This is a genomic window from Lacibacter sp. (assembly GCF_035299325.1).
Lineage (GTDB): Bacteria > Bacteroidota > Bacteroidia > Chitinophagales > Chitinophagaceae > Lacibacter.
On the sequence record NZ_DATGWT010000005.1, the window covers coordinates 115,344 to 173,014 of the forward strand.

Sequence of the window (57,671 nt, forward strand, 5' to 3'; positions counted from 1 at the left end):
TATGAACAACACGAAGTGATCAACAGTGGTTACTGGGCCTGGAAAAATTTAGCTGATCAATTGCCGTATGATTATTGGCCGGAGGAGTAACAGCCGGCTCTAAGTTCTAAGTTAGGCTTCACATTTATGGCAGATAAAAAATCCGTTTGTATCTGCAATAATCCTGTCATCCGTGTTTCTATCCCTTCTCTTCAAGGCGCTTTACTTTTTCCCATAATTCCGGAATACGTTTTACCCATACCAACTCTTTGCGTTTTTGCAAAGCATCATCTACCGGTGTGCCGAAATACGATTTATTTCCCTCCAATGATGATGGCACGCCGCTTTGTGCAAACACAACTGCATTCTCTCCAATGGTTAATGTTTTGCTTACACCGGCCTGTCCCCATAACACTACACCGTCTTTAATTTCCACTGCACCGGCCACACCCACCTGCGCTGCAAACAAACAATTCTTACCGATAACGGTATCATGACCAATATGCACCTGGTTGTCGAACTTGGTACCACGGCCAATCACAGTATCATGGGTTACACCTTTATCAATGGTACAGCCCGATCCCATTTCCACATCATCTTCAATAATCACTCTGCCGCAGCTTTCCATTTTTTTATACCACACATCACGGTTCTTTTTTGTGTTGAAATAAAATGCATCGCTGCCAATCACGGTTCCTGCATGCAGAATTACGTTGTTACCAATTACTGTATGATCATAAATAGAAACATTGGGATGAATAACACAGTTTGTACCGATCGTTACATGATTGCCAACAAACGCACCCGGCATAACAACTGTTCCTTCGCCAATAACAGCTGAATCGCTGATTAATTTATCAGATGGAGTAAACGGACGAAAGTGACGAACAATTTTCAGATATGCTTCAAACGGTTGTTCACAAACCAATAATGCTTTTCCATCGGGTACTGCCGTTTCTTTATTGATGATAATAAAACTTGCAGCCGATTGAATACACTTATCATAATATTTTGGATGATCAACAAACACCAGATCGCCTTCTTCCACTTTGTGTATTTCATTAATACCTGTTGCTAATCCATTTTTGTTGCCAGTAACAACTGCACCAATCAGTTCAGCAATCCATTGTACAGGAACCGGAGAAGGAAACTTCATACATTGATTTTTGCCAAAGGTAATATGTTTCAGTTTGCAGCAACAAACCATGAAAGAGTCACAACAAATGTTGAAACCAACCGGGATGTTCACTGGCGAATAATCCCGATAGTTATCGGGAACAATTAAAAAACAATAATAGAAAACTCATGAAAGAAGCAAAAAAGAACTTCTAAACCGGAAAAACAACCCTTCGGGAAAACTTTTTTTGAAAAATTTTTTTGGCATTTTTTGCTGTTTTTTCAGACCTGCAAACAAGCTGGTTTATCATCTGCAAAACATAAACTCTTACATCAGTAATTATTGCAAAAACAAAATGATTGATTTTTCAACCTGCTGAAACTATTGCCAACACAGCATTTCAGAAGAATTGTTTTTTCAGGAAGTAAGTATTGTTTGTTGATCGCATAAAATTGAAGGCTCAATCATGCATTCATTTTTATCTTTGACTGCTTCAAAAATGCATAACCCTTTTCCACACGCAAACTTAAAATGTGAATAAAATTTTTTTGAAAAATTTTTTATATCGGAGAAATTATTTTTAATATTGTGCAGGGAAAGAAATTTCCTGGTACTTACTAACCCATCCATCATAAAAGCTCGGTGTCTTCCGGGCTTTTTATTTTTCACTCACTTTCATTTTTTAATACTGCCAGAAACTACAAAAGGTTATTATTGTCGTTATACTACTACATGTACTTGTTTTAATTAAATCACCCCGAACAAACGAAATTCTTTACATTGCTTAAAAATAAGCTATGCTTAAATCAATGACCGGTTTTGGAAGAACCGAAGAGGCCGCCGGCGATAAAACATTCCTGGTTGAAATAAAATCTCTCAACGGAAAACAGTTTGAACTCAATTTAAAAATCACTCCATTATTAAAGCCGTATGAGTTTGCGATCCGTACAATGTTATCGGAGCAACTGATGCGTGGCACGATTGATTGCAATATTCTCTTAAAGCAAAACGGAGGCAACGGCGCCATTACTATTAATAAAGAAATGGCGAAGGCTTATTTTCAACCGTTGAAAGAAGTGGCCGATGATTTAAATATCGGGCTAAGTGAATATGTGCTGGCTGCCATGTTACGTTTGCCTGATGTAGTTGTTCCCAACACCGATATTTTAAGTGAAGAGCAATACGGACAGTTTAAACAAACGCTGCAAAATGCAATTGATGCTATTAACAAACATCGCCTGCTGGAAGGTGCGGCTTTAGAAAAAGATCTCATTGAACGTATTAATAATATACTTGCCTACCAGGAAAAAATTTCTGAACTCGAACCGCTTCGTCAACATAAAATGAAAGAAGAGCTGCGCCGCAAAATGGAAGAGCAGGTGGGTAAAGAGAACTATGACGTGAACAGGCTTGAGCAGGAAATGATCTACTACATTGAAAAGATCGACATCAGTGAAGAGCAGGTGCGTTTGCGCAACCATTGCGACTATTTCCTCAACATCCTGAAAGAAGGTGAAGAATCAAAAGGAAAGAAGCTAGGTTTTGTGTTACAGGAAATTGGTCGTGAAATTAATACCACAGGCGCCAAAGCCTACGATTCCGGCATCCAGAAACTGGTGGTGCTCATGAAAGATGAACTGGAAAAAGCCAAAGAACAGGTATTAAATATACTTTAGCCAATAAGACATTACCGGTAGCTTAAATTGGGGATTTGGAATTTGGGATTTGGAATTTGACATTTGTAAAAACATTTCGCTTGAAACCATTGCAGCGCTTACATAATCTTGCACATTCATTCCTCTTCGGTTCACTTATTATTTTCTCCGTTTTACTGGGCAGTTGCAGTTCCATCGATGCATTTGAAAAAAATGCGGAGATCCCTAAGCACCAATGGACTTATGATTTTCAACCCGAGGTAGAATTCAACATTACCGATACCGTATCAACTTATAATGTACTTGTTACGTTGCGTCATACAGATGCTTATGCCTATAAAAACATCTGGCTCTTTCTTTCTACCCGTCAACCCGGCGATAGTACGTTTCAAAAAGAACGTTTTGAATTAACCCTGCAAGACCAGGAAGGTAAATGGATCGGTACGGGCATGAGCGATATCTGGGAAGTGCGTTATCCCCTGTTCAATAATATCAGGTTTACGAGGCAGGGCACTTATACCATCAGGTTACAGCAAACAATGCGTGATAATCCGCTGTTACATGTTATGAATGCCGGTGTACGTATTGAAAAAGCAAAATCATAATGGCTTATACCAACAAAGTATATAGTTTCCGCAATTTCTCGTTCTGGTTCTGGATCCTTTTAATTTATGTAGTTGCTGCACTGGTGTGGTGGTTTATTTCACTGGAACGCCAGAGTGCTGACATGACTGCCCTGAAACTGGCCCAATTAAAACTCGACGATCCGCAATATGATGTGTTGCGTGATGAAACGCTGCTATTTCAGAAACGACAATCTGCAAAATACATTGGCGAAGGCATTACCTTTCTCGCATTGATCCTTGCAGGCGCCGTGTTTGTGTATCGTTCCATTCGCAAACAAATTGAAGTATCGGCCCTGCAGCAGAATTTTATGATGGCCATTACGCATGAGTTAAAAACACCCATCGCCACAACCCGTCTTAGTATTGAAACCGTATTACGTCGTAAGCTCGATGAAGTGCAGCAACAAAAACTCTTGTTGAGCGCCTTAAGCGAAACCAATCGATTAAATATTCTCACTAACAATATTCTGCTTGCTTCGCAAATGGAAGAAAAGAATTTCCAGCGTGAGCACGAAGAAGTAAACCTGGCCGATGTGGTGGAAACGGTAGTGAGCGATTATAAAAACCGCTACCCTAACCGGCGCATTGAGGCCAGTGCTGATAAAGACCTGTATATTGAAGGTGATGAACTGTTGATCCAGATCGCTTTGAGCAACCTCATCGACAATGCACTCAAATATGCACCCAAGGAAAGCCCGGTGTATATCGACCTGATGGATGATAACGAAACAACACAGATCAAAGTAAGCGACGAAGGACCTGGTGTGCCTGACGAAGAGAAACAGAAAATTTTTGAAAAATTCTACCGTACCGGAAGCGAAAACACACGTAAAGCAAAAGGTACCGGGCTTGGCTTATACCTTACCCGCAAGATCATTACCGATCACAATGGTGACATATTTGTGATGAACAATACCCCACGTGGAAGTATTTTTGTAATTCAGTTTTAAACACTACACATATGTCGGCCACAAACAAAGCATCTATTTTACTGGTGGAAGATGAAGAGCATTTGCTGGATGCGTTGAAATTAAATCTGGAGCTGGAAGGTTATGAAGTAACGACGGCCGGTGATGGTGTGGCTGCTCTCAAAGCGGTGGAGAATGAATATTTCGATTTAATCATTATGGATGTGATGATGCCGGAGATGGATGGCATCAGTGCAACAGAAAGTATCCGTATACGCAAGAACGATGTGCCGATTTTGATGCTTAGCGCCAAGAATACTTCACACGACCGTGTGCTTGGTTTGAAGAAAGGTGCAGATGATTATCTCACCAAACCATTCAATCTTGAAGAGTTGTTGCTCCGTGTTGAAAAGCTGATCGAGAAAAATAAAAAGATTCAGGACAAAGACAGCATTGGCGAAAGCTACAGCTTCGGTAATAACCATATCGATTTTAAAGCACAGGAAGCGATCAATTTTAAAAGCGAAAAAATACAGTTGAGCAAAAAGGAAAGCATGCTGCTTCACCTGCTCATTGAAAACAAGAACGAAGTAGTAACCCGTGAAAAAATTCTGCAGGTGGTTTGGGGTTACAACGTATATCCTACTACTCGTACTATCGACAACTTCATCCTCAACTTCCGCAAGTATTTTGAAGAAGACAGTCGTAACCCTGTTTATTTCCACTCAGCAAGAGGGGTTGGGTATCGGTTTGTGGAGGGGGAATAAAGAATATCAACAGCCTCATATTGTAAATTAGATTGGTTGAGTATATTTATGAATGACCAACCATTTTTTAGAATTATTTGGCGAAAGAATTAAAGGCTTTTGGGATTTAGGTGAAGCCGGAACCGATGCTTTACTCAAAGATATTCTTAACCATGCGAATGCCAATCCGCAAAAATTCAGGCATGACATTGAACCTGTCTTGTTTGATGAAGAGTTAGAGCCGATGCCAATTATTTTAGAGGCCCTTTCAAAAGACACTGACACATGGGGACAATTTTATGTTGACATCTTACATAAAATATTTGAAGAGGCTCAGAATTACAATGATCCAAGCGGTGTGTTATTCAACCTGATAGAGTTTACATATATTGAAAATGACCAACGGCCATTTGTACAAAAGATTGTTGACCGGATTTACAAAGAAACCGATTCGGAGAATCTTTTTATAAAGCTAGCTGCAGTATCAACCTTACCTCCCTATTTAAAGAACACTTCCATAAAGAACCGCTCATTAATCCTTGAATCTCTGCAACAGAAACTACATGATAAGAATTGGAAAGTAAGATATGTCAGCTTTAAGTCGCTTGGGTTTGAAAACCTCCTTCCTGACGGAAGTAAACTATCCATAGCAGACAAAATCAGAACTATCATTTTTGGGCGACCTCCTCTCATTTAGTTAATTGCGAATACTTAAGCCGCTGTTGAAGTATCAGAGTAAAAAAACAAGCCGAGGTTGCGTCTCCCGACCAACCGCATAAATTATAACAAATCAAACCCAGCTATATACATGTGTCGTTGGTAAGAACACCGAACGATACTTGACTATGAAGATTTCTTATCTTTAAATAGATTAAAATCACAAACTAAGCCAAAATGGAAAATACCGATTCAATATTATCTGATATACAAAATTCTGAAATAGAGGCTTCTTATTTTCAAAGATTACTGGCTAGTTTAATTGACTTTGCTGTTGAAATTTTTATAGTTTTTTTAGTTTATATAACTATACCAAAAGAAATCATCTTACGGTTAATAGGTTCTACTGCTTACACTAGTTACTTTTTAATCTTTTTTATACTTTTCCTATACAGGTTCATTTGCATTATAATCTTCCAGAAAACAATTGGCATGATGCTGTTCCGTCTAAAATATCTAAATGGCAACCTAGAGCCATTGTCAATAAAACAAAAATTAATAGCCGTTTTTATACCTCGAACACAATCGATTAAGTATTACAAAATCAATTAAGACCCATCAGCCACTGTTTAAATATCATCTAAAAAAACACGCCGAGGTTGTGTCTCCCGACCAACCGCAAAAATTACAACAAATTAAACCCAGCCATATGCATGTGTCGTTGGTGATAACACCCAACGACGACGGGCTGTGTACATTTACTATCTTTAGAATGACGATGGACAAAAACAAAATAGCAATCTGTGATGAATGTCGCAGCGAATATTATTCAACTACCTCGAAAATGAATAATCTTTGCCCCGAGTGTTCGCACATTTTGTATGGGTATCAAAACTGCGAACATCAATTTAAAAACGATCGATGTGAAAAGTGTTATTGGAACGGAAGCTCATCGGAGTTTTTAAAAAGTTTAAAGGGGGACTAACGCTTTTAATGTTTGCGATAATTAATGCCTTCCAAATCCCTATCCCCATTTTTCCTATCTTCCAGTAAACTTGCCGGCATGAAAAAGGTTCTTATTTTCCTTTTCAGCATTCTTATCCATAGCTGTACTGAACAAACAAAGCAAGCAGCAGCAACCAACAGTTGGGCCATGCTCAACTTTGTAAAAGTGGATAGCCTCAACCCTATACTGCAGCCCGATTCAACACAACAATTCAATTGCCCCGTGAGCAAACAAACCGTCAACTGGGAAGAACGGAATGTGCTCAATCCATCAGCCGTCGTAAAAGATGGCAAGGTTTATTTGCTCTATCGTGCACAGGACAGACATATGACTTCACGCCTTGGTCTTGCAGTAAGTGATGATGGTTTGCATTTTACCAAACTGCCGCAACCGGTTTTCTTTCCCGATAACGACAGCATGAACATTTATGAATGGAAAGGGGGTGTGGAAGATCCACGTGTGGTGGAAAGTGAAGACGGAACCTATATTCTTACTTATACATCCTACGATGGAAAAACGGCCAGGCTTTGTTTGGCTACATCAAGAGATCTGCGCAACTGGACCAAACATGGTTTGGTATTGAATAATGAGAAGTACAAAGATGTATGGTCGAAATCGGGAGCCATTGTTGCCAAACAAAACGGAGAGAAGATCGTTGCCACCAAGATCAATGGAAAGTACTGGATGTATTTCGGCGATACAGATCTGTTCATGGCATCGTCCGATGATCTCATTCACTGGACCGTTGCTGAAAATGAAGAAAGCAAAAAGATGATCACGGTGCTGCATCCACGAATGGGTTATTTCGACAGCAGGTTGGTAGAACCCGGTCCGTATGCATTGTTGCAAAACGATGGCATTCTGTTGATTTATAACGGCAGCAATGCCGCCAACTTCAGTGACAGCAGTATACCGAAGTTTACCTACGCTGCGGGCCAAGCGTTGTTTGATAAAGAGGAACCATGGAAACTCATCAGCAGAACTGATTCAAATTTCATTCGCCCCGATAAAGATTATGAACGAGTAGGCGAAGTAAACGAAGTGTGTTTTGTAGAAGGGCTGGTTTATTTTAAGAACAAATGGTTTTTGTATTACGGAACGGCTGATTCAAAGATTGCGGTGGCGGTGAGATAATGATGATTCGACTATTCACCATATTACTATTCAGCATCTTGGTTGTTAGTTGCACAAACAGGAAGCTAACTAAGAAGGAAATTGCAGCTGCTAACAAATGCAGAGATAATTGGCAATATATAAACCTGCAAGACACAGTTAGTGGTGAAGTATTGTATCATGCAAAAGCAAGTTTTGGCTGTGGAGTTTTAACCTCCGCATCTCTTACAATAATAAAAACAACTGAAAAAGATACAATCCGGATTCTATGGAGATGCAATACCGAAATAGACTTTAAAGTCAATCAGCGTGTAAAAATTATTCCAGAGCAACAAACAGCACACCCCGTTATGCTACCCTTAACTACAAGTCAATTTGACTGCATTATTTATAGAACTTACTATGGGAATATAAAATCATTTTGACGCTTGAGCTATCTTGAGCATCAAACGATGGCAGCTTATTTACATTTCTTATCTTTAAATAAATTAAGAACACACATAAGGGCAAAGAGTCTTGCAGTTTAAATCAATGAAAAACTATACTTCTACGCTTATTGCATTCATCATATTATTCCATTCCTGTATTGGCAGTGACTTTACGGAATATGTTCCTACCTGTTTTAATGGCAGCAGCTTTGTGAAATGCCCAAGCTCTCTTACTAAAAAACATCAAGAAAATATAGAGAAAGTGTTTTCGCACTATAACATTAGCTTTAAAAAAGAGAATAACCGCATATTTTACAAAGGAAAGATTGACGATGAAACACTCTGGAATTACACAACCAAAGCAAACGATACAATGTGGTTGAACTCTCATTTTTGAGCGCTGCTTAGCGGAAGCAGGACACACTTGCGACTTCTATCTTACGGTTGGTGAGGACACCAACCTCGGCGTGATGATCGTGTTAAATTTCACAAGTTGCTTCTACTTCATCTCCCCTGCAAACTTCCAACCCGTTACATGATTTTCTTTTAATGGTTGATTGATCAACACAGCACGTACCATTTCAATAGGCATACTGTTCTCCTGCAAAATACGATCGTGAAAAACTTTGTTCGTCATTTTACCACTGCCCACCAGTTCTTTGTGCAATGCTTTAAACTGCAGTCCGCCCAGCATATAGCTTACCTGGTACAACGGTCCATAAGTGCTTGCAAAGGAACGACGCACCTCTGCTTCTGCATTGGCAGGTTCATGCCCAACACGATCTACTAAAAAATCAATACACTGTTTCGGCGTCCATTTATTTGTATGATAGTTGATGGAAAAAATAATGCGTGCACAACGGTGCATGCGCCAGAACAACATACCGATCTTATCTTCAGGTGTGGTTGCAAAATTGTTATCCCACAACAGCATCTCCCACCAAAGCGCCCAACCTTCGCCCCAGAAAGAAGTGCGGAAGGGATTACGATACGGTTTGTATCGGCTGTTCATATAGTACTGCAGGTTATGACCGGGAATCAATTCATGATGCACCACTGCTCTTGAGAAATGACGGTTGTTGCCACGCATCGTCATCATACGATCGGCTTCATTCATATCTTCTGTGGGGTATGCGATCAATATCTGTGCGCCACCTAAAAAGAACGGTGCAAATTTTTGTTCAGCAGGTGTAAGCATCCGCATGCTCCATCCTTCTTTCGCCATTTCCGGAATGGTTACCAATTGACGTTGTTCAATAAACTGAATCGCTTCATCAGCCAGAAATTTCGCCAGCTCCGGTTGCTTACCGATCTCCACATAATTTGTTTTTACTTTTTCCAATGCTGCTTTCCAGTTGGTTCCAAAACCCATTTGCTGCGATGCCTTCAACATTTCTTTATCGCACCAGGCAAACTCCTGCATGGCAATGGCCTGTATTTGTTCGGGTGTGTACGGGATCATTTCATATTGCAGATCACGGATGAGTGCTTCCCGGCCAATGGGATTTCCAATGATGCCAGTGCCATCATCTTTCTGTTGTACCGCCGTTGCTTTTTTCTTTAACCACGCAACGTAAGTGCCGAGTGTAGTATCCGCTTCGAGATAAGATGGTTTTGCATTGCTCGTAAACTGAGGATCGTATCCATCATAAAATTTAAATGCTTCATTAAATGCCCTGCGCAGGTCGCTTACTGTTACAGAAGCCTGTTGAAACTGTTGAGCAGATAACGCAGCACCTGTTTCAAGTTGTTTCATGGTTTGCAACACTTCCTCTTTCAGTTGCACAAAAGATTGCGCCACTTCTTTACCGGGTTGCTGCTGACCTACTCTGCGTTTTGCTTCAAACGAAGTGATGTGTTTGGTAAATGGAATAGCCGGCAGCAGCGATGTGTATTGCTGTTCATCGGCTAACAATTGCGACTGATCTTTTTGAATATTCCGTTTCAACAGCAAATAATCAACCTTATCGCTTGTTGTATAAGTAGAAAAGGGTTGTTTCTTTAACCGCTCCACCCAATCGGTGTAAAACCGCTTCATACGGTTGAAATACTCCGGCGAATGTTTGATCACATATTTCCGTTGCAGCATTTGCGCATCAGCATTGTATTGATTGATGAAGGTATATAGTTTACCTGCATCGCCATTTTGTGCAGTAAGCGAGCTGGCTATTATAAGCATGAAAAGAAAAAGAGTAATGCGACTTAACATGTAACTGAGTTTTGGAATGAACGTTCCTGCAATGTAACAAACCGTTTGCTTGCTTTTTGATGAAATTGACAGGTGGCGGCACTTGCGCATCACAGCTTAATATTCCTTAAATTGAGCAACGTGTACATATAACCGCCATATACATGAGAAAAATGTTTTCGTTTTTAATCCTGTTGCTTCCGTTTCTGGCAACTGGTCAGGTGCTTGTGAAAGAGATCAAAGAAATGCACCCGGTTAGAACAACCGAGGAATATGTGTTTCCGTTCATTAAAGCAAAAAACAGCAGCATCTCTACCCGCATCAACAATACATTGTGCAGCGATTTCCTGGATGTTGACAGGAACAAGATCAAAAAAAGCATTTTTGAAAATATCTGGCCGGGAGGAGAAAATAATTATGGCCGGCTTTCAGATATTTCTTACGACGTATTGCATAACAGCAAACGCATTTTCAGCATCAGCGTTTCTGCAGAAGGTTGCGGTGCTTATTGCGAACCTTTCACCCGGTATTACAATTTCGATTTGCAAACGGGCAAGCAATTTACACTGGAAGACTTATTCACTCCTGCCGGTAAATTGCTATTGCTTGAAGCAATGAACAAACAAAAAAAGGAACTGCTGCAACAGAAAATAACATCAGCAAAAGAGCTGTTACATAAAAAGGGGTCGACTGTCAGCAAGGACGATAAGGAATACTATGAAGAGATGATCGAGGTTTACAGCAACTGCCTCGAAAGTCAATTATACACTTCTCTTGAATCCACACAATTCAGCCTGCAGGAAAAAACATTGGTGGTGTTTACCGATCGGTGTTCCGCACATGTTAACCGGAATGTGGATGAACTGGGTGATTTTGAATACGGCTTTTCGCTTGCCAACTGGAAAAAGCACTTCAGCACTTACGGTCGTTCCCTGCTATCAGAGTAAGGACTTTTCAAAATCAGTTCGTCAGCCAATCAACATCATCGCAGGTTGGATCGCTTCTGCTTATCTTAATCCTTCAACTTAAGCTATGAACCTGAAAAATATTCAAACCGAAATCGATGCTGCTTTTCTCTACAATAAACTGGCAACGCATGAAGATGATCCGGTAATTGCCAATGTTTTCAGGCAAATGAGTGAAATTGAAAACAGTCATGCCGTTGCATTTGCTGCAAAAGAAAAGATCGATGCATCACTTCTTCCCAAACCATCGTGGCGGGCAAAAACCTTAAACTTCATTGGTAAAGTGTTTGGTTACGATTATGTATTGGGTGCATTGATGGATACGGAGAAAAGTATTTCCAACGCAATCGTTCAAACCAAAAAGAAAAACAAAGAGCAAATTACAGGTACTGAAACAACGCATGTAAAAATCCTTCGTTCCATTTTAGAAAAAGAAGTGGAAGTATCCGGCAAACAAATTTCACGCTTTGAAAAGCGACATCGTTCTGTTGGTGGCAACGCCATTCGTGCTGCAGTGTTGGGTGGTAATGATGGATTGGTTTCCAACTTCAGTCTGGTAATGGGCATTGCAGGTGCCACACATGGTCAGGAGGGAGTTTTACTGGCAGGTCTTGCAGGATTGTTAGCCGGTGCGTTATCCATGGCATTGGGCGAATGGATCTCTGTTAAAAGTTCGCAGGAGTTGTATGAAAACCAGATGCAACTGGAAATGGAAGAGCTGGAAGTTAATCCTGAAGGAGAAAAAAAAGAAATCGCCTTGATTTATATGGCAAAGGGAATTGATGAACAGCAGGCATATGTGCTGGCAGATGAATTAATGAAAGATAAAACAAAGGCATACGATCTGTTGGTGAAAGAAGAATTAGGAATTGATGCAGATGAATTAAAAGGTTCGGCTGTTGAAGCAGCTGTTTATTCCTTCATCTTATTTGCCATTGGTGCCGTTATACCTGTTGCACCGTTTATGTTTGCCACAGGCGCTGCTGCCATTGGCATCAGTGTTGCGGTGAGTGCATTGGGTTTATTCCTCATCGGCGCCGCTATTACCTTATTCACCGGACGAAATGTTTGGTTCTCCGGTTTCAGGCAGGTGTTGTTTGGTTTAATTGCTGCAGCCATCACCTTCGGCATTGGTAAGTTGATCGGCGTGTCAATTGCAGGATAAGCAAAACAAACGGGATTATTTTTTCCAGTACCGCAGTTTATGCCAACAGCAATAAAATGTTTGGCAAAGCCTGCAAATATCAACCGTTACGTGGTATTGCATTAGAAACAGAAGCTGTCTAATTTTAGATAAACCTTTTGTTATGAATGTGTATGCACTTTTATCACCGCTGGCAATCCTGTTGCTGTTATTGGAAATTGTGTATTGTGTGAAAAAGAAAAATGGTTACTACAGTTTCCAGGATACTGTTGCGAATCTGGCAACAGGCATCGGCAACCAATGTATTAATCTTGCTGTCCTCTTTTTTGTGTATCACTTTTACGGATGGCTTTACAACAATGTAGCACCGTGGAAAATTCCTGCTACCTGGTACAGTTTGCTGATCTTATTACTACTGCAGGATTTTATTTTCTATTGGTTCCACCGTGTGGGTCATACCATTAATATTTTCTGGGCAGCACATATGCCACATCATTCATCGGAAGAAATGAATTTGTCAGTTGGGCTTCGTGCAAGTTTCACTCAACGCATGTTTCAGTTCTTATTCTTCGATTGGATATTGGCAGTGATCGGTTACTCACCGGAGATGATCTACTCCATGGCAGCCGTGCATTTGTTTCTCGCTTACTGGCATCATACACGCATCATCAAAAAAATGGGCATCCTTGAAAAAGTGTTTGTTACACCATCGCACCATCGTGTACATCATGGTGTAAACACACAATATCTTGACAAGAATTTTTCGGAGTTCCTCATCATCTGGGATAAACTGTTTGGCTCGTTTGAAGAAGAAAAAGAAGAAGTGTGTTATGGTGTTACACATCCGCCACGCACCTGGGACCCTATTTACATTAACATCCAATACTGGAAACAATTATGGGATGATGCAGTAGCTGCCGATAGCTGGTGGGATAAGATCCGCATCTGGTTTATGCCATTGGGCTGGCGGCCAAAAAATGTGGGACAGGCTTTTCCAAGAGTTGGGTACACAAGAGATAACCAGGTGAAATTCTCCAGCAAACAATTCCGCAATACAAAGCCTTACATCATTGCACAAATTGCAGCAGGGTTGGTTTATATGTTCATCGCCATTAACCTCACTATGCCTTTGACCATTGCTGAACGGTTGATCATGACTGTAGGAATTTTTATGATGACGATCGGCTGGGGTGGTATTCTTCGTGCAAAAAAATGGGCAGTTGCATTAGAGCTATTCCGCTTAATTTATATGCTCGTTACACTCATTGCTATCCTTAATGCACATGGCATGGCAAATTGGATCGGTTGGCAAATGATCGCTGGTTTGTTATTTGTTGGAGCATCTGTTTTGTGGATGGGCTTTTTCTTTAAACCACATGCATTGGAAGGAGATGCAATACCTGCAGATCCTGGATTAAAAGTAGCGATGTAAGAAATTAAATACGCTGATCAACTTCCTGCATCAATTCTTTTGATTGCTGCATGAGCTGTTCCCTGTCATCTGTAATTTCCATCGGACTAAAAATAGCCAGTTCACAAGCTTGCGACAGTTGTTGAAATTGTGTTGCCAGGTCAGGCCAATTTTTTTGTTGCAGTTCACGCACAATTTGTGCATTGCTCACAGTTTTTGTTTGCAGGTTTAATCGTTCAATTAAAAAATCCTGCAGTCCTTGCAACAGCAATGTGTAGAATTGTTTGGGATGAAGCCCTTGTAATACAAAAGTTGCCGGTTGCAAATAAGCATCCATTGTTTTTTGCGGCTCGAGTTCTTCTTCCACCTGTTGCGGTACAATCATTTTTTGCTGTGCTTTCTTTTCTCTTTTGTGTTGAACGAAAAATATACCTGCGATCAATACCAGCAAACCACTGCCAACACCTGCTACCCACACCCATCGAGGCAAACCTTCTTTTACAATCGGCTCATCGTTAAACACAGGTGTTTTTCGTTTCACTGCTGCGGTTACATTCAACTGCAGACTGTCGCTTGAAAGTGTATGATAGGTTTTCGACTGTTCATCAAAATACGTGAAGTTGATCTTGGGGATAGTGAACAATCCGGTTTTTGAAACAGCAAACGGAATATCAAACGTTTTGACTCCACTGATAGGTGCATTATGTTTATCGATCACTTCGCTCAGCTTTGCATCAAACGAATCAACACCGCTTGGCCAATGAACAGTTGGTGCTGTGATCATTGGCAGATTTCCTTTTCCTTTAATGACCACACGTAATGTTGCATAATCGTTTGCTGCAATCGTTTTATTCAACAACGATGCTTCCATGCTGAAATTACCAACGGCTCCATCAAAGCTTTCAGGTTTGTTTTTCTCGGGCAGATCAAGCACATTCACTTTTAGTGAATCGCTTTTTAAAATGATCGTTTCCTGAACAACATCACCATTGCTGTATTCCGATTCTTTTACTTTTTCCATCACCGCATCAAGCCAGGTATTTGTTTCTTTTTTGCTGCGTGCCCTTGCCCTGATCATTCGTACAAGATTCTCCACTTCTACGGGTTCAATAGTGAGCAATCCCGATTGCAATGGAAACAGCTGCACTTTACGAATGAGATAACAGTTATACATTTTCCCATTGTACATTTCTTTCGAAAAAATGCCTGTTTCCGGTTGTTCCATATCCACAACAGAAAAACCGTTGAGCGATGGTCGCTTAACAATCTTCGATTCACTATCGAGCCTTGTAAATAATTTGAACGTGGCGAGCACAGGTTCACCAACGTAGCAACTGTTTTTATCGATCGTAGCTTTAATAAACAGGTTCTTTGCAACTTTATCTTTCAGATTTTCATTCGGCATCAGGTAATAATCAGGTCGCTCCTCTTCTATTTGTTTTGTGGCACCAGCTTCCTTTACAAAAATGACAATGGGTGATGATGTTGCAATTCTTCCTTTTGCTTTTACAATGGCTGATGCAATAGGTAAACGTCCTTTGATTTTTGGTCGAAGTGTGATGGTGTAGGTAATGTATTCAGAAAGGGAGCCATTCACCCATGTCCATCCATTGGTTTGATCAAAGCCACTTAACTGTTCAAAATTGCGGAAGGATGGTGGCGTAAAATCATCGATCTGGCTTGCGCCTTCAACCATAAACTGCAGTTGAAAGCTTTCGTTTTGCTGCACCACTGTTTTGCTGGGGATGACAGACATTTTCACCTGCGCTGTTGTACAAAAAGAAAACAGCAGGAAACTGATCATCCAAAAGCCATATAGTCGGCGCTTCAACATGAGCAGACAAAATTAAAACAAGTGAGGCGTTGAACAGGTGCCGCTGATGTAAGTTGATGTTAAAACAACCGCTGAATTTTTGATTGAATTGATGCGAATGATGTATTCAATGGGCAATTACTTACGAGTAAGAGACAAATCTGTGTTCATTTGCGTTCATCTGTGGCCAATTGCTCTGTTCGTGTAGATTCGTGTAATTCGTGGTTCCTCATTCGAATCATCAAACCATTATTTCATCGCCGGTCAGAGATCTCCCAACTGCGGCCTGATGATAATATCTTCCACACAAGCCTGTGGCGAAAGTTGTGAACTGGCATATACCAGTTTGGCTATATCCTCCGCTTCCATAATTCGTTTGGCGGAATTATCATAATCACCCCATGAATCGGTCATGACTGCGCCGGGGAAAACAGAAGTTACCTTGATCAGATGTGGTTTCATTTCTTCCCGCAGGTTTTTACTGAATCCATGCATGGCATATTTGCTGATGCTGTATGCACCGCCGTTTTTGTAAGCATGAAGTGAAGCAATAGAGCACATGTTGAAAATATGTCCACGTGAACCAGTTACCGGACTTTGCTTCATCATTTGCGGCAACAGTTTACGGGTTAAATGATAGGCACTGTAAAGATTTGTAGCGATCATTTCTTCCAGGAAACCATCTTCTTCATTATAAACACTGCCGGGTAAAAAATTGCCGGCGTTATTCACCAATACATCAATATTAAAGCTGTTATCGAGCACCCACTTTCCGAAACTATCCACTTCTTCACGTTTACTGAGATCCCTTGCTTTGGCTTTGATTTTTACACGGGGATATTTGTCCTGCATCTCTGCCATGGTCTTATAGATCGCCACTTCACTTTTTGAACTGAGATACAAAGCATGCCCGTTTGCCGCAAAAATTTCTGCAACGGCTTTGCCAATTCCTCTTGATGCACCAGTGATGACAACGTTCATAAATTCAGATTTTACTGTGTAGATTGCAGGTTTTAATCAACATTCAAATAGTTGGTTTGTTTACAAGATACGTTCTTACAAATCTAAAATCGTAATTCTGAAATCTGAAATGAAATATCGTCACTTGTTTTTCGATCTCGACCATACCCTTTGGGATTTTGATGCCAATGCCATGGAAACCTTGGCCGATGTGTATAAAGAACTTGATTTGCAGGCAGCTGGCATCAATGATTTTGACTTGTTCTGTAAACACTACCTGCATCACAACGCTATTCTATGGGACCGCTATCATCATGGTTACATTTCAGCCGATGATCTTAAATGGAAACGGATGTGGCGCACATTGCTTGAATTTAAAAACGGCAGCGAAGAACTGGCCCGTAAAATGAGTGGCCATTTCCTGGAAGTATTACCTACCAAGCAAAACCTGTTTCCATACACGCATGAAATTCTACGTCATTTAAAAGAGAAAGAATACAAGCTTCACCTGATCACCAATGGTTTTGAAAAAACACAATGGCGCAAACTGGATAACAGCAAACTCGGGCACTATTTTGAAGAAGTGATCACCAGCGAAAGAAGCAACAGTGTAAAACCAAACAAAGAAATTTTTGAATACGCACTTCGCATTACCGGTGCTGAGTTAACACACAGCATTATGATCGGTGATAATTTAGATGCAGATATTAAAGGAGCATTGAACGCCGGTATGCATGCAATTTTTGTGAATCATATTAAGAGCGATTTGAAAGGAATTCAACCGACGTATGTAATTCATCATTTGAAAGAACTGGAAGATATTTTCTAATTGTCAATTTGCAACAGACAATAAACAAAAAGCCTGACTCAAGTAGTCAGGCTTTTTGCTTGCCGATTGGCTATTGCAAATTGTCTATTGATCAATATTCCGCCAGCACCGTAACCCCCGCCTGCACTTTTTCATTGAGCTTTACATTGATCTTTGTGCCTGGGGGTAACAACAGATCAACACGTGAACCGAATTTTATGAAACCGAGTTCACCGCCTTGTTCTACTTTTTGTCCGGGTTGCAAATAATTGACGATGCGTTTTGCAACAGCACCTGCAATTTGTTTTACAAGGATCACAATACGATCATTACTCAACACCACACTATGGCGTTCGTTTTCAGTAGATGATTTCGGATTCCAGGCAACAAGGTATTTGCCTTTATGGTATTGCGAGTAATTCACTTCGCCTGCAATAGGATTCACATTCACATGCACATTCGCCGGGCTCATGAACACACTCAACTGAATTCGTTTGTCTTTGAAATATTCAACATCGGTTATTTCTTCAATTACTACCACTTTACCATCACAAGGACTGTAAATAGCATGTTCATTTTTGGGTGTAACACGTCTTGGAATACGAAAGAAAGAAACGATAAAAAGAAAGAAGAATAAGGTTACTGCAAAAATGAGCCAGGAAAGTACCGGCAACGTAGAGCTGATAAAATTAAATGCCAGCAGGTTAATGATCACAAACAATACGGCTGCAATTGAAATACTCTTAAATCCTTCTCTGTGAATAGTCATGTAACAAATTTGAACAGCGAAAGTACAAAGATTCGGCCTATTGATATTCCTGTTTACCAAACTTCTCCCAACGCTCAACAGCGTATGAAAGAAAAGCCTTGGGTGCTTTGCTGAATGCAGTATCGGCTTTCCAGCTTCCGCCAATGGTATCTTTTTGCAGGAGCATCAGTTCTTCACCACGAATAGCATATTTCTGTGTGCCTTCATACATGATGAGTTTCTTTTCATTTGGACTTACATCGCCTTTGCAACTTAGTGCATACAGCATTGTTATTTCAGCAAGACCATTGCTGTCGAGATCAGTAATGGTTAAATGATCATCATAAAAAGAGCAAACAATATCTAACTCACAATTATTGATCTGATCCATCATCTTCCACTTCGTCACAAATCCACTATCAGTTTTTTGAAATAATACGGCGGAGAGTTTTGCGGAAGCATTGGTTTGTCCTTTTTCAATATAAGCTCCTGTTTCATATAACACCAGCCAGTTTTCACCCGATACATCATGCCATTTCTTTGCACGTTTTAATTGATAAGAACTGGGTAATGGTAACAATGCACTTACTGCAGCTGTTACTTCTTCCACTTCCGATACAACTTTTTCTTCCTGCACAACAGCGGTTGTGTTGCTATCCTGTTTTTTGTTTTTACAGGAAAGCATCAGAGAGAACAGAAACAACAACACACAACAACGCATCATCAGTTTATCAGTTTTAACAGCAACCACACAAACGGTGTTGCCAGTAATAAAGAATCGAAACGATCAAGGAAACCACCATGGCCCGGCATAAAACTACCACTGTCTTTTACATTGGCCAATCGTTTCAGTTTACTTTCAAGTAAATCACCGAATGTACCGGCAACCGCAGCAACTGCTGCAATAACAGCCCATAACCATGCGGCAGATGATTGGCTCAAATAACCCAATACCCACATCACCACAACTGCTAAAATAATACCTCCAATAGTTCCTTCCCATGTTTTTTTGGGAGAGATGCTGCTGAGTGGCGTTTTACCAATGAGTGAACCAACAATATAAGCCATTGTATCGTTGATCCAGATAGAACCAATAATGATCAGCGGTACAGCATAACCGCTGATCCTTGCCAATAACGTAGAAATATTGGTAAAGGTATCTTCTCCATTGTGTGGCATCCACATAGCACCGCTGCGTAAATGCATAAGCAAGGCCCAGCTTAGTGAAATATAAATCAACCCAAAAACGGAATGGGCAATGTATTTAAAGTTGAACTGTTTGGAGAACAGCAATTCACTTATGGGTACCATTATAAAACCTGCAAGCATCAACATCCATCCAATAGAATGCAGCGACACATTTCCACTGATATACCAATCAGCGGTAAAGAATAACATCAGCCCATAACCGCCAATCATAACACCGTATTTATGAAACGGATTGATCGTTTGATATCCTTTATCGATCAAGCCAACCAGTTTCTGATATTCGAACCAGCAACCAAAATGTATAATGCTGAAGAGAAAAAGGAAACTCCATTTATTCCACAACAAACCAACAAGCATCACCACCACAAATAAAATTGCTGTGAGTGCACGTGTGCGGAATGTTTGCCAGTTAAAAGCCATGAAAGAGTTTGTTATTTAAGATATTGGTTTTGCGATGAGTTGTTTTGTACATCAGCAATACTATCGGGGTATACTTTCGTTGCCATCAATTTTTTCAGCAGAATAAACAGCCCCACTAACACCGCCGCACTGATCAAGCCGGCCCACCAGGGAGCACTGTCACCCACTTCCATATCAATTTTTTTGTCCTTTGTGTATTGCCAGTAAAGAATAGTTACCATCAATGCATTATTAAAGAAGTGCGCAATAATGCTGTACCAAAGGTTGCCTGTGTAATAGAAAATATAACCAAGTACCATTCCCAATACAACACGTGGAATAAACCCATACCATGAAAAGTGAATGGCGCTGAAAATAAATCCTGTAAGAATTATTGCGGCTACAGGATAGTTAGTCCACTTGTTTATGAAATTTTGGATCTTAGAAACAACTAAACATATAATTAAAGAGATTAGTAAGATTATGTAGAAAATCCAGCTTAACCCTTTTTGCTCTACAGAAATATAGTAAGCAAAGCCTATCAAGACGAAAAAACATACTGTGTAAAGTGCTGAATTATTTTTCCATTTCATTAGTACAGTCTGCAACCCTCCCCGAAAAAACACTTCTTCGACTATCGCTGGCATTAATGCTATAATAAATAATGCAATTACATAATCAAAGGGAGTTTTAAAAGTGGCCATCAGCTTTACTTGATCGGCATACTGAGATTCAAAGCCATCAAACATCTTTTTTGCCGAAGCTGTTATAGGAATGGCTTTATTTATTTCAGCTAAAAAACCAACAAAGGGCAACGCACATAACATGATCAGTATGCCTACAACAGCCCTGTTCAAATGCAATTCTTTATGGAAACCCAGGCGTTCAAATGGTTGTTTTGATGCAATTCTTGCCGTGATAAAAGCCGGCACAAAAAAGATGATGATGGTTGATACTACCTGCATCATCTTCACCGCATCAACATTTGCCGGGTTAAACATCTCCTTTTGCATGTCGAAAAGGGATTTTCCTGTCATCCCGATCCAGATGGGGATGGCTGCCACACTGCCTATCACAAAACATCCTACCCAAATGCCGATGAGGATCAAAAACTCAACCGGCGGCTCTAATTTGCGCTGATACTGATTTTCGTACATAACTACTGGTGAAAACTGATTAAATTTGCAGCTCTTTTTGAACGTGGTAAAGATAGGTAACATATCGCTTCCTGAATTCCCGCTCCTCCTTGCACCCATGGAGGATGTGAGCGATCCCCCATTCCGTGCAGTTTGCAAGGATAATGGTGCAGATATGATGTTCAGTGAGTTCATTAGTAGTGAAGGCTTGATACGTGATGCGATCAAAAGCCGCCAGAAACTCGATTTTGAAGAAGAAGAACGCCCTTTCGGTATCCAGATCTTTGGTGGTGATGAAGAAGCACTCGGCATGAGTGCCCGCATTTGCGAAACCGTAAATCCTGATTTAGTCGACATCAACTTTGGTTGCCCGGTGAAAAAAGTAGCGATGAAAGGTGCAGGTGCAGGTGTGTTGAAAGATGTTGACCTGATGGTGCGGTTAACCGCCTCCGTTGTTAACTCCACTTCATTGCCCGTTACTGTAAAAACAAGATTGGGCTGGGATGACAATACCAAGAACATTGAAGAAGTGGCTGAACGTTTGCAGGATGTGGGTATCAAAGCATTGAGCATTCACGGACGTACACGTAGCCAGATGTATAAAGGTGAAGCTGACTGGACATTGATCGCTAAAGTGAAAAACAATCCACGTATTCATATCCCGATTTTTGGCAATGGCGATATCGACAGTGCTGAAAAAGCAGTGGAATACAAAAACCGTTATGGTGTTGATGGTGTAATGATCGGTCGTGCAGCCATTGGTTATCCGTGGATCTTTAACGAGATTAAACATTTTGTAAAAACAGGTGAACATCTTCCTCCACCAACAATAGAGCAACGGGTAGAAGTTTGTCGCAAACACTTGCATAAATCTTTTGAGTGGAAAGGACCGAAGGTGGGCATTTTTGAAATGCGCCGTCATTACGCCAACTACCTGAAAGGTCTTCCAAACATTAAAGAATACCGTGGCAAACTAGTTACGCTTAATACCGTTGAAGAAATTGATGCGGTACTCGATGAGATCGTTGTGAAGTTCAGTGGATTTGAATTTGCTTCTTCAAAAATTGAATTGATCAATTACCACGAGAAGTGCCCGATCAACTAGACTCAGTTGGCTTTTACAGGCACAACCCCCAAACTAATTTTATCCTCATTCTCAATTTATTAATCGCTGCCGGCCTTTATTGGCAAGATGCTTGCATTCGTTTTGTGCCATTACATTGATTCACAAAAAAACGAGTGCTTATGGTTTCAGTAATTATACCAGCCTATAATGAAGAAGCAACGATCCGTAAAGTGATCCAGATCGTAAAAAGATCTGCATGCGTAAGTGAAATCATTGTGATCGATGATAAATCGACCGACCGTACGAGGGAAGAAGCCGAACTGGAAGGGGTAAAAATTTTTACCAGCATGGTGCGTGGCAAAGGTACTTCGATGCGTGAAGGAATATTGCTGGCAGAAAACGACATCATTGCATTTGTTGATGCAGACATCACCACTTATCCTGATGATGTGATCGACCGTCTTGCAAAACCGATCATTGATAACGAAGCAGATTTTGTAAAATCATATTTCGACAGACAGGCAGGGCGTGTTACCGAATTGGTAGCGAAACCACTCCTGTCTTTTTTATTTCCATCGCTCAGTCATTACCAGCAACCACTCAGCGGTATGATCGCCGGTAAAAAAGAATTGCTGCAAAAAGTTACCATTGAAGATGATTATGGAGTTGATATTGGTATCCTCATTGATATGCATCAGAAAGGTGCACGAATTACAGAAGTAAGTCTCGGTTATATTGAAAACCGCATGCAGAGCATTTTCCAGTTAGGGAAAATGAGCAAAGAAGTAACCGCTGCCATTTTGAAACGCTCCGGGCAAGTAATTGACACTACGATCGATCTGTTTACCGGAGAATATTTTCATGCAAAAGAACCTCAACTTGAGTTTGCAGTTAAAGAATCAGTGAAAGGTTTTCACAGGATGGCCATTTTTGATATGGATAAAACCATCCTCCATAGCAGCTTTATCCGCAGCATGGCCGTGAAGTATAAGTTTGCAGATGAGTTGAATGAGATCATCCTGTCTTCTCATCCAACCTATATCCGTATTAAACATGTAGCTAAGTTGCTGAAAGGAATGAGTGTTGCCGATATTTTAAAGACCGCTGATGAAATACCGTTGATTGAAGATGCAAAAGAAACCATTGAATCATTAAAAGAGAATGGTTATGTATGCGGTATCATCAGCGAAAGTTTTAGTGTGGTGACCACTCACATCGCTAACAAGCTGGGTATGCATTTTTCGCTGGCAAGTGACCTTGAGTTTAACAGAAGCGTTGCTACAGGCGAAGTAAAGATCCCCTCTTTCTTTTTAAAAAATAAGAAAAGCGTTTGCAACCATGACTTCTGCAAATCAAATGCTGTAATTGAAATTGCTGATCGTTACGGTATCGACAAACAACATATTCTCGCCATGGGCAACAGTAAGAATGATATCTGTATGGTGAAGAATGCAGGTACGGGTGTTGCTTTTTGTGCCGATAACAAAACGCTAAACAGGGTAAGCGATCACCAGATACTCGTTCCGAAATATGGAATGCTTACATCGCTGCTGTTTTAAATTTTCAAGTTTCGCTTAACACGAGATATAAACAGACGGAAATCCGTAAGGAAAAATATCTTTGTTTCAATCTTGATATTTTTTCTATGAACTGGATCATCCTCATCATTGCAGGTTTATTTGAAGTGGGCTTTGCTACCTGTTTGGGTAAAGCAAGAACAACAAGCGGCAATACATCTGTTTACTGGATGATCGGCTTCTTCGTTTGTCTCAGTATTAGCATGCTCTTATTGTACAAAGCCACGCAAACATTACCTATCGGTACAGCTTATGCCGTGTGGACGGGTATCGGTGCTGTTGGGACAGTCATCATGGGAATTATTTTCTTTAAAGAACCTGCTGATTTCTGGCGACTGTTTTTTATTACCACACTAATTGCTTCTATAGTTGGGTTGAAAGCAGTATCGGCGCATTAAGAAATCATTTGTTTACAAACGTTTCCAGCCCTTTTGTATAAACAGCCGCTCTTCGTTGCGCTGCAACATCAAGAAACAACGCAGCAACAGCCATAATAAAAAGTCCGGCACCAACTCCACTCCAAAATTGTTGTTCAGTATTCGTTCTGAAATAAAAGAAAATAAAAATTGCTGCAACTAAAAATACCAGTTCAGCAATAATAATTGCTTTGAAGCTTTTCATTACTTTCTGCATGCGTGGATATTCTTTTTGTTTCAGCTCATCAGGATTCAGATCATAAGCATACACATTTCTGATCCTGTCATCATCACTACGATTATAAATTGTAAATCCAATGCCGCCGGCGATCAATCCTACAATGATCATAGGAATAGCAGCGCCTTTGTAAAAAGGAGTTTTCAAAACAAAGAATAAAATGAGTGCTGCAATAACAGCAACTATGCCAACAGAAAGAAAAAAGAGACTGCCTTGTTTCTCTGCCGAGAAGTATTGCTCAATATCCGTTTTGCTGAACATGATGAATGATTTGCAGTAAGATACTAAAACTGCATTTTGTTTCCGATAGAAAGATGCTGTACAGCAGTGATATTGTGTTGCTCCTGCAAAAGCATCAAGTCCTGTTTGGGATAAAAGACCGGCTCATCACTTAAATCGAATGTTCCATGGTGCATGGGGATGAGTTGCTTTGCATTCAGTTGTTCAAACGCTACCAATGCATCTGCAGGGCTTGTATGCGCCGTATTCATAAACCATTCAGGTTTGTAGGCACCAATACCCAGAATCGCTACATCAATATTTGGGAAGAGCTGAGCTATTTCCGGGTAATGAATTCCCAAACCGCTGTCTGCACCAAAGTAAATTGTTTGTGTTGGTGACTGTAACATAAAACTACCCCAAAGCATATCGTTCATATCATGCAGACCACGACGGTTCCAATGTTTGGCAGGCAAATAACTTACCTGTACATCTGTTTCCAATTGATACTGCTGATACCAGCCTGCTTCAATGATGGGGTTCTTTATTCTCCAACTTCGCAACAGAGGGGCAATATTTAATCCCGTTAGAATAACAGCGGATGGATTTAATGTACACAGTTCAATCATACTTCTTTTATCTGCATGATCACGATGATTGTGTGACAGCAAAATAAAATCGATCTGTTTCAATGCTGCTACATCGCAAGGCAGCGGAGTAAATCGTTTCAAAGGGCCTACATTGTACAACACCGGGTCAACAATAAAATGCTTTCCTCCCAATGTAAACAGAAAGCTTGCATGCCCCAGCCAAACAATGCCATCTTCCCTGTTGCCCGTGATATGTTTATTCATTGAAATGTCGATGTTCGTTTGCTGATTTCGTTTCAAAGGTTTAAACGGATTCCTTTCTGTTTGCCACTTCAGCAACTCAGCAAAAGAGCGTTCAGAAGGCCCATCGAGATTGATGTACTGCTGTTTTTTATTCAGCAGGTTACCATTCCAGTTCTCTTTAATAAATGGAAGTGAAGAATTATGTGTAGGTAATTGTGCCATGATTAAACCATTAATAATACAGCCACGTAATGACAAATTGCTGCTGCCAATACAAAGAGGTGCCAAATGAGATGATGATAAAGGAATTTTTCCCACAGATAAAAAATTACACCAATGCTGTACAGCACGCCGCCAATAATGATCATGATCATTACATCAAGAGGGATGGCATCAAAAAATTGTCTGCCGCTGAACAGCAGTATCCAGCCCATACCCAGGTAAATAACTGTTGATACATAATTAAGCCGGCCGGTAAAAAATATTTTAAAAAAGATGCCGATCAATGTAAGGCCCCATAACACACTCAACATTACAATGCCGGTTGTGTTCATCATATAGTTTAACAGGAAAGGTGTGTACGTTCCGGCTATAAGAAAATAAATACTGATATGATCAAATACATGCAACACCCTTTTTACTTTCGGATGCTGAAATGCATGGTAAAGCGTAGAGAAGCTGAATAATAATAAAAAACAAAACCCATAAACAGCCGCACCAATTACAGCGTTTGCATGATCTTTTGTGGCCGCCAATGCACTTAATACCGGCAATGCCGCAATGCCAAAAATGATCCCGATACCATGGGTGATACTATTGGCAATTTCAAGACGAAGATTGGTTTGCGGGTCTGTCATGTTTCTATTTTTCTACTTCCTTCAATACCTGCTCGCTCATTGGTGAAACAGAAGGATCAAAGTAGTGGGTAAGTACACCTTCTTCATTTACGAGGTATTTCGAAAAATTCCAGGTGGGTACCTTGCTGTTCCATCCATTCTTTGTTGAATCGGTCAGCCATTGAAATATTTCATTCTGGTTACTGTTCTTAACAACACTGCTTTTTTTCATCAAAGGAAAAGTGACGCCAAAGTTTATTTTGCAAAACGCTGCAATATCTTCATCGCTTCCTTTCTCCTGTTCTTTAAAATCATTAGCCGGAAAGCCAAGTATTACAAGTTCATTTTGAAATTTTTCATGCAGCTTCTGCAGATCATCGTACTGACCGGTATAACCACAATCGCTTGCGGTATTGACCAGCAACACCTTCATTCCTTTTAGTTGTGAAAAATCATACGTTGATCCATTGTTCAATACTGCTTTCAATGAATGAAATGCCACAGAAGGTTTCTGATGTTTATTCGCCAATACATCATTGTTCTTGCCGATCAGCTTCGTAAAGGCGATCCACGCCGGATAAACCGCTTTCAATAGTTTTTGTCTTGTTGTCATGTCTGCACTGTTTCGATTTACATAAAATAAATAACTGATTGCCACAAGAGCAATCATCACTAAAACAACGGCAAATCGTTTATGTTTACGCATCAGCTTTATTTTCTTCCCAAAGCCAAACGCCAAAGGCGAAGCTTTGCTTTACTGAATGGGGGATATCGGAAAAAAGGTTCGAACCAATTCACTTTTTTTACGATACCCTTGTAGTGTGTAAATGTATCGAACGAAAATTTACCTAAATGCCCACCATGTCCACTTGTACCGATACCACCAAACGGAATACTGCTGCTTCCAAGCTGGTAAATAGTTTCATTAATACAACCTGCACCAAAACTCATCTTCTCAATAAAAAAATCCTGTGTTGCTGTTGATGTGCTGAAGATATAAACCGCCAATGGATTGGGATTCAGATCAACCAGTTTCAACACTTCTTCTTTCTCTTTGTAAGTAAATACAGGCAATACCGGGCCAAAGATCTCTTCACGCATAACAGCTGCATCAGGTTTTACTTTGTCAATGATCGTTGGGCCAATATGCCTGCTTTCTTCATTCACATCGCCACCATAAAGGACGTTTCCATCCTGCAAATACTTTACGATCGATTGAAACCTACGGTTATTGATAATGCATCCGTAATTATCATTTGCTTCTCTGTCTGTTCCGTAGCACTCTTCAATTATTTTGATAATTGTTTGAATAAGTTTGTCTTTAACACTTTCATGCACCACAAGATAATCAGGCGCAACGCATGATTGTCCGCAGTTGAGCAATTTGCCCCACACAATTCTTTTGGCAGCCATTTTAAGATCTGCACTTCCATCGACAATGCACGGGCTCTTCCCTCCCAACTCTAATGATACCGGTGATAATTGTTTTGCAGCCATACCCATGATCTTCTTCCCGATTTCTGTACCACCTGTAAAGAACACGTGCCCGAAGTGAAAATGCTCCAGTAATTGCGGCACTACGGTTACACCATCGCCACTTACTACATGTATATACTCAGCAGGGAAATGTTCATTGATGAGTTGTTCCATCAACGTAGATGTATGATGACTCAATTCAGAATGTTTAATGATCACTGTATTGCCAGCCGCTATTGCACCTGCAACTGCACGATAGGTTAACAATACCGGGTAATTCCAGGGAGAGATAACGATCACATTGCCTACAGGCTCGGGATAAAGTTTGGTAACTGAAGGCAACAGGTATAATGGCGTTTCTACTGTTTGTGGTTGCATCCATTGTCGAACGCCCCTTAACTGTACCCTTATTTCTTCATACGTCGGACCAAGTTCAGTCATGTACACTTCCTGCTTATGCTTACGCAGGTCTTTATACAAAGCCTCTTCAATCAATTGTTCGTTGTTACGAAGCAATGATTCCAGTTTCTTTAATTGCTCTTTACGAAAAGCAAGTGTTCTTGTGGCACCCGATTTATAATAAGCAACCTGGCTATCGTATAACGTTTGATATGGATTCATGAATGGCTTTCGTATTTAAACTTTTGAGGCAATCGGTTAGTAACATGTAGTTGTACAAATGTAACAAAGCTTTATTCTTCTTTTCTGCTCTTTCTCTTAAGTGATTGAATAAGTACCTTCGTTGAATGACGGACGAACATTTCATGAAACAGGCATTAAAGGAAGCAGAGCTGGCGTTTGAAGAAGGTGAAATTCCCATTGGTGCCGTGGTGGTGGTAAACAATAAGATTATTGCCCGTGGGCATAATATGACAGAGCGACTCAATGATCCAACTGCTCATGCTGAGATGATTGCATTAACTTCTGCCTTCAGCCAAATCGGTGCAAAATATTTGCCCGATGCCACATTGTATGTAACGGTTGAACCCTGTTTGATGTGTGCAGGTGCATTGTACTGGAGCAAAGTAACCCGTATCGTTTGGGGTGCTGACGATGAAAAGAATGGACATAAACGAATTACCAAAGATGAGTGGCCTTTTCATCAGAAAGCCGAAATTCTGAAAGGTGTTCTGAAAGAAGACTGTGCCAGGCTTATGAAAGATTTTTTCAAGGATAAACGATAGTATATGGCAAAAGCAACTTCAAAAAAGATTATTGTTACACATCCGGTAACAGGAACAGAACGGAAGTTTGATGTTGCTATTTATGAACCGGTTAAAGCCGCTATACTTCAAAGTCTGAAAGGCAGCAAAGGAAAAACCTTCACCGAACTTACCGATGATGTGGTGAAGATCATCCGCAAACAAATGCCTGAATTTAAAGGTTCCATTCCCTGGTATACCATCTCCATACGTCTCGATCTTGAAACAAAAGGCATCGTTGAAACCTTTGTTGAGAAAGGCAAAAAGCTGAATCGCCTGGTGAAATAAGCTGAATTAAAAGCAGTCAATTGCTTTAACAAAATCTTCTTACAGTTACTTACAACTTCGTGCAGCTGTACACATCTAATCTGTGTAATAAATATCTACACATGAAAAAGATCATTGGTTTTGCTATACTCAGCCTGGTCTTTCTTTCAGCTTGCCGAAAGACCGATTTACAACCTGCTCCTATTGATGAATCTCAATGGTTGCGGAAAGAGCGGGGTGTGGTTGTATTTTCCGATTTCAATTGCGATTACATCGTTATTGAAACAGCTAACGGTTACACTGTAGCTGAAAACTGGTCGTTCCGTCCAACCGTTGGCGAGGTGCTTTATGGCGACTTCAGTTACTATGGTTTGAGAAGTATCTATAACCGCAGCCGTGGCAACCTTATGTCCATAAACATTCGTGATATCTGGTTAAGTTATTACCAGGCACAAGATCAAATTAACTGGTACTGTTCCCAATAAAAAACCCAAAGCCCAATGGAGACAGGGAATGCAATAGTGCATTCCTTTCTTTTTTTCTGCCGGTATGCTAATTGCTGTAAGTTTAATCGATCTGCATTTTAAATTATCTGTTTGTACATTTGTTCTCCGTTAAACAATTTCGTAAAATTTAAAACTTACAGAACATGGCATTTACATTAGCACCTCTTCCATATGCACATGATGCACTGGAGCCTCATATCGACACAACCACCATGCAGATACATCACGGTAAACACCACCAGGCTTATGTTGACAATCTCAACAAAGCAATTGCCGGTACTGAGCACGAAAGCAAAACTATTGAGCAGTTAGTAGCCGTTGCAGGAAGTATTTCTCCTGCTGTGCGTAATAACGGTGGTGGTCATTGGAACCACACTTTCTTCTGGGAATCTTTAGCAGCAAACGCCGGCGGCACTCCAACAGGTGCATTGGCTGATGCGATCAATGCAGCCTTTGGTTCATTTGATGCATTCAAAGAAAAATTTGCAGCAGCCGGTATGACACGTTTCGGCAGTGGCTGGGCATGGTTGATCGTAAAAGACGGCAAGCTTGAAGTTACTTCTACTCCTAACCAGGATAATCCATTGATGGATGTTGCTGAAGTAAAAGGCACACCAATTCTTGGAGTGGATGTTTGGGAACATGCTTACTACTTAAAGTATCAGAACCGTCGTGCAGATTATTTAGCCGCATTCTGGAATGTAGTAAACTGGAGCAAAATAGCAGAACGCTTCGGTAAATAAGTAAGAATTTACTTTGTAATAACAGAAAGGCTCGCCAATCATGGCGAGCCTTTCTGTTATCAATCAGATCATTCGCATCATTTCATCCCATCATCTGCGGTTTTTCTTCCAGCAATCATCTGCATGATCATTCACCATGCCGCTCGCCTGCATAAAGGCATAACAAATTGTTGAGCCGACAAATTTAAATCCACGTTTCAGTAAGTCTTTGCTCATTGCATCTGAGATTGCGGTCTTTGCCGGCACATCGCCCATGCCTCTCACTTTATTTACAATTGGTTTGCCACCAACAAACTGCCAGATGTAGTTGTCAAAACTGCCAAACTCTTTTTGTATGGCGAGATATGTTTTGGCATTCTGTACAAAGGCATTCACTTTTAAACGGTTGCGTACAATGCCTGCATCCTGCAACAATGCCGCAATTTTTTTGTCGCCGTATTTTGCCATCTTCTTTGCATCAAACCCGTCAAATGCTTTGCGGTAGTTTTCACGTTTGTTGAGAATGGTGTACCAGCTTAAACCCGCCTGTGCCCCTTCGAGGCAAAGCAATTCAAATAATTTATCATCGTCGTGCAAGGGCGTTCCCCATTCCTCGTCATGATATGCTTTATACAGATCATCTTTTAAACACCAGCTGCAGCGTACCTTTTCTTTTGCCATGATTTTTGCTTTGTACTCTTGCAAAGTAATTAATTTCACAGTCCCTAACAGCACAAATGATACGCAAAGCAACCAGCCAGGATTTTGGATTCCTTTACTATTTGTACATGCACCCGCATGTAAATCCATTCCTGTTGTATGAGTTTATGCATCCTGAAGATTTTCGCAGTGTGTTCAACGAATTACAAAACAAAGGTGTGCTGTATATTTTTGAAGATGCCGGCGAATCCATCGGCATGTTCAAACTGGTACCGCAGCATTACCGGAATACACATATCGTATATCTTGGCGGTTTGGCCATTGATCCGGAAGAAGCAGGTAAAGGTTACGGCTTGCAGATGATGGAAGAAATTAAAGAATATGCAAAACAGCAAGGCTTCCTTCGCATTGAATTAACTGTTTCTACTGCAAATGAAAAAGCAATTCAACTTTATCTCAAAGCAGGATTTCACCACGAAGGTGTGTTGAAGAAATACACGTATCTAAAAAGTAAAGATCAGTATGTTGATGAAGCTGTGATGGCTTATTTATTCTGATCAGGGAACAGGATCGTAACCACTTCCACCCCAGGGATGACATCTGCCTATTCGCTTAATGGTTAACCACAAACCTTTGATCGGTCCGTGTTTTTTCAATGCTTCAATTCCGTACTGACTGCATGTTGGTGTATACCTGCATTTGGGACCAATAGCCGGACTGATAACATATTGATAAAAACGAATCAATAAAATAAACGGAAAACTCAGGATCGTTTTGATCCTGCTGTATGATGTTGATGTTTCTTTTTTATTAGGTTGGCTGCACACTGAGTTGTTCCAGTTTTTGTAAAGCTACTCCCGTCTTTTCTGCTATCAATTTATAGTCGGGCACTTCTTTACCGGTGAAAATAAAAAACACGTGCAGCTGTTTGTTCTGCTGTTTTAGCTTTTGTTGCAGTTCATTTTTTTGCAATCGCCATGCTTCACGTATCAATCGTTTAATACGATTTCGGTCAACAGCTTTTTTAAAATTTCGTGTGCCAACGGCAACACCAAACAGCAATGAGCAATGAGCAATGGGCAAAGCTTGAACTGTATAATAGACCCGTAAGGGTGAAATAGAAAATGATTTGCCTTCTTTAAAAAGCAGTTCGATCTGCTTTCGGCTTTTCATCCGTTCATTTTTACCAAGTGTATATCGTTGTACTGTTTCCAAAAAGCTTTTCTGAAATGAGAATGTAAAAATAACACCGTTTGCAGGCAAGGCGTAAAATAAAAAGTCTCCCGATCAACGGGAGACTTAAGAATATCTTCTGTTCGTAAGAATATTATTTCTTAGCGCCACGCTCATCAGAAATAGTGAGCTTATGACGACCCTTTGCACGGCGGCTGTTTAATACTTTGCGGCCATTAGCATCTTGCATACGCTTGCGAAAACCGTGTGTGGTTTTTCTGCGACGCTTCGAAGGCTGGTATGTGCGTTTTTTTCCTGGCATTGTTTGCTGTTTTACTTCTTTAAAAAATACCGGGGAGAAACCGGAAATTTCATATCACGCAGTGAGAACACCACTTCCCGCTGTTTGTGAAAGGACGGCAAAGGTAGGGGAAACTGCCCGAAAACACAGTGTTTGAGCCAAGAAAATTCTGCTGATACCGGCACCAGCGCCCTGTTCTGCGTCTGTTGCGTCGCAAGCCCTTGTACGTTCAGGAATCCTACTCTTCTACCCACCCCTGATAATCAGTTTTCTGTGTAACAGTTCGATTCACCCTCCCAGGAGGGGATAATCAGCCTGCAAGCTCAACATGAGCTGATCGTACTTCCGACCCATAAAATAACCGGGCATGCCGGTCAAAATCAGCTACAGAATCTGTTGTAAAGAACTGCTTCATTCCTCCTTTTGTCAGACGTTCTTCCATTTCCGGATGTCGCTGAAGATAATCAGCCAGGCTTTCTGCAATTATTTTTCCCTGCGACAGTAATTGCACATTCTCCGGCAATTGTTGTTTGATCTTTTCACTCAACAAAGGATAATGTGTACAACCGAGTAACACAGTATCAATATCCGCTGATTGTTGCATCAGTTCATCCACATATTCTTTTACAAAATAGTCGGCGCCTGCATTTGTATGTTCATTGTTCTCGATCAACGGTACCCACATGGGGCAAGCCTGTTGATAGACTTTTGCTTCAGGATAAAATTTTGTGATCTCAATTTCATACGATTCAGATTGTACAGTACCTGCTGTTGCAAGTACACCCACATTTTTTGTTTTACTGAACTGCCCGATCACTTCAGCAGTGGGACGAATTACGCCCAACACTCTGTTATTTGGGTTGAGCTGTTGCAGATCGTTTTGCTGAATGGTGCGCAATGCTTTTGCAGAAGCTGTATTACATGCAAGAATCACTAACGGGCAACCTTTTTTAAAAAACCATTCCACACATTCTAAGGTGTAACGATAAACTGTTTCAAAGCTGCGTGTGCCATAAGGAGCACGGGCATTATCACCCAGATAGATATAGTCATACTGTGGTAACTGCTGCACAATTTCTTTCATAACAGTTAACCCGCCATAGCCAGAATCAAATATGCCGATTGGTCCTTTCTGCATGCTGCTAATGTAAGCACAAAAAAAATCCCGCCATAAAGCGGGATCAATATTGTAATTACAAAGCTTAATTATTTAGCCGGGGTTTCAGGTATTTTCAAATACTTCTTTACCAATGGTAACAGATCATCTGTTGTTGGTACCACTAATAATGCATCTCTTGAAACAACATATGCATAACCATTTGTTTTAGCTACCGCTTGAATTGCATCCAATGCAATTTTCTGTACAGGAGCAAAAAACTCTTGTTCTTTCTGTTGCAAAAACTGTTGTGCTGAAGTTGAATATTGTTGTACTGCATCAGCTAAATCCTGGAATTCTTTGAAACGGATTTGTTTGATTGCCGGGCTCCATTTAACTGAATCAACACGGATAATGCTGTCCTTTTCCTGGTATTCCTTGATCAACTGTGCGTATACAACGTTGAGTGAATCCTGTGAGGCTTTTAATCTATCTTGTGCCTTTTTTGTTTCGGGCATAGCCACCAACAGATCGTTTGTGTTGATGTGACCAATTTTTTGAGCATTCACTGTTGCAGCTGTTCCCATAATTACTGCAACCACCAGAACAATAATCTTTTTCATTTTTGTTGTTTGTTTTAAATAAAGTGTACTTACGATCCCTTTTAGTTGTGCGCAGGCCGGGTTTTGATTAAAGTTTAACACCCAGGATCTTCAGCACATCATCGCTTTTGTCCAGTTTAGGGTCGGCAAATATAACGGTAATTCCTTCACTTTTGTCCAAAATAAAATCGTATAATCTTTCGGTTGCAAGACGCTGAACGGCGTTGTAAACCTTATCCTGTATGGGTTTCACCAATTCCTGTTTTTTGCGGAAGTAGTCGCCTTCAAACCCAAAACGACGGCGTTGCAAATCACGCACCTGCTTCTCTTTATTAAAAATCTCATCTTCCCTTTTTTTCAAAAGTTCAGGTGTAAGCATTGCCTTCTCAGTTTCAAGCTGGCGGTACATTTTATCCAGATCGGCCTGCAACAGATCGATCTCTTTTTGCCATGCATCAGCCATTTCCTCCAGTTTTTTATTGGCATCCTTATACTCCGGAATTTTATCCAGTATATACTTGGTATCGATAATCGCATAACGTTGTGCGTTAGCACTAAATGCTGTAAGCATTAAGCTGAAAGCTGCAATCAGGAATGTTTTCATATAACTTGTTTTATACATGATGGATGATGCAACAAAAAAGTTGTTTACTCCGGTTCAAAGCCAAGCATGAATGTGAACTTGGTAATATCTCTGAATCTTGCACCGGGAAATGTTCTATCCAAACCAACACCGTAATCGAACCCGAGCAAACCAAACATTGGCAGGAAGAAACGCATACCTAAACCGGCACTGCGGCGCAGTTTGAATGGATTGTAATCCTTCACATCATACCAACCGTTGGCAGCTTCAAAGAACGCTAAGCCAAAAATAGTACTGCTTGGGTTGGTGCTTAATGGGTAGCGTAATTCCATACTATACTTATTGAAGATAGTAAAGAACTGTGTGGCTGATGTTTGGTTGGCATTGTTGATCCGAGGGTTTGAATTATCGTACACGGGGTAACCTCTGTGTGCAATGATGTCGAAACCAATGATACCAAAGTTATTTTGTAAACCGGCATCACCCACCTGGAAACGTTCAAATGGTGAAATCGGCAGATCTTTGTTATAACGACCAAGGAAACCAAATTTCGCTGCGGCCTTCAATACAAACTGGCGGTTCTTTTCAGCACCTGCAGGTTTTCCGATCGGGATGAACCACTCGTAATTTAAACGCCATTTGTGATACTCCACCAAACGGTATTTCTCAGCCGGATCACTATACTTACTTGCATCACGGAACAAACTCCATGGTGGCGTAAATGTTGCCGTTAAGGAGAATGTTGAACCTGAACGAGGGAACGTTGGCTGATCAACGCTTGAGCGGATAAGTTGAAAACGAAGGTTGATATTATTCGATACACCACTATCGAGTTCAGGGAAGATCGGGTAATCTTTTAATTTATACTGAGTATAGTTAACTGATGTAATCAGGTTGAAAAAGTCATCAGGCCATTTCAATTGTTTACCTAACGATACACTTGCACCAAACGTACGCAGGAACTGTGCGTCTTCTGATTTACGACGCAACGGCAAGCCTGTTAACGGATCGAATGCATTCGCAAGTTTCGTGCGGAACAAACTCAACGTCAGGTTATTTCTTTTCTTACCACCTAACCACGGTTCCGTGAAAGAAAAGTTTTGTGAACTGAAAGACGGACCGTTTGATTGAACACGAATAGATAAACGCTGTCCATCACCACTTGGTAACGGCTGCCATGCAGATTTCTTGAAAATATTTTTGGTAGAAAAGTTATTGAATGTAACGCCCAATGTACCCGTTAAACCAATTAAACCACCCCAACCTGCACTCAATTCCAACTGATCACTTGATTTTTCTTCAAGTGTGTAGTTGATATCTACGGTACCATCATCAGGATTCGGAACCGGGTTTGGATTGATCTTCTCCGGATTGAAATAGTTCAATGCAGATAATTCACGAATTGAACGGATCATATCACTACGGCTGAATTTTTCACCCGGAATTGTACGCAACTCACGACGGATTACATACTCTTTTGTTTTATCGTTACCGTAAATATTAATAGAACGGATAGTTGCCTGCGGACCTTCAGATAAACGGATCTCGTAGTCAATTGTATCGTTGTAAACTTTTGTTTCAATTGGTTCTACACGGAAGAACAAATAACCATCATCCATATAAAGACCACTGATATCGCCACCTTCAGCTGAAAGTTGCTTTCCTAATTTGGAATTCAGTGTTTCAAGATTATAAATGTCGCCACGCTGTATGCCGAGAATATTGTTGAGTACGGAATCGCTGTACTTTGTATTTCCTCTCCAGGTAATGTTTCCGAAATAATACTGCCTGCCTTCATCAACTTTCACATCTACAATCAGGTTTCCTTTGCTGTTGTAGTAAGTGGTATCTTTTTCAATAACGGCATCACGATAACCAAGTGAATTGTAGTACGTAAGTATCTTCTCTTTGTCTTCGATGTATTTATTCTGGTTGAATTTAGCAGCAGAGAATTTAATGCGGAACCATGGATCAAGAAAATCTCTCACTTTGGAAAGTGATAAAAATCCACGGTCTTTCATAAACTCTTTGAATGTAACTGAATCTTTACCGCCATAAACGGAAGCATTTTTTTCAGGATACAATGTAAAACGCATGCGCTCTTTTGTTCCCTTCAGCTGCTTTTTGATTTTAAGATCGGTTACAACTTCGTTGCCTGTAATAAATATCTCTTCGATCTTTACTTTCCTGCCTTTGTTTACGTTAAACGTAAGATCAATAAAGTTTGGATTTACCGCATTCTTTGCTTCAGAGATTTTGACATCAATTTGCCTGAACCCTTTATCTGAATAAAACTTTTCAATCCGCTCAATACTTGTGCGGCGAAGATTTTCTGTAATTACTTTGTTTGGCGTAAGTCCTACTTTTTCTTTCAGTTCATCCTCTTCACCTTTTTTAATACCTCTGAAAAAGAAGTTACCTAACCTTGCACGCTCTGTTACATTTATCTCGATGTAAATATCTTTCCCGTCAACTCTTGTAATGAAAATAGTTGCATCATCAAAATATTGCTGACGCCAGATGGCTGCAATCGCTTTGCTGAACAAATCGCCACCGGGCAAATAAACTTTATCACCAACAGAAATACCGGAAACAGAAACCAGTAATGCTGAATCAAATGTTTTGGAGCCACTAACAGTAATGCCGGCAATGATATATTCTCTCGGCACTTTTGAGTTCATGATCGCTTCCAGTTCAGGATCAACTGAAACAGGTTTTGTGGTGTCGGTTTGCTGTGCCATAGCAGGCAGGTAAACGCCGGAGCAAATCAGAATAAGCAGTAATAATTTTCTATTCAAACGCATCAAAATTCAGTTACGGTTATGTTGTATATCGGGTTATAAAAATGCCGCTCATGCCTGTTACAGTCGGACGTTGCGTTGCAAGTCTGACCGTGACTTATTACGTCATCGGCCGGGCGGCAAAATAGTTGGTTTTGCTGAAACTCTTTGTTAAAATGGCCATCTTCACAGCTTCTTAGGATTGTGTTATAGGTAGGCTTGTTTTTACTTGCTCACCTGTTTTCCCAAAACGCCTCTCCCTGCCCTGGAAATCGAGAATAGCTTCATATAAATTCTCTTTTCTGAAATCGGGCCAGCGTACATTGGTAAAATACAATTCTGCATAGGCCAATTGATATAAAAGAAAGTTACTGATGCGGTATTCACCACTTGTGCGTATCATCAATTCAGGATCAGGAAACTCACGGGTAGTTAAATAATCCTTGATGGTATCCTGGTCAATTTCAAAAGGCTGGAGTTTCCCCGTCTTCACATCGGCTGCAATATTCTTAATAGCATTTACAATTTCCCAGCGGCTGCTGTAACTGAGTGCCATAATAAGATTAAGACCGGTATTATCCTTTAATTCATCCAGACTTTCCTGTAATTCCTTTCTTGCATAATCGGGCAACATATTCGTATCGCCAATTACGTGCAGTTTGATCCTGTTCTTATTAAGTGTAGCTGTTTCCTTGCGGATGGTGTCTACCAACAACTCCATCAAGCCTGTTACTTCTTCAATTGGTCGGTCCCAGTTTTCAGTGCTGAAGGCGTAAAGCGTAAGGTATTTCACACCCAACTCGGCGCATCCTTCAACAATATCACGTACGCTTTCAACCCCATGAAAGTGACCAAACAGACGATCCTGCCCTTGCTCCTTGGCCCAACGACCGTTACCATCCATAATGATGGCAATGTGCTGCGGCAGCCGCTCCATATCCAATTGATCACGCAAGGATGACATAACCTTTGAAAATTAAGGGCACGAAGGTAATGAAAATAAGGGCTGGGGCTGATTTTGATTCGGGAATTAATAGAAAAAGCCGACAGTTATAACTGCCGGCTTTTATGAATTACAAATTCGTTATTTATTGTAACGTATACTTTCCTGAATAAAAATCAATGGTAAACTTATAAGATCCGCTGGCAGCAGGTGTAGGAATATCAGCCCCTTCTGCTTTAAATGTGCCCGACTTGCCATCAGGCGCAGCCACATCGGCCCCGAATTTTTTATCCCAAGAACCGTTAGTTGGCAGAATTAAAAATTTTTCGCCTGTCGTAAAGTTGAGTGTTACATCAAACCAAACTGAATTCCTCCTTGTTAATTGCTGCGATGGCAACGGAACGGGATTATTCCATCCTCCAGGTGTGGCACCACCAACAATAAACAAATCAGTGGGCAGCCCATGTTGCAGGGTAATTGCCTCTAAATTGTAAACACCTTTTTGGAAATCAATTGTCATTTTATAATATCCGTTTGCAGCGGGGGCCGGAATATCGCCTCCCTCTGCCTTAAAGCTACCTGAGAGATTATCGCCAGCTGCAACATCAACGCCATATTTACCCCATGCTCCGTTTTCGGGCAGAAGCAAATATTTTTCACCTGCTGTTAACTGAAATACACCACCAAATGTTGTTTCATTCAACCTTGCAAATTCCTGCGAAGGAACCGGAACGGGGTTTGTCCATCCGCCAGTAGTTGCACCACCCACAATAAATAATCTTCCCGAACCAGGTAAAGCCACTTTTGGAGGAATTTTATAAGGGGTCATTCTGATCTTGAGGGTATTTGAAAACTTGCGATCATTATTGTTACCGTATGAAGCTATTACTCGCACATCTACGTCATATGCTTTATTAAACTCAAACCCCCAGCCAAGCAAAATACTATTGAGTTCTTTTCCCGTAATCTTAAAGGTATCCTTGGCTGTAACGGTAAATGATGCAGCTTTTTGAAAATTGCGGTTAGTTGAATCAAGTTCAATTACAAATTTGTACAATGACGGATCTTGTGCAAATTTTGGATTTGACCAATTGAAAACAATTGCGACAAGATTTGAATCTGCAGCAGTTGATGCAACTGTTGTTTTTGATGCAGCTAATACAGGAGCAGAGCCTGTTTCAAAAAAAGGTAGTTTGTCTGCTTTTTCACATGCTGTAAAAACCACAGCAGCCAACAAAAGCGAGATGGTTATATGTTTATTAAATAGTTTCATATAAAGAAGTTTATTGTTTTACGGCCGTAAATTTCCCAATCTGAAAATCAACAGTAATTTTATATTTTCCCGGAACAGACGGCGCAGGTATATCATCACTGAGATTATAACCAAAATCACCACCATTTCCTAAGCCTGCTAAATTTTTATCCTTCACTGAATATTTATTGCTCCAGCTGCCGTTTTGTGGCAGTAACAAGTAATAATCTGCGGTTAGGTCAATAGTTATTTCATACTTAGTTGATGATAGTCTAGTGAATTTCTGTGCCGGTTCAGGAACGGGGTTATTCCATCCTCCGGGTGTTGCACCTCCAACAATAAACAATTCATTATTGAATGGCAGTGTTACTTTAGGTGGCGGTGGAAAAGGACGAGCTGTAAACGTAACAGTGTCCGACACTACGGGTCGTATATCACTGTTCGTTCCTAAACTTGCTGTAATTCTTGCCTGAAACGTATAACTCCTTCTTGGGTCTAACTGAAGAAGCATTGTATTACCTAAAATATTATTCAATTCACCAACTGTATATGTTTTATCTAGCTCCTTTGAAAAAACATTGATATACCTGTTTGTGCTGTTAAAATTTCCGCCAAGGGTATCTATTTCAAGCTTGTATTTTACATCATGTGAACTTATCCCAGTAGTAAATTCATAATCCGGATTTGTCCAACTAAGACGTAATGCTGTATTATTCTCTTCACCCGGCTCTAATCTTACTGTAGTTGTACTTGCTGTAAGATCAGGCTTTGTACTACCCTGCAAAACAACTTTATTTTCCACTTTTTCGCATGCCGCAAACGTAACGAGTGCAAGCATGGAAAGTATTTGATAAACGATTTTCATATCAATATCATTTTTAAGATTAGTAACCTAAATTTTGTTTCAAGTTGGGATTTACCGCCAATTGTTTTGAAGGGATTGGCAGTAATTTCTTGGTAGCATCAAATGCAGTACCATTACGCAAGCCTCCCTTCCATGGCCACAGGTATGTGCCTTCAGAATAACGGTTATAGCGGATCAAATCAATTCTCCTGAAACCCTCCCAATACAATTCTCTTGCACGCTCGTCAAGAATAAAATCAAGATCATAAGTTGTGATATTCCCGCTTGCATTTCCATATGCTCTTTGGCGTAGAAGATTCAGGTAAATAACGGCCTGAGCTTCAGAACCACCAGCTCCGCCACGTTTCACCGCTTCTGCATATGTGAGATACATTTCTGCCAAACGTGATACAGCAATATCAATATCAGAAAATGTTCTGTTAGGATCATTTCCATAACCGCCGGATCTTGTTCTGTTCCTGAATTTAGTAGTAGGTAATCCAAACTGATATTCAAAATAATCATCCATGTTCAATGATTGCTGATCAGTATACCAGAGAGATCTCTTGTCTGCAGTTCCTGTTACATCAGGAAATAATTGAGGTATCTTTTCGGTTGCACGCATAGCACCCCAGCCTCCTAAACCATTTAGCTGTACCAATGGTTGACGTTCGCCTGAACCTGTACCATTGATAATAAACGTGGCACCGCCATAACTTTGAGATTTAACGCCATCGTAATTCAATGTCCAGATTGCTTCCGTATTTCCAATATGGTTATCGGCCATAAACAGCCATTGATAGTTACTCATGAGAGAATACCCGGCATCAATTACTTTTTTAGAATAAGTAATGGCTTCAGTAAACTTTGGCTGGTTAATATATACCTGTGCATTAAGATACATCCTTGCAAGAATGGCCCATGCTGCAGCTTTGTCTGCTCTGCCATACTCGTTTGTACGTGGTGCTAATAAATCTGCATCAATACCCTTTAATTCATTTTCGATATAAGTAAATAACTCAGCACGGGTGATCTGAGGTGGGGTAAATGTACCGAACGGATCAGTTTCTGTTACAAATCCAGGATTACCATAAATATCCATCAAAACCCAATACATGTACGCCCTGATAAACCTTACCTCTGCACGCATTGGTTTAATGGTTTCTGCATTAATACCTCTTGCACTTAACTTTTCAGGAGTACTTTCTCTTAAAAACTCATTAGCAAAAGTGATCACTAACATGCAACGACCATACAATCCTTCAACTAACGGGTTGCCGGCGTTCCAACGATTGAATTGCATATCATACAGTCCATCATCTGCATACTTCCATTTGGCCATATCAGTACTCATGTCCTGCACAGTCCAGTAGTTACGGAAGAAATCAGAAAACCCTTCATCCACACCTTTCACATCACCACATCCAAAACAACCTGTTGCCGGTGCGTTTTGAGAGGTAAGTACCATACTGCCATAAACCCTTGCCAATACTCTTTTGTAGCCGTCGAGATTTTTATACGCATCTTCTGACGTAAGTGTATTAGCCGGAAATTGGTCAAGCTTTTTGTGGCAGGCTGTAAGCACCATTGCAGCCATAAAAATTGCCGAAATCCGAGTGATAAAATATTTCATTTGATAATTTTTTTAAACTTAAAAATCAAGATTTACCCCCAGTACAAAAGTTCTTGGTCTGGGGTAGATATTATTATCCATTCCATTTGTTAACTCAGGATCAAGACCTTTATACTTTGTAATGAGAAATACATTCTGCACGTTAGCAGTAATACGCAGATTCACATTCTTTGCAATAGCGCCGGCATCGTATCCAAAGTTGATATTGTCCAAACGAAGGAAAGATCCGTTTTGAATATAATAGTCTGAAAGCTCTTGCTTATTTAAAAACCCTGTTTGCAGATAACTGTTGTGAATGTTTTGTGGAACAGCACCAAGTTTGGCCTGGTTAATTACACCATACTGCATGAACACATTATTGTAAACATAATTACCAATGCTTCCACGCATTACAAAACCTGCATTGAAACGCTTGTAAGTAACAGATGAATTAATACCCAGATATACCGGCGCATCAGAAGGTTTGAAAACTCTTAAGTCTTTTTCGTTGATGATACCATCTCTGTTCTGATCTTCATACAATCCTTCAATTGGTTTGTTATTTTGATCGTAAACCTGCTGGTACATGTAAAACGATCTTGGTCTGTAACCTACCGCATCAATTTGTGCAGTTGTACCAATACTTCCTCCAATAACGGTAACATTGTTACCGGCAAAATTCGGATCCTCGTTGATCAGCAATTTGGTAATTTTTGGGTTGGCGTAGGTTACGTTAAAACCAATATCCCATTGTGTGTTTTGATTCTTAACCGGAATAAAATTCATGGTTACTTCAAAACCTTTACTTTCTATATTACCAACATTCGTTAAAAGGCTGTTGGCAAAATTCGCTCCGAGTGCAATTGGCACCACACTTACAAGATCTTTTGTTTTGCGGGAAAACACTTCTAAAATACCGGTTACACGATCATTAAATAAACCATACTCAACAGCAGCATTAATGTTCTCTGTTGTTTCCCATTTAATATTCGGATCATACTCAACAGGGCCTAACCTGTTATAATACGTATTTCCTAATTGATACAGTCCATTATTATTTGACTGATTATAAACAGCGAGGTAAGGATACAAGCCTGGTATATCCTGTTGCCCTGTAACACCATACCCAACTCTGAATTTTAGATCAGATATTACCTTAGAATTTTTCAGGAAGTTTTCTTCACTCACTCTCCAAGCTACAGCAGCTGAAGGGAAAAAGCCCCAACGGTTTTCTTTCGCAAATCTTGATGAACCATCAGCTCTTCCGTTAAGTGTAAGAATATACTTGCTGGCTAAGTTGTATGTAAGACGGCTGTAGTAAGAAATGATGGTGTACCCGTTATCACCATTTGCATCATCAGAATTATCTGATAAACGAATTGGATAAGGCCCGTTTGGCGAACCGTCATAATACCAGCTTTGATAATTGAAATTGAAATAACGATAGTCCTGGTAACCGGTACCCGCTGTTAAATCAATGCGGCTGTTGATAGATTTTACATCCTTGACATAGTTCAGGTAAAAATCGAATAACTTATTTCTGCGTTCAAGGTAAGAACGGTTTCTGTAGCCACCCTTGCCCCCAATGGCAGGGTAAGCAGAAGCAGCACTATCTGATTTTACAAATGAACCTCGCTCGTTTGAATATTCATTTCCTAAATTCAGATTCGCCCTCAATCCTTTTACAAAAGGAATTGAATAGTCTAATTGAATGTTACCGATAAAACGTGTAAGCTCACGGCTATGATCTCTTGAATATAATAAGCCCAAAGGATTACGATTAGCGTTGGCAGCTGGTCGTCCGCCTTGTAGCCACTCATAGTAACCATCAAAGCGATTACTGTTTGTTGTTGTTGCTTGTGTAGGATCAAATGATACTGCACTTCCTATTGCCCCAAAATCAGCATCAGCATTAACTGTTCTTGCAATTTTGAGATTCAGGTCAACTTTTAAATTATCCTTGAAAAATTTAGGACTTAAGTTCAATCCTCCGGAGTAGCGTTTAAAATTATCTGTCTTTAAAATCCCATCCTGGTTAAGAAATCCTCCGGAAATACGGAAAGGTAACTTTCCGTCAATAACAGTTCCGCTTGCACTCAGGTTATAATCCTGACCAAAAGCAGGTCTGTAAATTTCGTTCTGCCAATCGGTAGAGCTCTTGCCTAACAGATTCGCAACAGAGGAAAGTTCAGGACGTGATTTAATTACACTTTCAAATTCAGAAGCAGTTAATACATCCACATTCTTCACAGCTGTTTGCAAAAAGCCCTGTGCCCCGAAATTAAATTTCACTTTTCCTTTTCTTCCTTTTTTGGTTGTAATAATAATTACACCATTTGATGCCCTTGAACCATAAATGGCAGCAGCAGAAGGATCTTTTAATAAAGTGAATGATTCAATATCATTTGGGTTAATAAGGCTTAATGCGTTTCCATTATCAACAGGAAGCCCGTCAATAACAACTAATGGATCGTTACTTGCATTAAGTGATGCACCACCACGAATACGGATGCGGCTGCCTGCGCCCGCAGCACCATTATTAGAAGTGATTTGCACACCGGCTACCTTACCGGAGATCAACTGCTCAGGTGTTTGTATTGCACCTTTTACAAAATCCTTAGAAGAAACTGTTGCAACAGCACCTGTAAGATCTCTCTTACGTTGTGTACCATAACCAACAACAACAACTTCGTTAAGTGTTCCCTGTGCCGCAGCAAGCGAAATGGAAAAATCGGTTTGTGCTCCTACTGTTAATTCATACTCTGTAAAACCTACAGATGAAATAACAAGCACAGCGTTGTTGTTGTCAACAGCAATTCTGAAATTACCACCAGCATCGGTGGTTGTACCACGGTTGGTACCTTTAATTGTTACGGAGGCATTAGCAACCGGGGTGCCGTCTTTACTGTCGGTCACTTTCCCGGTAACGGTTTTACCTTGCGCAAACACATTCATTGCAAAAACCATAAGCAGCAGAGCCAAGGCCCCTGCTCTGGCAAGCAGACGATGAAGGGTCATAATCAATAGTTGGGGTTTTGAGATTTACAATTTATATCTATCACAGCAACGTTTTGCTTTTTGTTGATATTTATTTGCATCCGATAAATCAACTTTCAACAAAAAACATCAGTCCTGTTTTTCAATCCAAAATTTAAAGCAGCCTTTTAAGACAACTCTCATGTCACTACTGCTGCACCATCACTTTTTCATACCGCACAAGATTATCAACCCGCACCTGTAACACATACTGGCCTGCTGTTAAGGGCATGCCTGCAAAACTGTTACGATCCATTTCAAACACCTGGTAACCTTTCAACTGGAAACCCATGTTCTTTGAAGCGATAACCTGTCCCTGTATATTGATCAACTGAACACTCACCTTCCCGCTTTTTGGCAACTCATATTTTACAATTGCCGATTGCTGAACCGGGTTGGGATAAATGCTCAGACGAAAATCTGTATTAGAAGCTATAATATCTCTGACGTTTGTCACCACACCACCTGATACATTTTGATTGAGGAATACCCGGTACTCCCCCGGCAAAAGTGTAAAGCCGTATGTTGCACCGGTAACATTAATAGAACCGCCTTGCGTATAGTTATACCAGGTTCCTGTTGCAGGGAATGTAACGTTTGGCAATTGTGTAATAACATCGAAGTTTGCCACAACCACCATCTTTAGATCCGCATGGTCAATAACAATTGTTTTAACGGTGCTTGAACCAAGGTTGGTTCCATTTGCAAGTGTTGGTGTACGGAATGTTACAAGTTTTTGCTGACGCAATTTTGCCATTGCCGCATATACCTCATACAATCTGCGACGACGTATCTCCTGGAAATAATCCCATCTTACCGGTTTAGGATCAACACGCCCGCCGTTTGAATTAATTGAATAGTCGTAACCCAATTCGCCAAACTGCCAGATCATTTTCGGACCAGGTATCGCCATCAAAAAAGCAGCTACGGCTTCCGCTCTTCTTATAGCCGTAGTTGTATCTTTTGGATTATGGGTAAGTGAGTTTGTAGTGTTTCCTTCCGTAAGAGTTTTATAGATTATCCGTTCCTCGTCGTGGCTTTCTGCATAAGTAATTAAGCCCGGCTTATCTGTAAGATCTGTCGAACCCCAACGATCTATCCAAAAAGAACTGCTCAGGTTTGAATTATATCCTTTATTCAAATTATAAAACGCAGCATTTGAATTACCCCAAAGCAACATTCCTCTTTTTGCCAATTCTGCATCTTCTGCTGTTGCTGCAAAATGTTCAAGGATACAATATGAACCGGCTGATGCTGTTTGCATCACATTATAATAATTCTGCCAGATGTTGATGCGATCCTGGTTAAAAGCATCCCAACAAATTTGTCTTTGATTGTTAATGTCTGGCAACGCCATACAATTCTGATTAGTAAACCCTTTACTCAAATCCCAACGGAAACCATCGATCCGATACTCTGTTAACCAATGTTGGATAAAGCGCTCAACATGATATTTCGTTGGAGCTGCATTGTGATTGAGATCGTGAAATACATTGAACGGATGTTGCGCTGTTTCGTAGAAATAAGGATTGTTAGCAGCAGTTTGGTTTGCGGCCGCATTCCACCACATAGCTGCTAAAGGTGATTGGCCTGTTGCATGATTGAGAGCAATATCCTGTATTACGGCTATTCCCAAACTATGTGCCTGATCGATAAAAGCCTTCAAAGCCTGTTTACTTCCGTACGCTTTATCAGGAGCGAAATAATACATTGGATTATAGCCCCAACTATTATTTCCATCAAATTCATTGAATGGCATTAACTGAACTGCATTGAAGCCAAGATTTTTGATATAATTCAATGTGTCCTTCAGCGTTTGCCAGCTTTGAGCAGAAACGAAATCACGCAACAACAACTCGTAAATCATCAAATCACGCTTATCAGGACGAACATAGTTGTTACTCGTCCAGTTATAAGCTGTTTCACCCGGAGTAATGACACCTACAATTCCACCTGTTGTTTTTCCAGAGGGATAAACGGGCATGTTCGGATAAGTAGATGATTGAATGTACTGATCGTTATTTGGATCGAGCACCAGTTCGCTGTAAGGATCTGCAATGCGTATAGCATCATCAACAATATATTGGAAACGGTATTGAGCTCCGGCAGTAAGACCTGTTACTTCTGTCCAGAAATAATCGCCGTCTTTTTTCATCTGACCGGCGCAGGTTTGTGTCCAGTTACTAAAATCACCAATGAGAGAAACTTTGGTTTTTAATGGAGCATATAAAATGAAAACTGCTTTGGTATTATTGTCTTCGAACGTAATACCGTCTTTGCGTCCTGCAGGTCTTGCACCTGTTGGGTTATTTGCCTGTGGTACAAAAAAGTTGAATGTATCACGCTTGATTGTTCCATTGTCATCAGCATCAACAATGATCTGCTGTTCGCAGGTAGTAGTTACATTAGCCGAGCCATTAATGATTTGTGCAGCTGCTGCAGTTGCAATTTGTGCTCCATTAAAACGCAACGTAAGATTTGCATTTTTAGATGACGCAGCTGTTACCGGAACAGTAAATGGCGGCGTTCCTGATGTAAGCGGTTCAGGAGTGGGAACGTAAGTTGGCTGCATTGCAGGTGAAGTAAACTTCACAGCAAATTCATTGGCAGGGTACACTTTAATATACATATCACTGCCATCGATATTACGTTGCACTAATGTGCCTGCTTCGTTGCGGAACAGAATGGTAATGTAAAAGATTTGCTCCCCTGCAGCTACGCCATAATAGTTGCGGATATTAGTAATGGTGAATTGCCATGTATTTGGCTTGTTTACCGGATCGGGACGTGTGGCAACAGGTGCGTTTGAAGTACCCCAGGAACCTTTTGTGTATTTCCAATCTGTAGCTGAAGTGCTGGCCGATGTTATTAAACCTGTATGTAAATAAACCGAGCCAGTAAAACCTTGTAACCCTTTGTTGCCTTTACTGGCATCCATTGTAATAACGATAGTACTTGCATCAGCAGGGAAAGCGATATCAGTAGACAATAATTGGGCATTACTTGCATGAACTGCAAAGCAGAATAGAACCAACGCAAGCAAAATTTTTCTCATAACGCAATCCTTTTACATCAAACCAAGTAAAACAATGATCAATGAAGTTTGTTGGATTTCGTTGTGATTGCAATCAGTAAGAAAGATTCTCAGTTTTTTATACAACAGCCGGTCGCTAAATCAATACCCTCTTCAGTTCCGCAATCAAAACTTATGCAAAACTAGACTATGGCAGGGGCCTCAAATTGAACTAAAATTCCAATTTCTGGCACTATATTGCCAACTTATCCTATTTTTACTTTCTAACCCGATTCACAATTATGAAGGCCGAACTCGAAAAAATTGTTCCCGGTAACGATAAGCCCGTATTGGTTGCTTACCCCATGAGCCTGCCCTACCTTGAGTTTTACTGGCACCATCATCCTGAATATGAGCTCACGTTTAAGATCAATGTGTCGGGTAAACGGATCGTTGGCGACAGTTATGAAGAATTTGAACCTGGCGATTTGGTGCTGATTGGCCCCGATCTGCCACATACCTGGGTATCGGATAAAAAAGTGAAGGACAAATCCTGCGATTTTGTGGTCATCCAGTTCTCCGGCTCCCTGTTCAACAGCTTCACCGGTTTACCGGAGTTCGAGAATATTAAGCGGCTGCTGCAAAGCTGTCGGCATGGACTACATTTTAAAAACAGTAAGCCTTTTAAAGAGTTGATCCTGTCGCTGCCCGGCAAATCAGGTGTTGAAAAAATAACCGGGCTGATCGATCTCCTGAATCAATTGTCACAACAAAAAGGAAGAAAACTGGCATCAGCCGAGTATGATATCTCCCAGGCCAAAAACAGTGAACCACGTATTAATAAGGTATGTACTTATGTTGAACAGAATTTTGCGAAGCCCATCAGCATTAATGATGCAGCATCCATCATCAATATTTCACCCAGTGCCTTTTGTAAATTCTTTAAACGGGCAACGGGCAAAACATTTTCCGATTATGTAAACGATCTGCGTGTTGGTTATGCCTGTTATCAATTGATTGAAACGGATAAACAGATCTCGACCATTGCACGCAGTGCGGGTTTCGAATCGCTCACTTATTTCAACCGTGTGTTTGCACGAAAGAAACACAGCACACCAAGAGAATTCAGGAACGAAGCTGTTTATTAATTTTTGCTGAATACCGTTTCGCCTCCGCTAATAGTTTTGAGCACGGTTGTTTTCAACACCTGCTCGAATGTTGCAGTCATGAGATCAGTATCAAGTAAAACAAAATCGGCAAACTTTCCTTTTTCAATACTTCCCTTTTCCGTTTCTTCAAAATTAGAACGTGCTGCCCAAATGGTCATGCCACGTATTGTTGCTTCTCTTGTTAATGCATTTTCTGTTTGATAACCTTGCTCGGGCCATCCTTTTGCATCTTTACGGAACACTGCTGCATAAAATGTTTTGAGTGGATCAATATCCTCAACGGGAAAATCTGTTCCCAGTGGTATCCAGCCATTTTGTTTCAACAGGTCATTAAATGCATAAGCACCTTTTACACGTTTGGATCCTAGACGTTGCTCTGCCCAATACATATCACTGGTTGCATGTGTTGGCTGCACACTCGGCACTATACTGTATTTGCCAAAAAGGTTGAAATCATTTTCATTCACTACCTGTGCATGTTCAATACGCCAACGCAGATCGTTGGTTTCTTTTAAATATTTACCATAGATATTTAAAATAGTTCTGTTTCCACTATCGCCAATGGCATGTGTACACATCTGAAATCCTTTTGCATACAATAATGCTGCAACCGAATCAAAATGTTCTGGATTGCTTAATAAGAAACCGGTATGCCCGGGCTTATCAGCATATGGCTCGAGCAAACAGGCGCCTCTTGAACCAAGAGCACCATCGCCATACACTTTGAAGCTTCTTACATTTAACCGATCGGTTTTTATTTTACCACGTTCAAAAATGGCGTCATAATTTTTCTTTGCATCACTTAACATCACATACATGCGCATCTTCAATGCTCCGCTCTGGTTTGCTTTTTCAATATTCAATACATCAGTATAATCTAATCCGCAATCAACAACAGAAGTTAAGCCTGCAGCAAAACAATTCTTCTGTGCCGCCAATAGCCCTTCTGTAATTTGTTCTGCTGTTGCCGCCGGAATTTTTGCTGATACAAGATCGATCGCATTATCAATCAACACGCCTGTTGGTTTTCCGCTTGCCACAAACACATCACCACCAGTTAATTTTGTTTGAGCATTAATGCCGGCCTGCTGCATCGCAAGATCATTTACAACAGCAGCGTGCCCATCAACTCTTGTCAATATAACCGGGTTGTCAGGAAATAATTGATTCAACGAATCATTCACGGGAAATTCTTTCACCTCCCAGTCATTCTGATCCCAACCCCGGCCAATGATCCATTCGCCTTTTTGCAAGCTGTGTTCAGCAGCATGTTTTTTTAATCGGCTCAAACATTCACTCCAGCTTGTTGTGCCGGTAAGATCGGCTGTGCGCAAGCCCAAACCATAGCGATAGAAATGCGCATGTGCATCAATAAAGCCCGGATATAAAAATTTCCCTTGCAGATCGATCACTTCTTTGGCGTTGAATATTTTTTGCAGATCGGCAGTTGTACCTGTAGCAATGATCTTTCCATCCTTTACAGCTACTGCTTCAGTTTTGGAAAAAGCAGAATCAATGGTGTACACCGTTCCGTTGATAAGCAGTGTATCAACTTCGGTTTTGGAATTACATTGTGAAAACACAATCGCTACGGCAAAAAGAAGAGACAATCGGATCATAATAAATGGTTGTGCTGGTATAACCCAAAAGAACAAAGATTGTTTATACCTGTATGAATGAATATTTTTTGTGGTTATTCTTCCGGACAAATGGAAGCTCTAAAATGAGCACGTGAATTTAATTTGTTTTGTCCTTCATCCTTGTATTTTTACCTTCTGATTTTATTTCTTATGTATTCAGCCGATAATACCAAGCAATTGCAGCAAAGCACCACAAGCTTGCTGCATCAACTAAAAAGTTCATCTATCAATGAAGAACAAATCGAAGAACTGAGAAATGCTCTCCGTTTCCATGAATATCGTTATTATATTCAGAACGATCCGCTCATCAGCGATTTTGAATATGATCAGTTATACAAAACATTGGAAAAGATCGAAGCTGCCAATCCTTCGCTTATAACAAGCGACTCTCCTACACAACGTGTGGCAAAAGGTTTGGGTAATGATTTTAAAAAAGTACAGCACCTTGTTCCCATGCTGAGTCTTGAAAATTCTTATGATGCTGACGATCTGATTGACTGGGATCGCAAAGCAAAAGAAGCAAGCGGACTCGATCATATTGAATACTGTGTTGAGCCAAAATTTGATGGTGCCAGCATTTCACTTATTTATGAAGATGATAAACTGGTTCGGGCTGCAACACGTGGCGATGGAACAGAAGGAGAAGAGATCACGACCAATGTTCGGCAGATTCGTTCTATTCCCTTGTCGGCAGACTTTTCGAAGTTTGCCATCAAACAAATTGAAATACGTGGTGAGATATTGATGAGTAAGAAAAACTTCAAAGCCTATAATGATCAACTGGCCGAAGATAATTTGCCACCGCTTGCCAATCCACGTAATGCAGCCAGCGGCAGCTTACGTATAAAAGATGCAAAAGAAGTTGCCCGCAGAAATCTTGAGGCATTTTTATACCATGTTGGTTATGTGGCAATGGTTGATCGGAAGCAATCAACATATGATGTATTACACACGCACAGCGGTGCATTGAAAATGATGTGGGAGCTTGGCTTCCGTAGTCCTGAAAAAGAAAAAAAGATCTGTAAAGGCATACAGGAAGTAATTGACTACTGTAACGAGTTTGAGCAGAAGCGTGATACACTGCCGTATGAAATTGATGGCATGGTGATCAAAGTAAATGATCTGCAGTTGCAGGATCAAATGGGGATGACCAGTCATCACCCACGCTGGGCCATTGCTTATAAATTCAAAGCAAGACAGGGAACCAGTAAACTCCGTGCAGTTGAATACCAGGTTGGCCGCACAGGTGCAGTTACTCCCGTTGCCAAGATCGATCCGGTAGCTATTGGCGGAGTAACGGTCACGAGTATCTCTTTACATAACCAGGATTTTATTGCAGAGAAAGACCTGATGCTGGGCGATACAGTTTTGGTAGAACGTGCAGGTGATGTAATTCCTTATATCGTTAAATCAATGGCTGAGCTGCGTACAGGCAAAGAGGAAAAGATCATCTTCCCTACCCATTGCCCGGTTTGTAACAGTGTGTTGGTAAAACCGGAAGAAGAAGCTGTGTGGCGTTGCAATAATTACCAGTGTGAAGCACAGGTGGTTGAACGTATCATTCATTTCAACAGTAAAGATGCCATGGATATTCGTGGAATGGGCGATGCGAATGTGCGGAAGTTTTATGAGCTGGGCTTTTTGAAAGATATTCCATCGTTATATCGTTTACCATACGATAAGATAAAAGCCTTAGAGGGTTACGGCGCAAAGAGTGTTGAAAATCTGCAAACGGCTATTGAAAACTCAAAGAAGCAACCTTTATTCCGGTTGATCTATGCGTTAGGTATTCGTTTTGTTGGTGAAGCAACTGCAAAGACATTAGCTAATTCAACCAAACATCTATTGGATATTGCCGGAAAAACATTGGAAGAATTACAACAACTGGAAGATATTGGTCCGAGAGTTGCAGGAAGTATTCATGATTTTTTCAGCAACCAACAGAACCTGCAATTATTGAAAGAACTGGAAGAACTGGGTTTGCAATTAAAGAATGAGCAGAAAGAAAGTAAACATGAAGGTAATTTAACGGGTGTTACTTTTTTATTTACAGGAACATTGCCTACCTTGAAAAGAAGTGCTGCAGAACAGATGGCCGAAGAACATGGCGGAAGTATACTTAGTGGTGTGAGTGCAAAATTAAACTACCTTGTTGTAGGAGAAGATGCAGGCAGCAAGTTGGAAAAAGCAAAGAAGATCAGCACAATAAAAATTATAACCGAAGAAGAATTCCTGGAACTGTTAAAAAATTAATATAGGATTTCACTTGCAGGTACAGGGTTTGCTGTTGTATATTTAATATCTCCAATCTTTTTGTATGATCAAGAAACTTCCCGGAGAAAAATGGAAACAATTGCAGTTTGCCGGTTGGAAACAATTACGTCGCAAATATGCAGTTTCAAATCTTGGCCGTTGCGCCAGTTTTACTTCTGATGTTTCAGAAGATGGAAAACTACTCAACGGTTCCATTACAACCGGCTACCGTACATTAAACCTGCACCGTGCAGACAATAAAGGAACCATCTACCTGCACCGTGAAGTAGCAAAACTTTTTTGTGCGAAGCAATCAGCTAAAAATAAGTTTGTGATTCACCTGAATCACAATAAAAAAGATAACCGTGCTGCTAATCTTAAATGGGCAACATTGGAGCAAATGTCTGCTCATCAGCAAAAGAGCCCGCAAAAGATCGCCTATAAAAAATTACAGAAAGAACGCAGCAGCACACAAAAAGGATTGAAGCTTTCTCCGCTGCAGGTAAAAACAATCAAAAAGATCATTCAGGATCCCAACCGAAATGTTACGTACAAACAACTGGCGAAAAAGTACAGCGTTAGTGAAATGACCTTGTACAGAATAAGAAGCGGTGAAAACTGGGGAGCAGTTTAAGATTGCAGATATTTGATTTCTGATTACTTGCTCACATCTTCACAGAACTATTTTAGCATAGTATTGTTTGGTTATGCAAATTTGCATCTTCACTACAACCTTATTTTATGCTGCAAACTTCCACACTCAAATTTTTAAAAGACTTAAAGAAGAACAACAACAAGCCCTGGTTCGATGCGAATCGCAAAGCTTACGATGCTGCCAAAGCAGATTTTGTTGGGTTTATTGATGCAGTAATAGAAAAGCACGGGAAGAAAGATCCTTCCATTGCACATCTTGCTGCAAAAGATTGCATCTTCCGTATTAACCGTGATGTTCGTTTCAGTAAAGACAAAAGTCCTTACAAAACCAATATGGGTGCATACATCAATAAGGATGGGAAAAAAGGGATGACCGCCGGCTACTATTTTCATTGTGAACCGGGTGCTGCATTTGGAGGCGGTGGTTTATATGTGCCGCCACCTGAATTCTTAAAAAATGTTCGGCAGGAAATAGATTACAACTGGAAAGAATTTCAGAAGATCATCAACAATAAAAAATTTAAAGCTGTGTTTGGCGATCTGTCAACTGAAGGTGATATGAAATTGGCAAGACCACCAAAAGGATACGAAGTGGAGAACCCGGCTATTGAATATTTGAAACTGAAAAGCTGGATCGCTATGCAAAAATTTTCAGATGCCGATCTTACTTCAAAAGACCTTGTAAAAAAAGTTTGTACCAATTTTGAAACGCTGCAACCACTGCTGTTGTTTTTGAATGAAGGATTGCATGCGGGTGAATGAAATAATAACTCTATTAAAAAGAGAGCGCTTCAATTGAAGCGCTCTCTTTTTTGTTAAGTTTTTCCATTGTCTTACGGCCGCTGGCCCTGCCGACCATTACAACAAACCTTTACCCTGCAGGTATTCTGCGATCTGCACAGCATTTGTTGCTGCACCTTTGCGAAGGTTGTCACTAACGATCCACATGTTTAACGTGTTAGGCTGTGTTTCATCTCTGCGTAAACGACCAACAAACACATCATCTTTTTCATGCGCATCCATCGGCATTGGGTATTGCTGTGTAGCAGGATCATCTACTACCACAATACCAGGAGCAGAGCTGAGCAATGCTTTTACTTCATTTAAGTCGAAATCATTTGCAAACTCAACGTTCACACTTTCACTATGACCACCCATAACCGGAATACGTACAGTAGTTGCCGTTACACGAATGGAATCATCACCCATGATCTTACAGGTTTCTTTCACCATTTTCATTTCTTCTTTGGTGTAACCGTTTTCAAGGAACACATCGATTTGTGGAATCACGTTAAGATCGATCGGATATTTATAAGCCATCTCACCAACAATACCTTTGCGTTCATTCAACAATTGATCAACTGCTTTTACACCTGTACCAGTTACACTTTGGTAAGTTGATACAACCACACGCTTGATCTGGTATTTCTTATGCAGTGGTTGCAATGCCACCACCATTTGAATAGTAGAACAGTTAGGATTGGCAATTACTTTATCTGCTGCTGTTAACACATCTGCATTTACTTCCGGCACCACTAATTTTTTGGTTGGGTCCATGCGCCATGCACTGGAGTTATCGATCACAGTAATACCGGCTTCTGCAAATTTTGGTGCCCATTCTGTTGAAGTACCACCACCGGCACTAAATAAAGCCACAGCAGGTTTGGCAGCTATTGCATCGGTCATGCTTACCACTTTGTATTTCTTTCCCTTAAACTCAACTTCTTTACCAACGGAACGCTCACTTGCAACCGGAACTAATTCAGTAACCGGGAAATTTCTTTCTGCTAATACCTGTAACATTTTGGTTCCTACAAGACCTGTAGCGCCAACTACTGCAACTTTCATTTTGTTTGTTTCCTGTCTGACGCCCCCGTCTGACAGATTGATTTTATGGTTTTTTAATTGAGCCGTCAGACGGGGGCGTCAGACGGGGAGTAAAAAATAAGGCCTTCCGTTTCGGGAAGGCCTGTTATTATGTTTACAACACAACGTACAATGTTACCTTCCCTTGCGGAACTGTTTCTTTGTGCGTTTTGTATGTTTCATTGTCATCATGAGGCGCAAAAGTAAAGCCGAATGAGCGTTTCACCAAATTGTTTTTAGAATTTTCACCGAGGTATTTACGCAATCGTTTGATTAATGTTATTTTTAAGTACATGCTGCTACCTAAACTCCTTATAACAATTGTTTGTTTGTTGATGCTGCAAGCAAACGCTTTCACTCAAACCAGATACAGCGTCGTCATCAGTGAAATCATGAGCGATCCCACACCACTAATCGGGTTGCCGAATGTTGAATGGATCGAGATACGTAACACAACTACAGCAGCCATCAACTTACAAAACTGGCGGGTGGGCGATGCAGGTGGTGTGAGTGGTGCATTGCCTAATTTTTTATTACAACCGGATAGCAGTGCAATCATTTGTGGCACTACTGCAGCTGCAACCATGCAACAGTATGGCCGCACATTCGGTGTTACAAGTTTTCCTTCTTTAGATAATAGTGGTGAAACGATTTTCATCCGCAGTAACACCGGTGCAATTATTCATGCAGTAGAATATAATCTCAGTTGGTTCAACAACGCAGTTAAAAGCGATGGCGGATGGACATTGGAAATGGTTGATATAAAAAATCCGTGCAGCGGCGCCGGCAACTGGCGTGCAAGTGTCGATACAAGAGGCGGCACGCCCGGAATAAAGAATTCTGTTGATGGAACTAACAGCGACCAAACTGCTCCTGCATTACTTAGAGCATTTGCAGTTGACAATACAACCTTACTGTTAACTTTTGATGAATCGTTAGACAGTTTATCGGCCGCTGCTGCTGCTAATTACCAGTTGAGTAATGGCATTGGTACAGCTGCTTCGGCAGTTTGTCTTGCGCCGCTTTTCAATACCGTACAACTTACAGTAAGTAATCAATTACAAGCGGGAACAGTTTATACCGTTACTGCTGCTAATGTGAAAGATTGCAGCGGCAACAGCATTGCTGCGTTTAATAATACAAAGCTTGGACTTAGTTCGGCTGCTGTTGCAAATGATATTATCATCAATGAAATTCTGTTTAACCCAACAAGTGACGGCACCGATTACGTGGAGATCTATAACCGCAGTAACAAGATCATCAATTTGAAAACATTATTGATTGCAAACAGAAGCAGCGCAGGGACTATTGCAAATATGCGAGCTTTAACTGCAACCGACAGAGCGATGTTTCCCGGTGAATATCTTGTGCTGAGCGAAGACGAAGCAATGGTAAAACGACAATTCACTGCAAAAAATATTTCAGCGTTTCTCAACCTCTCTACCATGCCTTCTTATGCTGATGATAAAGGCAATGTAGTGTTGAGTGATAACGGCGGAACTATTATCGATGAAGTTGCTTACGATGACAAATGGCATTTCGCCTTGATCAACAATAGTGAAGGCGTAGCTTTAGAACGTATCGATCCAAATGCTGCTACACAAAACAAAGACAACTGGTATAGTGCTGCAAAAGATGTGGGTTATGGTACGCCTACTTATCAAAACTCACAATTCCGTTTAGATCTGCAGGTGCAGGGTGATGTAACTGTAACACCTGAAGTATTTTCTCCCGACAATGATGGCACGGATGATTTTCTCAGCATCACATATCGATTTCCTGAAAAAGGCTATGTGATGAATATTACTGTGTTTGATGCT

The 57,671-nt window shown here is 40.6% G+C and carries 55 protein-coding genes (2 of these 55 cut by a window edge); 26 read left to right on the forward strand and 29 right to left on the reverse strand.

Annotated features, from left to right (window positions below; translation table 11 throughout):
- On the forward strand, positions 1-90 hold the final stretch of the coding sequence (locus VK159_RS04915) for a carboxypeptidase-like regulatory domain-containing protein (protein ID WP_324229025.1). 999 nt of this gene lie to the left of the window's left edge; the window shows 90 of its 1,089 coding nt (coding positions 1,000-1,089); the start codon falls outside the window, past its left edge; it ends in the stop codon at positions 88-90.
- Between the two features lie 88 nt (positions 91-178).
- On the opposite strand, the gene VK159_RS04920 is transcribed toward VK159_RS04915, so the two are convergent.
- Complete coding sequence (locus tag VK159_RS04920; RefSeq protein WP_324229026.1) at positions 179-1,135, reverse strand: UDP-3-O-(3-hydroxymyristoyl)glucosamine N-acyltransferase; 957 nt, start codon at positions 1,133-1,135, stop codon at positions 179-181.
- A gap of 758 nt (positions 1,136-1,893) precedes the next feature.
- Here VK159_RS04920 and VK159_RS04925 point away from each other — a divergent pair.
- The 8 genes from VK159_RS04925 (at position 1,894) to VK159_RS04955 (ending at position 8,632) form a co-directional block, all read left to right on the forward strand.
- Complete coding sequence (locus tag VK159_RS04925; protein WP_324229027.1) at positions 1,894-2,772, forward strand: YicC/YloC family endoribonuclease; 879 nt, start codon at positions 1,894-1,896, stop codon at positions 2,770-2,772.
- A gap of 80 nt (positions 2,773-2,852) precedes the next feature.
- Positions 2,853-3,356 carry a gliding motility lipoprotein GldH gene (locus VK159_RS04930; protein ID WP_324229028.1) on the forward strand — a complete coding sequence of 168 codons (504 nt, stop codon included), beginning with the start codon at positions 2,853-2,855 and terminating at the stop codon, positions 3,354-3,356.
- Positions 3,356-4,327, forward strand: a complete 972-nt coding sequence (locus tag VK159_RS04935; protein WP_324229029.1) for a sensor histidine kinase — start codon at positions 3,356-3,358, stop codon at positions 4,325-4,327. Before VK159_RS04930 ends, VK159_RS04935 begins: the two co-directional genes overlap by 1 nt.
- Positions 4,328-4,338: 11 nt before the next feature.
- A complete protein-coding gene (locus VK159_RS04940; protein WP_324229030.1) occupies positions 4,339-5,052 on the forward strand; it encodes a response regulator transcription factor in 714 nt (237 codons plus the stop codon).
- A 52-nt stretch (positions 5,053-5,104) separates the two neighbouring features.
- Positions 5,105-5,728, forward strand: coding sequence for a hypothetical protein (locus VK159_RS04945; RefSeq protein WP_324229031.1), 624 nt, complete (start codon positions 5,105-5,107; stop codon positions 5,726-5,728).
- Between the two features lie 197 nt (positions 5,729-5,925).
- Positions 5,926-6,300 carry an RDD family protein gene (locus VK159_RS23660; protein WP_414672816.1) on the forward strand — a complete coding sequence of 125 codons (375 nt, stop codon included), beginning with the start codon at positions 5,926-5,928 and terminating at the stop codon, positions 6,298-6,300.
- 451 nt (positions 6,301-6,751) lie between these two features.
- Positions 6,752-7,828, forward strand: a complete 1,077-nt coding sequence (locus VK159_RS04950; RefSeq protein WP_324229032.1) for a glycoside hydrolase family 130 protein — start codon at positions 6,752-6,754, stop codon at positions 7,826-7,828.
- Positions 7,829-8,338: 510 nt separating this feature from the next.
- Positions 8,339-8,632 (forward strand): hypothetical protein, encoded by a 294-nt coding sequence (locus tag VK159_RS04955; RefSeq protein ID WP_324229033.1) that lies wholly within the window; start codon positions 8,339-8,341, stop codon positions 8,630-8,632.
- Between the two features lie 102 nt (positions 8,633-8,734).
- Here VK159_RS04955 and VK159_RS04960 read toward each other — a convergent pair whose 3' ends face one another.
- Positions 8,735-10,444: a DUF885 family protein gene (locus VK159_RS04960; protein WP_324229034.1), complete on the reverse strand. Its 1,710-nt coding sequence runs from the start codon at positions 10,442-10,444 to the stop codon at positions 8,735-8,737.
- A 143-nt stretch (positions 10,445-10,587) separates the two neighbouring features.
- Here VK159_RS04960 and VK159_RS04965 point away from each other — a divergent pair, with 143 nt between their 5' ends.
- From VK159_RS04965 to VK159_RS04975, 3 genes are all read left to right on the forward strand, one after another.
- Entirely contained in the window at positions 10,588-11,370 is a 783-nt protein-coding gene (locus tag VK159_RS04965) for a hypothetical protein (RefSeq protein WP_324229035.1), read from the forward strand.
- An 85-nt stretch (positions 11,371-11,455) separates the two neighbouring features.
- Positions 11,456-12,553 carry a VIT1/CCC1 transporter family protein gene (locus tag VK159_RS04970; RefSeq protein ID WP_324229036.1) on the forward strand — a complete coding sequence of 366 codons (1,098 nt, stop codon included), beginning with the start codon at positions 11,456-11,458 and terminating at the stop codon, positions 12,551-12,553.
- A gap of 142 nt (positions 12,554-12,695) precedes the next feature.
- The gene (locus VK159_RS04975) at positions 12,696-13,964 is read left to right on the forward strand and encodes a sterol desaturase family protein (RefSeq protein ID WP_324229037.1); all 1,269 of its coding nucleotides are present in this window, start codon (positions 12,696-12,698) and stop codon (positions 13,962-13,964) included.
- 4 nt (positions 13,965-13,968) lie between these two features.
- Here VK159_RS04975 and VK159_RS04980 read toward each other — a convergent pair whose 3' ends face one another.
- Positions 13,969-15,777: a BatD family protein gene (locus VK159_RS04980; protein ID WP_324229038.1), complete on the reverse strand. Its 1,809-nt coding sequence runs from the start codon at positions 15,775-15,777 to the stop codon at positions 13,969-13,971.
- A 243-nt stretch (positions 15,778-16,020) separates the two neighbouring features.
- The gene (locus VK159_RS04985; protein WP_324229039.1) at positions 16,021-16,737 is read right to left on the reverse strand and encodes an SDR family oxidoreductase; all 717 of its coding nucleotides are present in this window, start codon (positions 16,735-16,737) and stop codon (positions 16,021-16,023) included.
- Positions 16,738-16,846: 109 nt separating this feature from the next.
- Here VK159_RS04985 and VK159_RS04990 point away from each other — a divergent pair, with 109 nt between their 5' ends.
- Positions 16,847-17,545: a YjjG family noncanonical pyrimidine nucleotidase gene (locus VK159_RS04990; protein ID WP_324229040.1), complete on the forward strand. Its 699-nt coding sequence runs from the start codon at positions 16,847-16,849 to the stop codon at positions 17,543-17,545.
- A gap of 91 nt (positions 17,546-17,636) precedes the next feature.
- Here VK159_RS04990 and VK159_RS04995 read toward each other — a convergent pair whose 3' ends face one another.
- From VK159_RS04995 to VK159_RS05010, 4 genes are read right to left on the reverse strand one after another with little or no spacing between them, the layout of a single operon-like run.
- Positions 17,637-18,293, reverse strand: coding sequence for a phosphatidylserine decarboxylase family protein (locus tag VK159_RS04995; protein WP_324229041.1), 657 nt, complete (start codon positions 18,291-18,293; stop codon positions 17,637-17,639).
- A gap of 37 nt (positions 18,294-18,330) precedes the next feature.
- Positions 18,331-18,996: a M949_RS01915 family surface polysaccharide biosynthesis protein gene (locus VK159_RS05000; protein ID WP_324229042.1), complete on the reverse strand. Its 666-nt coding sequence runs from the start codon at positions 18,994-18,996 to the stop codon at positions 18,331-18,333.
- Complete coding sequence (locus VK159_RS05005) at positions 18,996-19,901, reverse strand: phosphatidate cytidylyltransferase (protein WP_324229043.1); 906 nt, start codon at positions 19,899-19,901, stop codon at positions 18,996-18,998. Before VK159_RS05005 ends, VK159_RS05000 begins: the two co-directional genes overlap by 1 nt.
- An 11-nt stretch (positions 19,902-19,912) precedes the next feature.
- A complete protein-coding gene (locus VK159_RS05010) occupies positions 19,913-21,037 on the reverse strand; it encodes a CPBP family intramembrane glutamic endopeptidase (protein WP_324229044.1) in 1,125 nt (374 codons plus the stop codon).
- Between the two features lie 43 nt (positions 21,038-21,080).
- Between VK159_RS05010 and dusB the strand changes: the two genes are divergently transcribed.
- The 3 genes from dusB (at position 21,081) to VK159_RS05025 (ending at position 24,057) form a co-directional block, all read left to right on the forward strand.
- Entirely contained in the window at positions 21,081-22,121 is a 1,041-nt protein-coding gene (gene dusB, locus VK159_RS05015) for a tRNA dihydrouridine synthase DusB (protein WP_324229093.1), read from the forward strand.
- 140 nt (positions 22,122-22,261) lie between these two features.
- Positions 22,262-23,641, forward strand: a complete 1,380-nt coding sequence (locus tag VK159_RS05020) for an HAD-IB family phosphatase (RefSeq protein WP_324229045.1) — start codon at positions 22,262-22,264, stop codon at positions 23,639-23,641.
- 86 nt (positions 23,642-23,727) lie between these two features.
- Positions 23,728-24,057: a multidrug efflux SMR transporter gene (locus tag VK159_RS05025; RefSeq protein ID WP_324229046.1), complete on the forward strand. Its 330-nt coding sequence runs from the start codon at positions 23,728-23,730 to the stop codon at positions 24,055-24,057.
- Between the two features lie 4 nt (positions 24,058-24,061).
- On the opposite strand, the gene VK159_RS05030 is transcribed toward VK159_RS05025, so the two are convergent.
- Genes VK159_RS05030 through VK159_RS05050 form a run of 5 tightly spaced genes read right to left on the reverse strand, consistent with a single transcriptional unit; the run spans position 24,062 to position 28,298 of the window.
- The gene (locus VK159_RS05030) at positions 24,062-24,574 is read right to left on the reverse strand and encodes a hypothetical protein (RefSeq protein WP_324229047.1); all 513 of its coding nucleotides are present in this window, start codon (positions 24,572-24,574) and stop codon (positions 24,062-24,064) included.
- A gap of 23 nt (positions 24,575-24,597) precedes the next feature.
- Entirely contained in the window at positions 24,598-25,587 is a 990-nt protein-coding gene (locus VK159_RS05035) for an MBL fold metallo-hydrolase (protein WP_324229048.1), read from the reverse strand.
- A gap of 2 nt (positions 25,588-25,589) precedes the next feature.
- Positions 25,590-26,222: a PAQR family membrane homeostasis protein TrhA gene (gene trhA / locus VK159_RS05040; RefSeq protein WP_324229049.1), complete on the reverse strand. Its 633-nt coding sequence runs from the start codon at positions 26,220-26,222 to the stop codon at positions 25,590-25,592.
- A gap of 4 nt (positions 26,223-26,226) precedes the next feature.
- Entirely contained in the window at positions 26,227-26,907 is a 681-nt protein-coding gene (locus tag VK159_RS05045; RefSeq protein WP_324229050.1) for a glutathione peroxidase, read from the reverse strand.
- Between the two features lie 5 nt (positions 26,908-26,912).
- Positions 26,913-28,298 carry an aldehyde dehydrogenase family protein gene (locus VK159_RS05050; protein ID WP_324229051.1) on the reverse strand — a complete coding sequence of 462 codons (1,386 nt, stop codon included), beginning with the start codon at positions 28,296-28,298 and terminating at the stop codon, positions 26,913-26,915.
- 125 nt (positions 28,299-28,423) lie between these two features.
- Between VK159_RS05050 and VK159_RS05055 the strand changes: the two genes are divergently transcribed.
- From VK159_RS05055 to VK159_RS05070, 4 genes are all read left to right on the forward strand, one after another.
- Positions 28,424-28,861, forward strand: a complete 438-nt coding sequence (locus tag VK159_RS05055; protein ID WP_324229052.1) for a nucleoside deaminase — start codon at positions 28,424-28,426, stop codon at positions 28,859-28,861.
- Positions 28,862-28,864: 3 nt separating this feature from the next.
- A complete protein-coding gene (locus VK159_RS05060; RefSeq protein WP_324229053.1) occupies positions 28,865-29,167 on the forward strand; it encodes a DUF6958 family protein in 303 nt (100 codons plus the stop codon).
- A gap of 101 nt (positions 29,168-29,268) precedes the next feature.
- A complete protein-coding gene (locus tag VK159_RS05065) occupies positions 29,269-29,631 on the forward strand; it encodes a hypothetical protein (RefSeq protein ID WP_324229054.1) in 363 nt (120 codons plus the stop codon).
- A 164-nt stretch (positions 29,632-29,795) separates the two neighbouring features.
- Positions 29,796-30,395 carry a superoxide dismutase gene (locus tag VK159_RS05070; RefSeq protein ID WP_324229055.1) on the forward strand — a complete coding sequence of 200 codons (600 nt, stop codon included), beginning with the start codon at positions 29,796-29,798 and terminating at the stop codon, positions 30,393-30,395.
- A gap of 90 nt (positions 30,396-30,485) precedes the next feature.
- Here the strand turns inward: VK159_RS05070 and VK159_RS05075 are convergent, their stop codons facing one another.
- A complete protein-coding gene (locus tag VK159_RS05075) occupies positions 30,486-31,055 on the reverse strand; it encodes a DNA-3-methyladenine glycosylase I (RefSeq protein WP_324229056.1) in 570 nt (189 codons plus the stop codon).
- A gap of 56 nt (positions 31,056-31,111) precedes the next feature.
- On the opposite strand from VK159_RS05075, the gene VK159_RS05080 reads away from it, so the two are divergent.
- Entirely contained in the window at positions 31,112-31,591 is a 480-nt protein-coding gene (locus VK159_RS05080) for a GNAT family protein (protein ID WP_324229057.1), read from the forward strand.
- On the opposite strand, the gene yidD is transcribed toward VK159_RS05080, so the two are convergent.
- The 13 genes from yidD to VK159_RS05145 form a co-directional block, all read right to left on the reverse strand.
- Positions 31,592-31,861, reverse strand: coding sequence for a membrane protein insertion efficiency factor YidD (gene yidD, locus VK159_RS05085; protein ID WP_414672817.1), 270 nt, complete (start codon positions 31,859-31,861; stop codon positions 31,592-31,594).
- Positions 31,845-32,297, reverse strand: a complete 453-nt coding sequence (gene rnpA / locus VK159_RS05090; protein WP_324229058.1) for a ribonuclease P protein component — start codon at positions 32,295-32,297, stop codon at positions 31,845-31,847. Before rnpA ends, yidD begins: the two co-directional genes overlap by 17 nt.
- Positions 32,298-32,361: 64 nt before the next feature.
- Positions 32,362-32,529 (reverse strand): 50S ribosomal protein L34, encoded by a 168-nt coding sequence (gene rpmH / locus VK159_RS05095; RefSeq protein WP_182803479.1) that lies wholly within the window; start codon positions 32,527-32,529, stop codon positions 32,362-32,364.
- A gap of 289 nt (positions 32,530-32,818) precedes the next feature.
- Complete coding sequence (gene murI / locus VK159_RS05100) at positions 32,819-33,646, reverse strand: glutamate racemase (RefSeq protein WP_324229059.1); 828 nt, start codon at positions 33,644-33,646, stop codon at positions 32,819-32,821.
- 68 nt (positions 33,647-33,714) lie between these two features.
- Positions 33,715-34,227 (reverse strand): OmpH family outer membrane protein, encoded by a 513-nt coding sequence (locus VK159_RS05105; RefSeq protein ID WP_324229060.1) that lies wholly within the window; start codon positions 34,225-34,227, stop codon positions 33,715-33,717.
- 67 nt (positions 34,228-34,294) lie between these two features.
- Positions 34,295-34,810, reverse strand: coding sequence for an OmpH family outer membrane protein (locus VK159_RS05110; protein WP_324229061.1), 516 nt, complete (start codon positions 34,808-34,810; stop codon positions 34,295-34,297).
- A gap of 44 nt (positions 34,811-34,854) precedes the next feature.
- A complete protein-coding gene (locus VK159_RS05115; protein WP_324229062.1) occupies positions 34,855-37,530 on the reverse strand; it encodes a BamA/OMP85 family outer membrane protein in 2,676 nt (891 codons plus the stop codon).
- 235 nt (positions 37,531-37,765) lie between these two features.
- On the reverse strand, positions 37,766-38,533 hold the full coding sequence (locus tag VK159_RS05120; protein WP_324229063.1) for an isoprenyl transferase: 768 nt from the start codon (positions 38,531-38,533) through the stop codon (positions 37,766-37,768).
- Between the two features lie 124 nt (positions 38,534-38,657).
- A complete protein-coding gene (locus VK159_RS05125; RefSeq protein WP_324229064.1) occupies positions 38,658-39,785 on the reverse strand; it encodes a SusE domain-containing protein in 1,128 nt (375 codons plus the stop codon).
- Between the two features lie 10 nt (positions 39,786-39,795).
- Complete coding sequence (locus tag VK159_RS05130; protein ID WP_324229065.1) at positions 39,796-40,629, reverse strand: SusE domain-containing protein; 834 nt, start codon at positions 40,627-40,629, stop codon at positions 39,796-39,798.
- Positions 40,630-40,648: 19 nt separating this feature from the next.
- The gene (locus VK159_RS05135) at positions 40,649-42,241 is read right to left on the reverse strand and encodes a RagB/SusD family nutrient uptake outer membrane protein (RefSeq protein WP_324229066.1); all 1,593 of its coding nucleotides are present in this window, start codon (positions 42,239-42,241) and stop codon (positions 40,649-40,651) included.
- A gap of 18 nt (positions 42,242-42,259) precedes the next feature.
- Complete coding sequence (locus tag VK159_RS05140; RefSeq protein ID WP_324229067.1) at positions 42,260-45,238, reverse strand: SusC/RagA family TonB-linked outer membrane protein; 2,979 nt, start codon at positions 45,236-45,238, stop codon at positions 42,260-42,262.
- 166 nt (positions 45,239-45,404) lie between these two features.
- On the reverse strand, positions 45,405-48,311 hold the full coding sequence (locus VK159_RS05145; RefSeq protein WP_324229068.1) for an alpha-amylase family glycosyl hydrolase: 2,907 nt from the start codon (positions 48,309-48,311) through the stop codon (positions 45,405-45,407).
- 260 nt (positions 48,312-48,571) lie between these two features.
- Between VK159_RS05145 and VK159_RS05150 the strand changes: the two genes are divergently transcribed.
- Positions 48,572-49,417, forward strand: coding sequence for an AraC family transcriptional regulator (locus VK159_RS05150; RefSeq protein ID WP_324229069.1), 846 nt, complete (start codon positions 48,572-48,574; stop codon positions 49,415-49,417).
- On the opposite strand, the gene VK159_RS05155 is transcribed toward VK159_RS05150, so the two are convergent.
- Positions 49,414-51,057: an amidohydrolase gene (locus VK159_RS05155; protein ID WP_324229070.1), complete on the reverse strand. Its 1,644-nt coding sequence runs from the start codon at positions 51,055-51,057 to the stop codon at positions 49,414-49,416. The two genes, VK159_RS05150 and VK159_RS05155, sit on opposite strands and share 4 nt — an antisense overlap.
- A 171-nt stretch (positions 51,058-51,228) precedes the next feature.
- Here VK159_RS05155 and ligA point away from each other — a divergent pair, with 171 nt between their 5' ends.
- The 3 genes from ligA (at position 51,229) to VK159_RS05170 (ending at position 54,747) form a co-directional block, all read left to right on the forward strand.
- Positions 51,229-53,331, forward strand: coding sequence for an NAD-dependent DNA ligase LigA (gene ligA, locus VK159_RS05160; protein ID WP_324229071.1), 2,103 nt, complete (start codon positions 51,229-51,231; stop codon positions 53,329-53,331).
- Between the two features lie 64 nt (positions 53,332-53,395).
- On the forward strand, positions 53,396-53,965 hold the full coding sequence (locus VK159_RS05165; protein ID WP_324229072.1) for an NUMOD4 domain-containing protein: 570 nt from the start codon (positions 53,396-53,398) through the stop codon (positions 53,963-53,965).
- A 107-nt stretch (positions 53,966-54,072) separates the two neighbouring features.
- Complete coding sequence (locus VK159_RS05170; RefSeq protein WP_324229073.1) at positions 54,073-54,747, forward strand: DUF2461 domain-containing protein; 675 nt, start codon at positions 54,073-54,075, stop codon at positions 54,745-54,747.
- Positions 54,748-54,843: 96 nt separating this feature from the next.
- Here the strand turns inward: VK159_RS05170 and VK159_RS05175 are convergent, their stop codons facing one another.
- Positions 54,844-55,833, reverse strand: a complete 990-nt coding sequence (locus tag VK159_RS05175; protein WP_324229074.1) for an aspartate-semialdehyde dehydrogenase — start codon at positions 55,831-55,833, stop codon at positions 54,844-54,846.
- Positions 55,834-56,186: 353 nt separating this feature from the next.
- Here VK159_RS05175 and VK159_RS05180 point away from each other — a divergent pair, with 353 nt between their 5' ends.
- Positions 56,187-57,671, forward strand: the 5' portion of a protein-coding gene (locus tag VK159_RS05180; RefSeq protein WP_324229075.1) for a lamin tail domain-containing protein. It continues 192 nt past the right edge of the window; the window shows 1,485 of its 1,677 coding nt (coding positions 1-1,485); it begins with the start codon at positions 56,187-56,189; the stop codon falls past the right edge of the window.

Excerpts from the sequence above, each read along its gene's own strand:
- VK159_RS04935 (WP_324229029.1), top strand. The coding sequence starts at position 3,356 with ATGGCTTATACCAACAAAGTATATAGTTTCCGCAATTTCTCGTTCTGG.
- VK159_RS05030 (WP_324229047.1), bottom strand. The coding sequence starts at position 24,574 with ATGTTCAGCAAAACGGATATTGAGCAATACTTCTCGGCAGAGAAACAA.
- VK159_RS05060 (WP_324229053.1), top strand. The coding sequence starts at position 28,865 with ATGGCAAAAGCAACTTCAAAAAAGATTATTGTTACACATCCGGTAACA.
- VK159_RS05110 (WP_324229061.1), bottom strand. The coding sequence starts at position 34,810 with ATGAAAACATTCCTGATTGCAGCTTTCAGCTTAATGCTTACAGCATTT.
- VK159_RS05050 (WP_324229051.1), bottom strand. The coding sequence starts at position 28,298 with ATGAATCCATATCAAACGTTATACGATAGCCAGGTTGCTTATTATAAA.
- VK159_RS05000 (WP_324229042.1), bottom strand. The coding sequence starts at position 18,996 with ATGATGCGTTGTTGTGTGTTGTTGTTTCTGTTCTCTCTGATGCTTTCC.
- VK159_RS23660 (WP_414672816.1), top strand. The coding sequence starts at position 5,926 with ATGGAAAATACCGATTCAATATTATCTGATATACAAAATTCTGAAATA.
- VK159_RS05145 (WP_324229068.1), bottom strand. The coding sequence starts at position 48,311 with ATGAGAAAAATTTTGCTTGCGTTGGTTCTATTCTGCTTTGCAGTTCAT.
- murI (WP_324229059.1), bottom strand. The coding sequence starts at position 33,646 with ATGCAGAAAGGACCAATCGGCATATTTGATTCTGGCTATGGCGGGTTA.
- VK159_RS05080 (WP_324229057.1), top strand. The coding sequence starts at position 31,112 with ATGATACGCAAAGCAACCAGCCAGGATTTTGGATTCCTTTACTATTTG.
- VK159_RS05065 (WP_324229054.1), top strand. The coding sequence starts at position 29,269 with ATGAAAAAGATCATTGGTTTTGCTATACTCAGCCTGGTCTTTCTTTCA.
- VK159_RS05140 (WP_324229067.1), bottom strand. The coding sequence starts at position 45,238 with ATGACCCTTCATCGTCTGCTTGCCAGAGCAGGGGCCTTGGCTCTGCTG.
- VK159_RS04925 (WP_324229027.1), top strand. The coding sequence starts at position 1,894 with ATGCTTAAATCAATGACCGGTTTTGGAAGAACCGAAGAGGCCGCCGGC.
- VK159_RS05155 (WP_324229070.1), bottom strand. The coding sequence starts at position 51,057 with ATGATCCGATTGTCTCTTCTTTTTGCCGTAGCGATTGTGTTTTCACAA.
- VK159_RS05105 (WP_324229060.1), bottom strand. The coding sequence starts at position 34,227 with ATGAAAAAGATTATTGTTCTGGTGGTTGCAGTAATTATGGGAACAGCT.
- VK159_RS05010 (WP_324229044.1), bottom strand. The coding sequence starts at position 21,037 with ATGTACGAAAATCAGTATCAGCGCAAATTAGAGCCGCCGGTTGAGTTT.
- VK159_RS04995 (WP_324229041.1), bottom strand. The coding sequence starts at position 18,293 with ATGACTATTCACAGAGAAGGATTTAAGAGTATTTCAATTGCAGCCGTA.
- VK159_RS05150 (WP_324229069.1), top strand. The coding sequence starts at position 48,572 with ATGAAGGCCGAACTCGAAAAAATTGTTCCCGGTAACGATAAGCCCGTA.
- VK159_RS05170 (WP_324229073.1), top strand. The coding sequence starts at position 54,073 with ATGCTGCAAACTTCCACACTCAAATTTTTAAAAGACTTAAAGAAGAAC.
- VK159_RS05035 (WP_324229048.1), bottom strand. The coding sequence starts at position 25,587 with ATGGCACAATTACCTACACATAATTCTTCACTTCCATTTATTAAAGAG.
- VK159_RS05025 (WP_324229046.1), top strand. The coding sequence starts at position 23,728 with ATGAACTGGATCATCCTCATCATTGCAGGTTTATTTGAAGTGGGCTTT.
- VK159_RS05120 (WP_324229063.1), bottom strand. The coding sequence starts at position 38,533 with ATGTCATCCTTGCGTGATCAATTGGATATGGAGCGGCTGCCGCAGCAC.
- VK159_RS05020 (WP_324229045.1), top strand. The coding sequence starts at position 22,262 with ATGGTTTCAGTAATTATACCAGCCTATAATGAAGAAGCAACGATCCGT.
- VK159_RS04920 (WP_324229026.1), bottom strand. The coding sequence starts at position 1,135 with ATGAAGTTTCCTTCTCCGGTTCCTGTACAATGGATTGCTGAACTGATT.
- VK159_RS04945 (WP_324229031.1), top strand. The coding sequence starts at position 5,105 with ATGACCAACCATTTTTTAGAATTATTTGGCGAAAGAATTAAAGGCTTT.
- VK159_RS05045 (WP_324229050.1), bottom strand. The coding sequence starts at position 26,907 with ATGCGTAAACATAAACGATTTGCCGTTGTTTTAGTGATGATTGCTCTT.
- VK159_RS05125 (WP_324229064.1), bottom strand. The coding sequence starts at position 39,785 with ATGAAACTATTTAATAAACATATAACCATCTCGCTTTTGTTGGCTGCT.
- VK159_RS04970 (WP_324229036.1), top strand. The coding sequence starts at position 11,456 with ATGAACCTGAAAAATATTCAAACCGAAATCGATGCTGCTTTTCTCTAC.
- ligA (WP_324229071.1), top strand. The coding sequence starts at position 51,229 with ATGTATTCAGCCGATAATACCAAGCAATTGCAGCAAAGCACCACAAGC.
- VK159_RS04965 (WP_324229035.1), top strand. The coding sequence starts at position 10,588 with ATGAGAAAAATGTTTTCGTTTTTAATCCTGTTGCTTCCGTTTCTGGCA.
- VK159_RS04940 (WP_324229030.1), top strand. The coding sequence starts at position 4,339 with ATGTCGGCCACAAACAAAGCATCTATTTTACTGGTGGAAGATGAAGAG.
- VK159_RS04960 (WP_324229034.1), bottom strand. The coding sequence starts at position 10,444 with ATGTTAAGTCGCATTACTCTTTTTCTTTTCATGCTTATAATAGCCAGC.
- VK159_RS05165 (WP_324229072.1), top strand. The coding sequence starts at position 53,396 with ATGATCAAGAAACTTCCCGGAGAAAAATGGAAACAATTGCAGTTTGCC.
- VK159_RS04975 (WP_324229037.1), top strand. The coding sequence starts at position 12,696 with ATGAATGTGTATGCACTTTTATCACCGCTGGCAATCCTGTTGCTGTTA.
- VK159_RS04980 (WP_324229038.1), bottom strand. The coding sequence starts at position 15,777 with ATGTTGAAGCGCCGACTATATGGCTTTTGGATGATCAGTTTCCTGCTG.
- VK159_RS05135 (WP_324229066.1), bottom strand. The coding sequence starts at position 42,241 with ATGAAATATTTTATCACTCGGATTTCGGCAATTTTTATGGCTGCAATG.
- VK159_RS04955 (WP_324229033.1), top strand. The coding sequence starts at position 8,339 with ATGAAAAACTATACTTCTACGCTTATTGCATTCATCATATTATTCCAT.
- VK159_RS04990 (WP_324229040.1), top strand. The coding sequence starts at position 16,847 with ATGAAATATCGTCACTTGTTTTTCGATCTCGACCATACCCTTTGGGAT.
- trhA (WP_324229049.1), bottom strand. The coding sequence starts at position 26,222 with ATGACAGACCCGCAAACCAATCTTCGTCTTGAAATTGCCAATAGTATC.
- VK159_RS05070 (WP_324229055.1), top strand. The coding sequence starts at position 29,796 with ATGGCATTTACATTAGCACCTCTTCCATATGCACATGATGCACTGGAG.
- VK159_RS04985 (WP_324229039.1), bottom strand. The coding sequence starts at position 16,737 with ATGAACGTTGTCATCACTGGTGCATCAAGAGGAATTGGCAAAGCCGTT.
- VK159_RS05130 (WP_324229065.1), bottom strand. The coding sequence starts at position 40,629 with ATGAAAATCGTTTATCAAATACTTTCCATGCTTGCACTCGTTACGTTT.
- rpmH (WP_182803479.1), bottom strand. The coding sequence starts at position 32,529 with ATGCCAGGAAAAAAACGCACATACCAGCCTTCGAAGCGTCGCAGAAAA.
- VK159_RS04950 (WP_324229032.1), top strand. The coding sequence starts at position 6,752 with ATGAAAAAGGTTCTTATTTTCCTTTTCAGCATTCTTATCCATAGCTGT.
- VK159_RS05115 (WP_324229062.1), bottom strand. The coding sequence starts at position 37,530 with ATGGCACAGCAAACCGACACCACAAAACCTGTTTCAGTTGATCCTGAA.
- VK159_RS05055 (WP_324229052.1), top strand. The coding sequence starts at position 28,424 with ATGACGGACGAACATTTCATGAAACAGGCATTAAAGGAAGCAGAGCTG.
- VK159_RS05175 (WP_324229074.1), bottom strand. The coding sequence starts at position 55,833 with ATGAAAGTTGCAGTAGTTGGCGCTACAGGTCTTGTAGGAACCAAAATG.
- VK159_RS05005 (WP_324229043.1), bottom strand. The coding sequence starts at position 19,901 with ATGGCTTTTAACTGGCAAACATTCCGCACACGTGCACTCACAGCAATT.
- VK159_RS05075 (WP_324229056.1), bottom strand. The coding sequence starts at position 31,055 with ATGGCAAAAGAAAAGGTACGCTGCAGCTGGTGTTTAAAAGATGATCTG.